The sequence below is a fragment of the Spirosoma sp. 209 genome, assembly GCF_002006735.1.
Classification (GTDB): Bacteria; Bacteroidota; Bacteroidia; order Cytophagales; family Spirosomataceae; genus Spirosoma; species Spirosoma sordidisoli.
Map to the genome: position 1 here is coordinate 1 of NZ_MVEC01000027.1, position 51,253 is coordinate 51,253.

The following is a 51,253-nucleotide window of genomic DNA, read 5'->3' on the forward strand; positions in this document are numbered from 1 at the left end:
CACCGTGGTCCGTGTCCCCACGGACCACCTGCGCGTCAGCAATAAACCATCCGTCACCAGGGGCGTATTACCAGGTTCGTTTGCTCATCATTTTGTCGAGTTCGGGTTTGGTCATGGTACCCAGTTCCGGATGGCCGCCGAGCCATTTGAGAAAATCAGTCTTGATCTCGTCGTTCCACTGGCTATCGATCTGACCGGTTGTGTACCGGCCCGACTTTACCATCTCGAAGCCGAACTGATCTTTACGAACCACAAACTCGGCCGTGCTGACAACCTGTTCGGCCATATGGGCCGGTACGAACAGTACCCCTTCACGCTGCGCAATCACCAGATCACCCGGCAGCACCATGGCGTTTCCCATACGGATGGGCGTGTTCAGTCCCATAAGCACCATTTCTTCCAGAAAAGACGGGTGAAAATCGCGCACGAAAGCGTTGAACCCTTTGATCTGCTGCAACTCCTGCAGGTCGCGGGCGGCTCCGTTGAACACCACGCCATTACCGGTTTTGCTGAAGATCGCATTACCCAGGGTGGCACCCATCAGCGTACCACCACCAATTTTCCCGAACGCATCGGCCACGTATACATCGCCTTTGGTCAGCACATCGATTGGCCAGGCGTTGGTATTTCCTTTGCGGCCCTGCTGGGTGGTGCCCCGCTGTTTGATGTTCTTTTCCACATCGGGCCGACTGGGCATGAACATGGCCGTAACGGCCCGCCCAATGACCGGCACATCGTCTTTGATCAGTTTCCAGCCGCCCTCGAACTGATTGGTGTAGCCTTCGTTTTTTAACACCGTCCAGGCGTCGTCGATGCCGATGTGTCTGGCCCGCTCCAGCAGCGCGTCCGGAATTTTAGGGCGACCGTCGGGGAAACGGTCGCCTTTCCATTCGGACGTCAGAAAGACCAGTTCATCTTTCGGGATGGTTTGTGCGGATAACGAGTGACTGGCGTAACCAATCAGGCCGACCAGCGTCAGGCAGGTAATCATACGTTTCATTCGTCCGAATCAATTAGTGGCCTTCTTTGGCCAGGTACGCGTCGATGTCTTTCTGGGTAATGGCTAACTTCTTGGGATACTTGGCCACCCACTGCCGGAACTCGCCTTTGATTTTGTCGGACCAGTCGCCGTGGATTTCGCCGGAGGGGTATTTGCTCTGCTGCAGCAGCACCCGCTCAAACTCATCGCGCAGGGCCGTCATTTCCGATGCCGACACAAGACCTTCTACCAGATGAGCCGGGATAAATACGGTGCCATACTCGTTGGCAAATACCACATCGCCGGGCAGTACCGTTACATCGCCGATCCGGATGGGGGCATTGATGGAGGTGGGCGTCATGTCTTTGATGTACGATGGGTCATGGCCTTTTACCCAGGCGTTGAACCCCTTGGTATCTTTCAGCTCCTGCATATCCCGTACCGATCCGTAGAAGATGACTCCCTTGCCGGTTTTGCCGTAGATAGCATTTCCCAGACTCGACCCGATCAGCGTGCCGTCTTTTATTTTTCCGTAGCCATCGGCCACGTAGATGTCGCCCTTAGTCAACACATCGATCGGCCAGATGTTAATCCCGCCTTTCTGCGACCGTCCTTCGGCTTTTCCCTGAGCCCGGACCAGGCTGTCGAGGTCGGGGCGGGTGGGCATGAACTGCGCCGTTACCACCCGGCCGGTCATCGTTTCGCCCGGCTTGAGAATAATCCAGTTTTTTTCGACCTGATTGCGGTAGCCTTTATTACCCAGATACCCCCAGATCTGTTCGAGCGTGCAGTTCTGAAGCCGTTCGAGCACCAGGTCGGGCACGTTGGGACGCCCGTCGGGCAGGCGGTCGCCTTTCCAGTTGGCGGTCAGTGCCTTGATGTACTCGGGCGATGAACCCACCCGCTGGGCCTGCGCTACCAGGCTCATCGAAACGACAATGGTCGAGGCAAGTACTAGTCTTTTTATCATCTTCTTGGGGGGTATAGGATCGTACTGGATTTCTCTGATTTTCTACCAAAAAGCTGGGTCTATAAGTAAAATACTGACATTGACCTATTTTAGGTATTAATAGCCATATATCAAGACAACCCTTTACCATGAAGAAGTTTTTATCTCGTCTCACCCCGGCGCCTTCCTCGGGCGATGCTGCCAACCGCCGTGAGTTCATTCGCAATGCGGGTCTGGGTGGTCTGTCACTCGGTATGCTCTTCGACGGCAAACCCGATCAGGAGCTGGAATTTATCACGCAGAAAGTGCCGCGCGACTCGAAACCATCTGAGCTGAAGATCACTGACCTGCGGGTAGCTATCCTGGCGGGGGTTCCGTTTACGAGCCCCATCATCCGGATCGACACCAACCAGGGCCTGGTTGGCTGGGGCGAAGTACGGGATGGGGCCAGTGCCAATTACGCGCTGGCACTCAAGAGCCGACTACTGGGTAAAAACCCCTGTAACGTGGAGCAGTTGTTCAAACTCATCAAACCATTCGGGAACCACGGCCGGGCGGCCGGGGGCGTTTGCGGGGTTGAGATGGCGCTCTGGGATTTGGCGGGTAAAGCCTATGGTGTACCGGCCTACCAGCTTCTGGGCGGCAAATACCGCGATTTTATCCGGCTCTATGCCGACACCCCCGAAGGAAAAAACTACGACGAGTTTGCCGTCAACATGGCCAAGCGCCGGGATGCGGGCTATTCCTTCCTGAAGATGGATTTTGGTATCGGGATGCTGGCCGACCAGCCGGGCATGCTGGTGGGCGCCAGCCAATGGAGCGTGAAACGAGCCTACGACCCGACAACCGGCGGCAAAATGGGGAACTACGCCATGACCAAACACCCCTTCACCCGCATTCAGGTTACCAAAAAAGGCATCGATAAACTGGCCGAGCACGTAGGCCGCGTCCGCGAAATCGTTGGCTATGACACCCCGCTGGCGGCCGATCACTTCGGTCACTTCGACGTCAATACGGCCATTCTGATCGGCAAGGCGATGGAACCCTTCCGGCTGGCGTGGCTCGAAGACATGGTGCCCTGGTTCTATACCGACCAGTGGAAACAAATCTCCGACGCCATCGAAACGCCCACCCTGACGGGCGAAGATATTTACCTGAAAGAAGAGTTCATCAAGCTCATCGACGCCCGCGCCGTCGACATGATACACCCCGACCTGGCTTCGTCGGGTGGTCTGCTCGAAACCAAGAAAATTGGCGACTATGCCGAAGATGCGGGCATTCCGATGGCCATGCACTTTGCCGGATCGCCGATCAGCATGATGGCCAATATCCACTGCGCTGCGGCCACGGAGAACTTCGTAGCGCTCGAGCACCACGGCGTTGACGTGGCAGGCTGGGAAGACCTCGTGACCGGCATCCGGCCCATCGTAGAAAAAGGCTACGTGAAAGTACCCGACCGCCCGGGCCTGGGTGTCGATCTGAACGAAGAGGTAGCCAAGAAGTATCTCCGCAAAGGAGCCACCTGGTTCGCCCCCACCGACGTCTGGAACGAACGCGACTCCTGGGACCGCGAGTGGAGCTAGGCCTCACCGATTGCCGACAAAAGACCATTATTATGCCAAAGCCCGGCACCGCCGGGCTTTGTTTTTACCTGAGCAGGTCGTTCAGCGCGTTGGTCAGATCGGCGTACTGGTAGCGGAAGTTTGTCTCGTCCGCAATGCGTTTGTTCAGGACGTAATTGCCGCCGATGACCGTGATGGCCATTTCGCCAAACATCAGCTTAATGACAAAATTGGGAATATTGGGCAGCAGCATGGGGCGCTTCAGCACCTCGGCAATGGCACGCGTCAGGGTTTCGTTGGTGACGGGCGTCGGCGCTACGGCGTTGTAAACACCCTGCCACGACTCGTCCGCGAGCGCCTGGATGTAGAGCCGGCACAGATCGTCGATATGAATCCAGGAGATATACTGCTGACCTGATCCGATCGGCGCCCCCGCTCCCAGCCGAATCGGCTGGGCCAGCTTCGGCAGCGCCCCCCCGTCCATCGTCAGCACCACCCCGGTCCGGAGCTTCACGGTCCGGATGCCAAGGGCAGCCACCTGGTCTTCGGCGCGTTCCCAGGCCCGCGTCACCTGCGCCAGAAAGTCGGCCCCGCCCGGACTGGTTTCGTTCAGCGGCCGATCGCCGGTGTCGCCCCCGTAGAAACCGATGGCCGACGACGCGACAAACGATTTGACCTGGTTCGGGTTCTCCGACAGCGCTTTGGCAATCAGCTCGGTAGACTGCGTACGGCTGGTCAGGATTTCGTTCTTTCGGGCGTCGGTCCAGCGCTCATCGGCCACCCCGGCCCCGGCCAGGTGGATAATATGATCGGCCGTCTGAATAGCCCTGGGGTCGATCTGCCCGCGCTGAACATCCCACTGGTATACGGTTACGTTCGGAACCGGTTTGTTGGTTCGGCTCAGGTACGCTACCTGATAGCCCTGTTGTTGAAGCAATTGCGTAAGCCGACGGCCAATGGTGCCCGTTCCGCCGGTAATGAGAACTGTAGAAGCCATACTCGTAAACCAGTGGGTTAGTACTGTATAACCTGATAGGCGTAGTTGAGGTTTGGCCACCCCGGTTCATACCGCCATTCTTTTCGGCAGGCCGGGCGGGTAAATTCGGGCAGACAGCGCGTTACACACTACCAGGTACAGACCAGGAAACGCCTGTTGTGAATTAATGGGGGCAAGAGGCTGTATCCTTGCAGGCCAGGTTTCCGTATTGCAGGCAAACCTGGATTTGTTACTATGTAAATGCCGGTGTATTGCCTGACGGGCAGTGCCTTGACAATCTGGTATATGCTATTTTAGTGCTGATTTTACCGCAATAGTATCCAGCCGCTCCATACCGTCTGTTTGTTAAATCCGCTGCCAGGCTATCTTGCCCAATAGAAAAAATAGTTTTTCAGCCAACGTACCACTCCTAGGGTCAAGTCAGAAATGTATGTTCACTTATGAAACAAGCACTTATTGTTTTAGGATTGGCAGGCTTGATGCAGGCCGCTTTGGCAAAGAACGAGTTGATCGATTCGGTGAGTTATCGCTCGGCCAATGCACTCGTTACGGATATGGCACGTCTGATCAGGCAACACGCCTACCTCAACGCAATAACCATGGTACACCGCTATGATGCGTGGGCTGACACAACGCAGGGCTGTAAACTCTACATAGGTGAACAAATAGATCTACTGGGCGATCCAGGGGAGGTAGAATGGTACTACATTGACTTTAAACAGCCAATCAAAGCAAATGAACTAAAGGTGGTTATGGGTAAGAATGACAATTTTATACTCGAAGCATCGAAGAGTATTACCAAAAAAATAAAGCGCCGGGTAAAAAATAATCAGCAATTAAATCAGGAGAGAAACGCCCGTTTGAGTATCTTGTTTCTTACCGACAGGAAGAAACGTACTGTCGATTTTGGACAATTACAAAAGCAATTATCCGACATAATTAGTCAGCTGATCGAAAACTGATTCCACGATAGAACAGCAACGAAAGCATCAACCGAACTCAGTATTCTAGTATATAATCAGTACACAGTTTAAGCGGGCAAGTGTAGATTATTATACATAGACTGGAGCTAAAAAATACAAATAACGCACCTGTAGTTATACAGCAAAACATAAATTAATTATTCGTACACAGCTCGGGCGCATGAAATTGTATTTCCTAAACATAGGGGCCTCTATAACGAACCTATACTTACTACTTTTTTTATGGGGTTTGTCGGCCGGCATGGCTGGCTACGTACCGGTTTTGGCGATAGCAGGCTGTGTTTCGTTATTTGTTGTCATACCTCCCCTGCTAGTCTACAAGATGAGAACAGGCTATTTAGGAGGACTTTTATGCACTGTGGCTATTCTGCCCTGGTCAGCTATATTTACAGTATCAGCCTTGAGAGATACCGAGTTTACTTTAATCAAATTGGTGTTTGTGGTACCCCTTTGTCTCACTGTAATATCAGGCTACCTTTCAGCTTATTTTCTTATAAAAAGGAAAGACCTAACCTTGTCTACTAATGCTACGAATCGTTTTCTTCTTTCAATAGTGCCGGGCCTACTGTTCGTTCTTTACATAATTATGCTATCAAAAAATTTTCAATACATAGCCAAATAGATTATCAACAAAATACACGGTACAGCTTGTAGTAAAAACCGTACAATCAATTGAACCATACTTTTCTTTTGCTCGCCAACACAATCAAGGTAAACAGTAAACCGATCCCTGAAGCACTGGAAAACCCAACTACCCTGAGGTATAAAATGGCGATCAGCACTGTAACTATAATTTTATTGATTTCCATCCGTCATTTCGGTTAGACACGTGCACCCATGAAAAATTAAGCAAACAGACTACCCGTTATATACCAGCGGTAAAGTCAATGGGCAGGATGAATTTATACCGGGCGGGCTCTCCATCTACAGTGCCTGGTGTCCAGGCAGGCATACTGGCCACGATCCGAACCGCTTCCAGATCGGCTTCTGTGTTTATCCCTTTACGCACAATACAGTTTCCGACGGAGCCATCAGCATTAACCACAAACTCGACAAATACCGTCCCACTGGTAGCAACGGACAGGGGGCGCCTGGTCTGATCGACAAACCGCTGTAGCGCTGGAGCACCGCCGGGAAATATAGGGTTGACTGGCCCTGCACTACGTTGAGAAGAGGCCATGACAGACGGGGTATAAAAGCCAGGATTTCAGGGACCAATAGTACAACCAAAACAGATCATACGCATGGCTGCCGGTAACGAATACCGCCGATATTTTTGCCCCAGCCAGTACGGCCGATGAGCCGGGCCGGGTAGCCATGGCCGGTTTGGCACCACCCTATAGCGTTCCGGCCCGGTGAGGCAGACAGAGTCAGTGGAGGTGGCTGCTATTCGCTTCTTAGACTTTTTACCGGGTCCATCAGAGCCGCTTTGATGGCCTGAAAGCTGACCGTCAGCAGGGTTATCGCCAGAGCACCCGCGCCCGACGCGGCAAAAATCCACCACGACAGCTCCGTGCGATATTCGTACTTCTGAAGCCAGCCGCTCAGAAAATACCAGGCAATGGGCGTGGCAATACCAAAGGCAATCAGGACCAGAAAAACGAAGTCTTTGGAGAGCAGGCTCCACAGATTCAGCACCGATGCGCCCAGCACTTTCCGAACGCCAATCTCTTTGGTTCGCTGCTCGGCCGTAAACGACGCTAACCCGAACAGACCCAGACAGGAGATGAAAATAGCCAGTACGGCAAAGATGGAAGCGAGCGTGCTGATGCGTTCTTCGGCCGCAAACTTCAGCGCGTACTGTTGATCCAGGAATTTATAATCGAACGGACTGCCGGGATTAAACGTCCGGAATACGGCTTCCACGCTGGCGAGCGATTCGCTGGCACTGAGCCGCGGATTCAGCTTGATGTTGATGACACCAGCCCAGTTGTAATTCAGCAGGAAAGCCGTCTGGTAAACCGGCGCAAACGGCGAGTCCATGACCATATCCCTGATCACCCCCACAACCTGAAAGGGCTTGCCATTCCATTTCACGACCTTGCCCACGGGGTCGTTCAGCCCCATGTACTTAACAGCCGTTTCGTTCAATATCAGGCCGGACGAATCGGTCGAAAAGGTCCGGGAAAAATCCCGCCCTGCCACAAATTGCCACCCCACCGTTTTGCCAAAGTCATGGGTTACGGCCATTACCCCTAACTGCTCTTTCATAGCCGGGTCTTTACCTACCCAGTCGAAGCCGATTTGTCGCGAACCCAGCTGGGTGGTGGGCGACGATGAGGTAGCCATGTCTACAACGGCACCCGTTCCGATCAGCTCGCTCCGCAGCGCGTTGTAGTGACCAAACAGTTCCGGCGTATTCATGGCCACGGTAATCAGTCCACTTCGGTCATACCCAACCGGCCGGTTTTTAGCGTGCTGAATTTGCTGGAAAACGATGACCGTACCGGTGATGAGCGTCACTGACACCGTAAACTGAATAACGACTAAAACCTGACGGGGTAGCGTAGCGAAACGCCCCACCCGAAATCCTGACGACGTGCCTTTCAGCACCGTTATGGGCTGAAACGAGGACAGGTAAAGCGCCGGGTAACTACCCGCTATCAGCCCCGTAACGAGACTAAACCCGAGGCCCGAAAGCCAGAAAACCGGCTCCTGCCAGGGCATGACTAACTTCTTGTCGGCGATATCGTTAAAGAGAGGCAGCGCTAGCCACACCAGCAGCAGAGATAGGGTAAAAGCCACCCCAACAACCAGCAATGATTCGCTGAAAAACTGACTGATCAATTGGGCGCGATTAGAACCAACCGCTTTGCGAATGCCTACTTCTTTCGCTCGCTTTTCGGAACGGGCGGTCGACAGGTTCATGAAGTTGATACAGGCCAGCAGCAGCACAAATACGCCAATGAGCCCGAATAGCCAGACGTACTGAATCCGACCGCCCGCCACCCCCGACTTATCCCACTGGTCATACAAATGCCAGCGGCTCATGGGGTGCAGGAAAACGGCCGGTTTTACGTGCGCTGTTTCCGGCACATTCTTCAGCCTGAGGTCTTTTATTTTGGCGGAAACGCTCGTAAAATCGGCTTGGGGAGCGATCTGAGCCAGTATTTGCCAGGAGTTGTTATCCCAGCCGGCATTTTCCCGAATCCAGGGTTCCGACGAAACGTATAAATCCCAGGGCGCCATAAACCTCATTTCCCGAAACTCGGTATTGTGCGGAAAGTCCTCGTAGACACCCGTTACCTTCACGTTTAGTTTGTTGTCGATCTTCACCACTTTGCCCAGCGGATCCGCATCGCCAAACAGGGCCGTCGCTACGGATGCGGCCAGTAGAACAGAGGCCGGATCGGTCAGGCCTGCCCGAGTTCCCTTTGTCATAGTCAGACTAAGCAGGTCGGGCGCTTCGGGGCTTACGTAATTTCCTGTTTTGGTGAACTTCTTATCGCCATACGCCAGGATATGTTCGCGGGTCCAGGACGACAGCACGACCCGTTCGAAATCGTCCGCGAAGTCGGTCTGCAATGTTTTCGCTAAGGGCAGGGGCATGTACTCACCGGCTCCAAAATCTCCATTAACGGTTGCGCTTTGCATCACCTTGGCGATACGGCCGTAGTGCTGGTAGTAGGTATTAAACGTCAATTCGTCGTACATCCATAGCCCAATGAGCATGGCCACGGTCATACCAACCGATAGGCCGCCGATGTTAATGACAGAGAAGGCTTTGTTTTTGGCCAGGTTCCGCCAGGCGATTTTGAAATAGTTGCGGATCATTGTCGTTGTGGTTGGTCGGGGATACTTGTCTCGTTTCAGCAGGGAAGGCCGCAGCAGGCTCAGCACATCGCGTACATACCGCCAGCGGGCCTGGCTCAGCCCCACCGCCTGCACCCGCTGCTGGAATAGTTCGCTCAGGTCACCCTCCAGCTCTTCGGCCCGGTGGGGCGGGCAGAGCCAGTGCAGCAGGCGCGTAGCCCAGCGGGGTGGTCGGGGTCGCTCCGGCAAACCGGCCGCATCACCAACGGGTCGGGGTGGGTGGTTCATGGTTATTCGCTGCGCAGGCTCTTTACCGGGTCCATCAGAGCCGCTTTGATGGCCTGGAAGCTGATGGTCAATAAGGTCACGCCCATCGCGCCCAAGCCAGCCAGGACAAAAATCCACCACGAGAGTTCGGTGCGGTATTGATAATTCTGAAGCCAGTCTGAAAGCACGTAATACGCCAGCGGAGCGGCCAGACAGAAGGCAATCGCTACCAGTATGACAAACTCTCTGGAGAGCAGGCCCCAGACGTTGAACACCGATGCGCCCAGTATTTTCCGAATGCCGATCTCTTTGGTCCGCTGCTCAGCCATGTACGACGCCAGACCAAACAAGCCCAGGCAACTGATCAGGATGGCCAGGATGGCGAACCCACCGGCTAACCGGCCGATGCGCTCCTCGGTACCGAATTTCCGGGCATACGTATCATCCACAAACTTATAGTCGAAGGGCGCGTCGGGGCTGTAGCGTTTGAATACCTGTTCTACGTTGGCCAGGGCTTCGTGAGAAGAGGCTTTTGGAGACAGACGAATATTGATGGTGTTGACATTGCGGTAGTTGACCGCGAAAAACGACGGGTTAACCGGCTTGAACGGATCTTCTTTCACCATGTCTTTGATAACACCGATCACTTTGTAGTCGCGGCCGCCCTGCCGAACGATCTCGCCAACCGGGTGCCGGATGCCCATTAATTTGACCAGCGCTTCGTTCAGAATCATTGCGGAGCTATCCGTTGTGAAATCGCGCGAAAAGTCGCGGCCTTCCTTGAGTTGCCAGCCTACCGTTTGGCCGAAATCGTGGGTCACGTAATTGCTCATCACCAGTGGCTTGGTGTCGGTTTTCTTCCCTTTCCAGCTAATATCCGTTGTGCCACCAGCCTGTTCGGTTATTGAATTCGATGATTCGGACATGCCCGCTACGGCCCCTGTGTTCAGCAGATCATGACGCAGAGCGGTATAATGCCTGTACAGTTCGGGCGCGTTCATGCCAATTTCGATCAGGCCACTGCGGCTGTAGCCCACCGGACGGTCTTTGGCGTGTTCGATCTGCCGAAAGACGATGATGGTGCCGATGATGAGTGTGACAGAAACCGTAAACTGAAAGCCAACCAGCACCCGCCGGGGAATCGTAGCCGATCGATTGGTGCGCATCATCCCCTTCAGCACTTTGATCGGCTGAAAAGAGGATAAGTACAGGGCCGGATAGCTGCCGGCAATCAGGCCCGTTAGCAGGCTGAACCCTAGCCCGGCGAGCCAGAACAGTGGATTTCCCCACGGAATGCTCATCTGCTTCTCCGATACCTGATTGAAAAACGGCAGTGTGAGCTGCACGAACAGAATGGATAGTACAAAGGCCAGCACCGCCATCAACAGCGATTCGCTGAAAAACTGCGCCACCAGTTGACTCCGCAGCGATCCGATCGACTTGCGGATTCCCACTTCCTTGGCGCGTTTTTCACTGCGCGCCGTACTCAGGTTCATGAAATTGATACAGGCCAGCAGCAGCACAATGACACCGATACTCCCGAACAGCCATACGAACGTAATGAGTCCGCCAATATTGACGCCGTCTTTAAAATCGGCGTACAGATGCCATTTGCTCATTGGATGCAGGAAGAACTCCGGTTTATAGCCCGGCGGATTATCCCGCTTCATCCGAATGTCCCTGATTTTGGCCGACACCTGCCCAACATCGGCGCCCGGTTTGAGCTGGGCAAAAATCTGGTACGAGTTGGAGTCCCATTCGTCCTTGTCGCGTTTGGCTCCGTCGTCATTAGCCGCAAAAAATGCCCAGGGAACCAGAAAGGTTACGTCGCTGAACGTATTGTTGGCCGGAAAATCCTGGTAGACGCCCGCTACTTTCACCGTCTGTTTGTTGTCGAGCCTGATCAGTTTATTCAGCGGGTCTCCCGTGCCGAACAGGGCGCCGGCCAGCGACTGAGAAAGCAGAATCGAGTTAATATCGGTGTTGCCAAAGCGCGTTCCGGATACGACGTTCAGCGACAGCATATCGATGACGTCCGGCTCGATGTAATTGCCCATTTTCAGCAGCTTCCGCTCGCCGGCGGCCAGAATGACATTACGGCTCACGGAAAGACCAACCGATTCAAAGTCCGGGTACTTGCTTCGCAGTTCCTGCGCCAGCGGAATCGGCAATACGTCGTAAGACGCTTTCTCTACGTCGAATTTGACAAACTGCCAGAGTTTAGCCAGTCGGTCGTAGTGTTTGAACTGTTTGTTAAACGACAGCTCGTCGTACATCCACAGCCCAATAAGCATCGCGACGGCCATACCCGAGGCCAGTCCGAACATATTGATGAACGAGTACACCCGGTTTTTAGCCAGATTGCGGAAAGCGATTTTGAGATAGTTGCGGATCATCGTCGTTGTTGCTGGTTTGGAATACTCGTCTCGTTTCATCAGGGAAGGCCGCAGCAGGCTCAGCACATCGCGTACATACCGCCAGCGGGCTTTTCGTAAGCCCACCTCCCCTACCCTTTGCCGGAACAGCTCTTCGAGGTCGCCCTCCAGCTCTTCGGCCCGGTGGGGTGGGCAGAGCCAGTGCAGCAGACGCGTAGCCCAGCGGGGTTCGGCTGTTGGGGGCGCTTTCATGACCAGGCGGTTCGGGGAATGGCGTCCCACATCTGATTGCGCAGCTGCCTAATCTCTTCCAGCGCCCGCCGGCCATAAGCCGTCACGGTATAGAGCCGCTTCCGGCGGCCACCCCGTTCGGCAGTCATACCGCCCATTTGTGAGTCGACCAGCCCTTTTTCCTGCAGCCGGTTCAGGGCCGAATGCACCGCACCGAGGCTCACCGACCGGTCCATCTGCTGCTCGATTTCATTGACGATGGCGGCTCCGTAGGCATCGCCCGACCGAATGGCCACGGCCAGCAATACCACTTCTTCAAACTCGCCCAGGTACGTTCCTTTCATGCCTGTCCATTAGTTGTGTATATGTATAACAAATGCTTTGCCACAAACTAAAATGGCCCATTCTGCGCAGAATGGGCCATTTCGGTTGTGTTGGGTTGGACTTGATTGTCCAGAATCGGACAGGTGTTCGTACGCTTCTGGACAGGTTTGCTCGATAAACGGACTTCCCTGGCGTACTACTCTTATACCAGCCATTCTTTGGGCAGGCCGAGCTGGCGGGCGTAGTGGGCGGGGGCCGCGTAGTGAACCCAGCTCAGGAGCTTATGAATGTCGTCGGCAAACTCGATATGGTAGTCGGGGTCCAGTTTGGCTACTTTTTTCAGCACCTGGTCCGTTCGTTTGGCAATGTAGTCGGCGGCTTTGTCGGTCCGCGAGTTATACTTGGCCAGGAGGTGGGCGTTGTGGTCGTAGAAGGTGTTGAGCATGTACAGCATCAGCTCGACTTCGCCATACTTGTCTTTGGTCACTTTCAGATGCCGGGCAATGTAACCGCTTACGGTACGCATATCCATCATCAGCCAGCCCGCCGAGTCGGCGTTGAGGTTAGCCGTACGGTCGATGAATTGCCGGATCAGGTCGCGCCGTTCGTCCAGCGTGGCGCTGTGCTCAACCAGTTCGAACTGAAGCTTTTCGGTCAGCACCGCATCTTTGGCAATCAGCCGCAGCAGCAGCTTATCTTTCTCCACACCGGGCATGTGAACAATAGCTTTCTTCAAGTCAGGATCAAGCGCAGGCATTAGGTAGTGATGAGTTAGGAGTGATGAGCGATGAGCTAAATTAAGGTGAATTACAGATTGTATTGCATGGGTTGTGGTTTGTCAGGGGTTTTGGCGTTGTTTAGGAACGGCGGTTTTCGCCGAACGAGCCGTAAAATACAGCGGCTGGCCATGCGGGTTATGTACCTGACGGCACATCGTTTTCGCCGAAATCCAACGGGGCTACCGACCCTACCGACGCTACGCTGTGAAGGCCCTGACGGGCCACGGCTCATTCCCAAACACGGTTATCGTATTAACTTGAATGATGAATGGTAGATCGCTTTTGCCGACACCCAACGGAGCTACCGACGCTACGCTGTGAAGGCCCTGACGGGCCACGGCTCATTCCCAAACACGGTTATCGTATTAACTTGAATGATGCCATTATCATTCATCGCTCATCGTTCATCGCTCATCACTCCTAACTCATCACTACTCTCACACGCCCACGATATCGCCTTCGTCGGCGCGAATTTTGTCTTCGATGTAGGCAATGATTTCGGTGGCTATATCGGCGCCGGTAGCGGTTTCGATCCCTTCGAGGCCGGGCGATGAGTTTACTTCCAGCACCAGGGGGCCCCGCTCGGAAGGCAGCATATCGACCCCCGCCACTTTCAGCCCCAGCGCCCGGGCGGCATTGATGGCTGTCTCCTCTTCGTCGGGGGTGAGCGTTACGGCGCTGGCGTTACCGCCCCGGTGAATGTTAGACCTGAATTCACCTTCTACTCCCTGTCGTTTCATGGCGCCGACCACGCGCCCGCCCACCACAAACGCCCGGATGTCGGACCCTTTGGCTTCGGCTACGAACTCCTGCACCAGCACGTGTTTTTTCAGGCCATAGAAGGCTTCGATGGTCGACTTGGCCGCTTTCGTCGTCTCGGCCAGCACCACGCCGATTCCCTGCGTGCCTTCGAGGAGTTTGATCACGACTGGCGGGCCACCGACCAGCTTGATGAGCTGCGTTACGTCGCCGTTGCGGGGATGGTTGGCAAAGACCGTCTTGGGCAGACCGACCCCGGCTTTGGAGAGTACCTGAAGGCTGCGGAGCTTGTTGCGCGACCGGGTGATGGCCTGCGACTTGGCCGTTGTGAAGACCTTCATCATCTCGAACTGCCGCACAATAGCACAGCCGTAGTCGGTAACGGACGCCCCGATACGCGGCACGATCGCATCGAGCTGTTCGAGTTCCTGCCCCTCGTACAGTACCGACGGGCGCCCGCCCTCAATGACGACCTGGCAGTTCAGATGATTGACCAGCAGAGCCTCGTGACCGCGCTCGGTAGCGGCCGCCAGCAGGCGCTGCGTCGAATATAGATTCGGATTGGCCGATAAAATGGCAATACGCATTAGTCTGTGTGAAATGAGTACCTATTCCGGGTCAGCCGTCCCGGTAGAGACGGCGTTGTGTGAATAGGTAGTGGAGTGAGACGTGTGTTGAACCAAAGGCGCTTTGGCCTGATACGATAGGTTTTTCTGGGAAACGTCTACCAGAAAGCGGTTACGGAGTAGTTTCCGGCCGAGCAGAACGGGATTTTTGAGCCGTTCGCGGTCGGCCAGGGTAAACTCGGCCCGAATCCGGCGGCCGAACAGAACCACGCAGGTTTTGATGACGTACCGCTTTTCGGCCACGCCAAACGAGTTCCGGATCATGCGCTGGCTGTACTGATCACTGTAGAACCGCCGGGCGGGCTCGCCGGTTTTGCCGATCAGCCAGAAACTCAGCCGGGTTCGCTCCCCGGCCCGTACCAGCCGCACATTCTTGCAATGCAGCGACGACGTAAACGCGCCGGTATCGACTTTCGCCTGCACCTCGAACAGGCCCAGATCGGGAAAGTCGATCAGGTCGGTCATACCGATAACTTGTTTCGGTTTCATGTGCGGAGGGACAGGTGCGGAGACAGGATGATGTAGCCTCAGGCCCGTATAACCCGGCTGAAGGTAAGTGAGAGATCGAGCATGATCATTTTAGCGCGGGCATTGCGTTCGAGGTGATAGGCCGCTTCGTTGAGATCAGCTACAATCCGTTCGATATGATCGATAGTTAGTACTTTGGCAAAGTTCTTTACAAACGCCATTTCATCGTCGGGCAGACGCAGCAATGCCCCGGCCCCCTGCTGCCACAGAAATAAATCCCGGTAGAGCCGGATGCTGTAGTCGAACAGCCCCTTCTGCTTCTCCCTGCTGAAACCGTCGAACTGGTCGGCCTGTTTCACCAGTTTCATTAAATCTTGTTTGTAACAGTCGCGCATCCACTCGGCAAACCAGGCGTGCTGCTCTGAAACAGCCACCCCACCGGCTTCCTGCTGGCTCAGCCGCAGCCCTTCGGCCAGGTTGCCATCGGCCAGGTAGGCCACGCGCCGGGCGGTTGTTTCGTCGAGGTTGAGTTGCTGGCGCAGGTAGGTGGCCACTTCCTCGTCCGTAAACGCCCGCACGGCTACCCGCTGCGTGCGCGACAAAATCGTGATGAGCAGCTTGTCGGGCTGGTTGGTAACGAGCAGAAACAGGGTCTGGGCGGGTGGCTCTTCCAGCACCTTCAGCAGGGCGTTGGCCGACGCAACGTTCATCAGCTCGGGCAGCCAGATCAGCATGATCTTATACGCCCCTTCGTAGGACTTGAGCGACAGTTTCTGGAGGATAGTACGCGCTTCTTCGGCCGAAATATTGCCCTGTTTATTATCCCCTCCCATGGTAGCGAGCCAGTCGGGCAGGGTTCGGTAGGGCCGGTCGAGCAGGAACTTACGCCAGTCGGCGAGGTACGTTTCGGAGGTTTTTCCTTTCCCCAGGTTGGCCACCGGAAATACCATGTGCAGATCGGGATGCACCAGCTTCTGGATCTTGACGCAGGATGCGCACCGGCCGCAGGCATCCTGAGGTTGTTTGTCTTCGCAGTTGACGTACTGAGCCAGCGCCAGCGCCAGCGCCAGGTTGGCGCCCCCCACGGGCCCATCGAACAGCAGCGCGTGGGCCAGGTGGTTGGTCTGTACCGCCCGCAGCAGCAGCTGTTTGGTGTCGTCGTGACCGATGATGTCGGAGAATTGCATGGCTCAGTAAGAACGGTCCGAACCGTCTGACAAGGCGTAGATGGTTCGCAGCATGGTTTCGTCGACGTCGTCAAAGGCCCGGTTCCGGCGCGAGAAGGCTTCGCGCGCGACCTGCAGGGCTTTCTCGATCCGGTAGGTTGCGAAACCGGTGTCGGCCCCGCCCCACGAAAACGACGGGATGTGTTTCGGCTGGAAGCCTCCGCCATAGACATTGGCACTGACGCCCACCACCGTACCGGTGTTGAACATGGTGCTGATACCGGCTTTGGTAAAATCGCCCATCATCAAACCACAGAAAATCCGGCCCGTATCTTCGAGCTGGCCCGTGGCGTAGGAATGAAGTTTAACGTTGCTATAGTCGTTCTTGAGGTTCGAGTTATTGACGTTAGCTCCCAGGTTGCACCACTCGCCCACGACCGAATTACCCAGAAATCCATCGTGTGCTTTGTTGCTGTAGCCGAAGAAAATGGAGTTACCGACCTCCCCGCCTACTTTACAGCCCGGCCCGATGGTGGTGTTGGAACGCATCTTGGCGCCCCAGTTAACGGTCGAGTCCTCCCCGAGCGCAAACGGCCCGATAACGACCGACCCTTCGCTGATGGTGGCGTCACGACCAATGTAGATCGGCCCGCCTTCGGCGTTCAGGATGGAAGCCCGTACCGTAGCGCCGGGCTCGATGAATATATTCTCGGGGGCGTAGCAGCGGGTAAACGGATCGGTCAGGGGGGCCGACGCCCGACCGGCGGTGATGCGGGCATAGTCGGCCCGGATCTGATCGCCGTTGTTGACGAAGATATCCCACAGGTGCCGCACAATGGTGAGCGGATCAGCACCCGGATTCGCCACGAAGGTATGGGTATGCTGCGGCAGCGCCGGCAGCTGCGACGCATCAGTGGCGGTATGTTCGGTACGCAGGGCCAGCAGTAACCCACTGGACGCGATCAGGCTCTCGCCGATCTGTAACGAATCCAGCCGTTCTACCAGGACGGTTGTGGGGCAAACCGCCCCGTTCACGTACAGATTGTCGGAACCGGCCTGTTGCGGAAACCGGGCCTGCAGATACGGCTCCGTCAGGTACGATGGCGTCTGGCCCAGTATATCGCCCCATTTTTCGGCCAGCGTCCGGATGCCGATCCGGATGCCCGCTACCGGCCGGGTGAACGTAAACGGCAGCAGCGAAGTGCGGATAGCCGCGTCGTCGAATAAGATTAGATTGGACATTACTTTGCGTAATCTGGCGGCAAATATGGCGGCTTAATTCAATTTTGTCATTCCGTAGAAAAAGTAATCTTCGCTAAGGGCAAGACATTCCTGCCTGCGTAACATCTTCTGACACGAGTGAACAACGAACAACCGAACCTGGACCGTATCATTCAGCATATTGCCCACCAGCAGGAGGCAACCGGTTTGTTTCCGTCCGTCCGGCATAGTCCGGCGCTGGGGTATCGGCGCCCCGACACCAACGTCTTTTTCACGGCCGTTACGTTATTCACCCTCCAGCCGCTCTACCCGGCCTGTTCGCCCGAATCGCAGCAACAGATTGACCGGATGCTGACGCGGGCCCGGGCAGCTTACCCCCGGTTCCGCAACAAAGATGGGCTCGACACCTTCAATTTCTGGCCTACGCGCCCTTCGCAGCACTTCCCCAACGGCTACCTGTTCCGGCATTTCGACCATTTCCGCATTCCCGACGACATTGACGATACGGCCATGGTTTACCTCACCGAGCCGCGAACAGCCCCCGAGGCCCGCTGGCTAAAGGAGAAGCTCAGCCAGCACGCTAATCTGGCCGACCCGGGCGGGCGGGGGCCTGGCCTGCCCCGACAACAGATTCGTACGACCTACCCCGACTACCGTGATTTGCGGGTATATTCGACCTGGTTCGGCAAGACCATGCCCATCGACTTCGATGCCTGCGCGCTGAGTAATCTGCTCTACTGCATTTACCACTACGACCTGCCCCGCAACCAGAACGACGCCGACTCGCTGACCTACCTGCGGCATATTGTGGAGTCGGGCCGGTACGTGGCCGATCCGTTTCGCTGCGCTCCGCATTACGCCCGTACTTCGCTCATCATCTACCACCTGGCCCGGTTCGTGGCCGCTTTCTCTCCGCCCGAACTGGAACCCGTCCGGCACCAGCTCGTTGCCGACGCCCGCCAGCTCCTGACCCGAACCCATAATCGGCTCGATCGGTTGCTGCTCTGTACCTCCCTGCTGCGGCTTGGCAGTCCGGCGCCCCCCGTCGATCTGACCAGCCTGGACAACGATATCAGCGGCTTCCATTTTTTCATTGCCGGTATGCTGACGGCTTACGAACAGCCCTGGTTACGCCGGTGGGCCGACCGGCCTATCACCCAGATGCGCTGGCAGTGCGACGCCCACAGCTGGGCACTGGTTGCCGAGTATATCTACTTGACAACCAGATAGTATACCCCTTTCAGTCAATCTGTTGCCGGAAAACAAGGCATTCTGATATATTTGTAAGTCAGGTGCCTGACACAGCGTCAGCCTACCTTGATATCCACTCCATGAACGTATTTTTCCTGCCGGCCAGGCCCCTTTGGGTGCCGCTACTCCCCTGTCTTATTTTCCTGCTGGCCGGATCGCTGGCCCAGGCCCAGACCGTTCAGCAGCTCCTCGACCGGGCCGACCGCGAGCCTGACCCGGCGCAGGCCGTCTCGTTGTATACAGCCCTGCTCCGCGCCCATCCCGATGTAGCTGATGCCTACTACGGCCGGGCGGTGGTTCTTACCAAAATCGGGCGGTTTCCCGAAGCCCTGCGCGATGCGAATCAGGCGCTGGAGCGAACTCCAACGGCGGTCAGGGCGCTGGCTCAGCGGGCGTACATCCACGTTCAGCTCAATGACTACGACCGGGCCGCTGCTGACTACCGCAGTGCCATCCGTCTGTCGCCCCAGGCCGAGTACTACAGCGGACTGAGCTATTGCCTGACCAAACACAACCGACTGGACGAAGCCGAGCAGGTGGCCCAGCAGGGTATCGACCTCAACCGAACCTCGCCCTACGCGTACCGAAACCGGGGCCGCGCCCGGCTGCATACGGGTCGGACCGATCTGGCCATCGCCGACTTTGAAACCAGCCTTCGCCTGCAGCACGCCCAGCCCTACCGGCTCTATACCGACCTGGGCGAAGCCTACGAACAGAAAAACATGCCCGAAAAAGCCCTGGGCTGCTACCAACAGGCCCTCGAGCTGAACGCCAGCTACGCAGACGCCCGGGTTCGGAAAACCATACTCGAACAGCAGCTCAACGTAGGCAGCAGCTTACCCGTAGCCACCTTCTCGGGCCGACGGGTGGCGCTGGTGCTGGGCAACTCGGCCTACCTGCCCGCGTCGGCCGGTGGACTGGGCGACCTGCGTGGCCAACCCGTCAACGACGCCCGCGCCATGCGTCAGCGCCTGACCGAGCTGGGTTTTACGGTACAGATCAGCACCGACGTCAGCTACGAGGCCATGCGGCAGACTATGGAACAGTTCTATAAGCAGGCCCAGGGAGCCGATGTGGCGCTGCTCTTCTACGCCGGCCATGGTATCGAATACGCGCAGACCAACTACCTCTTGCCGGTAGACATCCGCTTCGGCGGCAAACCCGTTGCAGTGGCTCAGGCGGGCGGGCGCGGAGTGGTGCCCGAACAGCCGACCGGACAGGCAGACAATGCGGGCATCAGGGCCATTTCGGTGGCCACCGTACTGGACCGGCTCCAGGATCAGCAGCCGCGTTTCTGCATCATCATCATGGATGCCTGCCGCACCGCACCGGCAGGCATCCAGGCCGAACTCAGGCCCGGATTCAGCCCCGTACGGGTCGAGAACCGCATTGATAACTGCTACGTGGCGTCGGCTACCGCCTGGGGCGCCACCGCCAGCAACGGCCCCAACCAGAACGGATATTATACAGAAGCCCTGCTCAAGTTCATGCGCCGTGGCCAGCGATTCGACGATATTCTGGCCCACACCCGCGGAGAGGTAGAAGCCCGAACCAGCCAGACCGGCTCGAAACAATCGCCCGAGTTTACCAACCGCGCTATTGAACGAATCATTTTATAAAGTTACCCCTCTTTGCTCCTCCCGTTCACCTACCTAGTCCTATGAAGATGCTGAAACTTGTTCTGGTTATCCTGCTCGGCCTACTGCCGTGGTTAAGTCCGGCGCAGACCGAAGTAGCGCAGTACAAAAAACTGGAGTCGGCCACTATCCTCGAATTTCCGGAGCCGTACCGGCAGATGATCATCTACCTCGAGGATGACGAAGACAACCGGCATACTACCATTACCATTGTCGACACCACCCTGTTTGTCAAAAAAGCGGCCTTCGGGAAACGGAAGAAAAACATTAAACCGGCCGATCTGATGCAGGCTTCCGACTTTCGGCCAGGCATGAAAATAAACCTGTGGGTCAACTACTACCAGATCAGCCAGCGCAACGAAGCCGAGCGGATCAGCCTCGACGAAAGCTACTACGGCCCCACCTCGCTGGTGGGCATCTACGAAAAACTCGACGGCAACCGGGCCAGCATCGACGGACAGGCGGTGATCTTACAGCTCGACAAAGGCAAACACATAGACGGGCTCGACGAGTGGAAAGGCAAAAAGTTTACCTCCTTTGCCGATATGCAGCTGGGCGCCGAAGTAAAGGTTTACGGAGAACGCAAACCCGACGGGGTGATCTATGCCAGCCGGGGCACCATGCGACCCGTTGAAATGAGCAAGGAAGATTACCTGCTTCGGCGAGCTACGGATAACGAGCTGCGGGTAACACGAGGGTTTTTGAGCATTGCCGACGCCTGGCAGTTTCGACTGATCGCCAACAACCAGCTGGAAGCCTACATCAGCACCGTTGGCCGCCGGCTGATTCCTGATTACCTCAAAGCCCTGCCCGTTGATCACCCCGACCACGTGGCCTTCAAATTTTTTCTGGTCAACGAAGGCAGCTTCAACGCATCCTCATACCCGAACGGGGCCGTAGTGGTCCATACGGGACTGCTGACGAAGATCGAAAACGAAGCTCAGCTGGCCGCTATTCTGGGCCACGAAATTGCCCACGTAACCCAGAAACACCACGCTCAGCAGTTTCGGAACCACCAGAACTGGGAAGCGGTGAAAGCGTTTGGCGCGGCCGTAGCCGCCGGCACCGACGACAAAACTCCACTGGAAGTAACCAGGGTAGCGGCCGAAATGTCGGTCAGTACGTTCAGCCAGAAGCAGGAAACCCAGGCCGACCGCATCGGGCTCCACTACATGATCAACGCGGGCTACGACCCCCGACAGGCAGTCGCCATCTGGAAAAAACTGGCCGAAGAAGACAAGGAAGAGCAGCAGAAAGGACAGCAGAAAAATGCGCTGAACTGGATTCAGAAATCGTACAAAGGCACCGCAAGCGGAACGGTCGAAACCCGGAAACTCTCCGCGCACAAAACAGCTCCGGCGCCCGCCCCCGCTCCTCAGCCCCTTTTTCCGTCACATCCCCGGCCCCGCGACCGCTACACCCATGTCAACTTCCTGATCTCGACTACCTACGTTCAGCTCAATATGACGCAGATGAATACGGGCGACAGCAAGTTCAGGTCCATGATTGCAATGCTGTCGAAGCCGGGCGGCAGCATCCGGCAGGCCGGCCCCGCTCCCAAACCCAAAAAAAAGTCGTAATCCCATGAAAGCCGCTGTTCTGTTCTGGTGCTTACTGATCCTTGGCACGACCCTACAACCGGGCCGGGCCCAAACCCTGCACTTCATTGTTTTTGCCGACACCGACGACCCTAAAATCGGCACCGCCAACCTCAAAACCCACACCTACCTGGCCAACGACCTGGCCCCGGCCGTGGCGAAGCAGAGCGGGCTTACGCTCAACTTCACCAGCTACACGGGCGACCAGTGCCGCCCGGCCGAGTTCGATGCCCGGCTGGCCAGCCTGACCCCCGGCCCCGCCGATGTGGTGTTTTTCTACTTTGCCGGCCATGGCTGGAACAACCGCCAGAACAACTTTCCATCGCTCATTCTGGGCAACGCCAACACCGACCGCGCCACGCTGGAAAGCAGCTCCCGCAATCTGCTCGATGTTTACGAACGCCTGCGGGCCAAAAACGCTCGGCTCACCATTGCCATCGGCGAAGCCTGCAACAAAGAGCGCTCCGACGAACCCCAGCAACCGCCCACCAGCAGCCGCCAGCCCGATTACATGAAAAACACGGCCTACAGCCCCGAGCGGTTCAGCCGCCTGTTTCGAAACTACCGGGGCGGGCTGGTACTGGCCAGCAGCCAGCGGGGCCAGCTTTCCAACTGCGACCCCAAAGGCGGGCTGATGAGCATTGCCGTACAGAACACCCTCCGACGGCTGCTGAGTGATGATCAAAAGGGGCCGCTCTCCTGGGAGCTGGTGCTGCGGGAGATAACCCGCCAAACCGAAGTAGCTGCGCAACAGGCCGGCCATCGGCAAACCCCGCAGTACCGGCTGGATCTTCGGCAGAGCGAAGTCGCAAGCGCCAAACCAGTTGCCCGGCCCGGTGTATCAACGTCTCCGTCGACTCCCTGCGCCCCCGTCGATGCCTACGTCAACGAGACCGCTCTGACCGGTATCAAAGAAGACCTGCCGCTGCTGAGAGCCATGAACGAGAAAGTAGACTCCGACAACGCCGACGAATACGCCCGGCAGTTTCTGACCTTCTACCGCAACCAGAAACATTTCTACGACAACCTCGGGCAGATGGTCTTCTACGAGTCGAGCACGATGCCCGAGCGCTGCCGACCGGCGTTTCAGCGGAGCATCAGCTGGATTCGGGAAAGCACGACCGAGATCAACGAGCGCTATCAGACCATCCAGAAATTTGCGCTCAAGCCCAGACTGCTGGCGGCCCAGGCCCGGAGCGAACTGCCCTCGCTGATTACCCGACTGGAAGAAATTCTGGAACAGCTCGACAAATAAGGGCAGGCGCCATACGGGTTGTCAGAGACTCATACCGCCATCGACGAAGATCGTTTGCCCGGTTATGTACCGACCCGCTTCGGAGCATAGCAGGAGCGCCATGCCCGCAATGTCGTTGGGTTGGCCCATGCCACCCAGCGGAATCTGCATACGCTGGGCAATGTGCTCAGGTACTTCGGGCGTCGGTTCGTCGGTACGGGGCGTTTCGATCACCCCCGGCGACAGGTTATTGACCGTAATCGACTGGCTGGCCAGCTGAAGCGCCAGATTTCGGACCATGTTGGCCACCGCGGCTTTGGTGCCCGCGTATACAATCATGGACGGGTGAGGCTTCTCTTCCTGCACGCTGCCAATGGTCAGGATCCGCCCCCAGCCGCGATCAGTCATATCGGCCACGAATCGCTGGGTGATCAGCAGCGTCGATTTCCAGTTGGCGTTGACCTGCCGGTCAAATTCGTCGGCGTCGGTATCTTCCCACTCGTCGGGTAGCTGGATCGAGGCATTCAGCACCAGAATATCGATGGGGCCAAGCGCCTGGCGGGCCTGGTCGTACAGCTGATCGGCTGCGTCGGGCCGGAGCAGATCGACCCCAATGGCTTCGCTCCTGACACCCAGCTGCCGGATTTGCCCGACAACCTGCTGCGCTTCATCGTCGCCTTTGCGGTTATGAACGAGTACGTTAGCCCCAAATTCGGCCAGCGCGAGCGCAATGGCCTGGCCAATTCCCTGACTGGAGCCCGTGACAAGGGCATTTTTCCCGGATAGATTTAACAGGTCCCTGATCATACGTTAAAAAAGGGCCGGAGCCGAAGCCCGGGCCGGTAGGAATGGTGTTGATTGATTCACGAAAACCGGGCTTGTCGTATGCCGGTACCGCATAAACCACAAACCAGAGCGCGCAGCCCTGTAAAAATTAGCCAACGTTCGGCTGCGGCTAGTAGGTCTTGGTCATATCGGCCGGAATGGCGATGACAAAATCGGCCAGGTTCCGGTTGTCCGACGCCGGCTTGTCGGGGTCCGGCATCTCGACCGACGAGATCGTCAGGATGCGCAGGCTAGGTTGCTGCTGCCGAAGGTACCACACAATACCCTCGAAGTTTTTGGAGTGATAATCGCCGTTAAAATGCAGCAGGGTCTGGCCCGGCTGGCGGTTCTGCCGGATAAAATGGGCCATCGTTGCATCTTTGATGGCCTGCGCCCGCGCAAAATTGGCAGCCCGGTCGCCGGTAGTGCCGTGGGCTGCGTTGGTTCCCATCATGTCGAGCATGGCGCGGTAGCCGGGTAGGGTCAGATCAACCGTCAGCGGCAGCGGGGCCATCTGTCGTTTAGCGTCGGCGGGCAGGGTGTCGAGGGCAGCCAGGCCCTGCCGCGATACCAGACTGGCGTACCGGCGGGGTACATTCGTGGCTACGAACGGAATCTTCTGCTCGCGGGCTATATCGACAATGGGTTTGTAATCCGTGTCGAAGTTGGGCCAGAGCCGCGCCTGTCCGGCCAGTTCCTTAGCGGTGGTTTTACCCTGTACATACTCGCTGAGGGCGGTCTGGTTATCGGCTTCGAACATCTCGGCCCCCAGCACCAGCGCCCCTTTTTTCTGCGCCACCAGGTCTTTGGTCAGCTGTAGCTCCAGCCAGTGGCAGATCGGGTTGTTATGCAGTTCGCCAAACAGGACCACATCGGCGTCGGCCGCCTGCCGCAGCAGTTTGGCGTACGTTGTCGATTTCAGCCGGGCGTCGTAGAGCTGATAAGCTGGTTTGTCGGGCCGGAAGGCAACCCCCAGCAGGCAGAGTAGAAAAAGCGAAAAGCGCAGGCGAAGTAGCATGGCAGCGTGTCGTGATGGGGCCAGATGACCTGTCCCTCTAACTAATCTGCCCGATAATAAGTTGACAACCCCTTGCGAACAAGGCCCGCCCGTAACTAATTTAGGAGACGATTGGTTACGTCTGTGCCCGTCAACGCCTTCGTCTTCCCATGCATTTATTCGATACGCTTCGTTCGTTTCCGGTTTTTGAACACGTGCCTTCCGAGCAGCTTCAGTGGGTTGTTGACCGGGCCGAAGAAGCCACCTTCGCGGCCAATGAGCCCATCAACAAAACCGGCGACCCGATCGACCACCTGATGCTGGTCCTGGACGGCCGGGTCCGGATCGAGTGGCCCAACAGCAACGGCGATGAAATTGCGATGTACGAACCCCAGTCGATTCTGGGGGTGCTGCCGTTCTCCAGACTCGTCAAAGCCATGGGGCAGGTGGTGGCCGACAGGCCGACTCACGCCCTTCTGCTGCACCGCAGTCACTTCCGCGAACTGGCCCACGCCTGCTACGAACTGACCGAAGCGCTGGTTCATCAGATGACTACCCGCGTCCGGGACTTTACCCGGCAGGCGCAGCAGAACGAAAAAATGGCTTCCCTCGGCCGGCTATCGGCGGGTCTGGCCCATGAGCTGAACAACCCCGTAGCCGCCGTTGTCCGATCGGCCGATACGCTGAAAGAACACATGCGGGCCACCCCCGAAGCTTTCAAAGCCATCATGCACCTGAGCCTGACCGACGATCAGGTCGACTCGGTCAACGAACTCATCTTCCGGAAAATTGACCAGAAACCACCCGTGCTGACCATGATGCAGCGCAGCCGCCTGGAAGATGAACTGACCGATTGGCTCGACGATCAGGGGATTGACGGCGTTACCGACAGCTCGACGCTCGACCTGGCGGGGCCGCTGGTCGACTTTGGCTTCACCGCCGACGATCTGGACTGGATCCTGGAACGCATCGGGGCTAACAATCTGGCGGGTGTCGTGGGCTGGCTGGTCGACAACCTCGTGACCGAAAAGCTGGTCCGGGACATCAGCGAAGCCTCCAAACGCATCTCTACGCTGGTCGGCTCGATCAAGAATTACACCCACATGGACCGGGGTTCGGGTAAAACCGAGGTCGACCTGCCCGAAGGCGTTCGCTCTACCCTCGTTCTGCTCGACCATAAACTTAAAAGCAAGAAGATCAGCGTAACGCTCGACTTCCCGCCCGACCTCCCGCTCGTCTGCGGCTGGCCGGGCGAGCTGAACCAGATCTGGACCAACCTCATCGACAATGCCGTCGATGCGCTGCCGGAGGGCGGTCAGCTGACCATCCGCAGCGCCGTAGATCGCAACGAGTTTGTTCTCACCAAAGTCATCGACAACGGTTCGGGGATTCCGGCCGATATTCAGGATAAAATATTCGACCCGTTTTTTACGACCAAAGATATTGGCAAAGGTACCGGCCTGGGCCTCGACATCGTGCAGGGCATTATCCGACACCACAATGGGTCGATCCACGTCCGCTCCCAACCCGGCGAAACCGTTTTTTCGATCTGCCTGCCCATTCAATGAGTAATTGAGTGATGAGCGGTGCTGTAGCATCCGCTTACTTACTCGCTCACTCATCTACTCAATTAACCTTATTCGTATGCGTCTGCCCATTATTCTCTCGATTGACGACGACCCACAGGTACTTCAGGCCATCCAGCGTGATCTGCGGCAAAAGTACCGCCGGCAATATCGCATTCTCTGCACCGAATCGGCGCAGGAAGCCCTCGACTCGCTGACTGAACTTAAGAAAAAAGGGGAAGAAGTTGCCCTGTTCCTGTCTGACCAGCGCATGCCCGACATGACCGGCGTAGCGTTTCTGACGCAGGCGAGGCAGGTATTCCCGACTGCCAAACGCGCGCTGCTGACGGCCTATTCGGACATCGATGCGGCTGTACGGGCCATCAACGAGGTGCAGCTGGACTATTACATTGCCAAACCGTGGGATCCGCCCGAAGAGCGGCTCTACCCCGTGCTGGACGACCTCCTGAGCGACTGGCAGTCGAACCACCGGTCCGGCTTCGAGGGGCTGGCGCTGATCGGCTATCAGTTCTCTCCCCACTCACACGACCTCAAGGATTTTCTGGCGGGCAACCTGTTCCCCTACCAGTGGCTCGACATCGAGAATAACCCCAAAGCGCAGGAACTGCTTACGCTGCACGGCCTGACGCCCTCCGACCTGCCCGCCGTTGTGTTCGAAGACGGAACGGTACTGACGCAGCCCAGCCTCAGCGACGTCGGCGAAAAGCTCGGCCTGGTTCCCAAAGCATCGCAGGAGCTGTACGACCTGGCCATCATCGGCGCCGGACCGGCCGGGCTGGCAGCGGCTGTCTACGGCGGTTCCGAAGGGCTGCGGACCATCCTGATCGACAAGCGCGGACCGGGCGGGCAGGCGGGTACCAGCTCGCGCATCGAAAACTACCTCGGCTTCCCCAACGGCCTGAGTGGCAGCGACCTGACCCGGCGGGCCATTACCCAGGCGCAGCGCTTCGGCGTGGAGTTTCTGGCCCCCCAGGAGGTCGTCTCCATTAATTCGCGGGGGCAGTATAAAGACATCAACATGGCCGATGGCAGCAAGGTCGTAGCGCGGGCAATCCTGCTCAGCACGGGGGTGTCGTACCATAAACTGGAGAACCCCAGCCTCGACCGGTTTACGGGGGCCGGCGTCTATTACGGAGCCGCCACCACCGAAGCCTATGCCTTCAAAGGCAAGTCGGTGTATGTGGTAGGGGGCGGTAATTCGGCCGGGCAGGGCGCTATGTATCTGTCCCGAACGGCCTCGGAGGTATTCATCTGCATCCGGCGCCCCGACCTGACCGAAACCATGTCGCAGTACCTGATTGAGCAGATCGACCGAACGCCGAACATTACCGTGCTGGGCTGTACGGAAGTAATCGAAGCGCTGGGCAAAGACCAGATGGAATGCGTTGTGCTCGAGAACATGGATACCCACGAGCGCCGGACCGTTCCGGCCGCGGGCCTCTTTATCTTCATCGGCACCAAGCCCTACACCGACTGGATCGAGATGGACATCATCAAAGACCCCAAAGGCTTCATCGCCACCGGCCGGGATCTGGCCAAATACGCCGACTTCAAAAAAGTATGGCGACAGGCCCGCGAACCGTTCTCGCTCGAAACCTGCAGCCCCGGCATCTTTGCCGCGGGCGACGTTCGGGCGGGGGCCATGAACCGCGTAGCCTCGGCCGTAGGGGAAGGCGCAATGGCCGTCAGCTTCGTCCATAAATACCTCGCTGAGAACTAAACGGACCAGGTCAGCCACGTTTTGGTTGGCAATACCTACGGGCTCGTTGTACCTTTGGGTCGTTTTGTATCGACAGCTACCTCCGGAGGTAGCTGTTCACTGATGACTGATTATGACTGATCGTTACGCCCAGCGGGGAGTTTCCGCCAGCAAAGAAGACGTACACGCGGCTATTGCCCAACTCGACAAAGGCTTATTTCCGAAAGCGTTCTGCAAGATCGTGCCCGACACCCTGGCCGGCGACCCGGATTTCTGCACCATCATGCATGCCGACGGCGCCGGTACCAAATCGTCGCTGGCCTACCTCTACTGGCGCGAAACCGGCGATCGGAGCGTATGGCGTGGCATTGCTCAGGATGCCGTGGTCATGAATACCGACGATCTGATCTGCGTAGGCGCTACTGGTCCGATGCTGCTGTCGAGTACCATCGGCCGCAACAAAAACCTGATTCCGGGCGAGGTCATTGCCGATATCATCAACGGAACCGAAGACGTGCTGGCCATGCTGCGCGAACACGGCATCGATGTGTACAGCACCGGGGGCGAAACAGCCGACGTCGGTGACCTGGTCAGGACCATTATCGTCGATAGCACCGTTATTGCCCGGATGCGACGCGATCAGGTTATCAGCAACGACCGCATTCAACCCGGCGACGTGGTGGTTGGGCTGGCCTCGTTCGGGCAGGCCACCTACGAAGACCAGTACAACGGCGGTATGGGCAGCAACGGCCTTACCTCGGCCCGCCACGATGTGCTGGCCCACCCATTGGCCGACGCTTATCCGGAGAGCTTCGACCCGGCCGTTGACCGAAGTCTGGTTTACAGCGGTTCCAAACGCCTTACCGACCCTGTTGAAGGAACCGGGCTAACCGTTGGGCAGCTGATTCTGTCGCCCACGCGCACCTACGCGCCCGTTGCCCGCGTCCTGCTGGACGAACTGCGGCCCCAGATCCACGGCATGGTTCATTGCTCGGGTGGCGCGCAGACCAAAGTGCTTCACTTTGTCGATAACCTGCATATTATCAAGGATAACCTCTTCCCTATTCCACCCCTGTTCCGGCTTATTCAGCAGGAGAGCGGAACGGCCTGGCAGGAAATGTACAAAGTATTCAACATGGGCCACCGGCTCGAAGTCTACCTGGCCGAAGAACATGCCCAGCGGGTGATCGAGGTATCGGAGTCGTTCGGTATTCCGGCGCAGATTGTCGGCCGGGTCGAGTCGTTTGCGGGTAAACAGGTGACGATCCGCAGCGAGGTCGGCACATTTACCTACTAACATTTGGGTTAGCTTATTTTTATCTACATTCGTGGCGATTTCGTTACTCGCCATGCGTTACTTCTACACCATTTGTCTGTTGACCCTGTCGGCTATAGTGCAGGCGCAGGTTAACTTTTCGGCCACCTGGCCCTTCAACGGCGCTACGACGGGCAGCGCCACCCATCCCAACGTAAGTACGGGCGGAGCCAGTTTTGTCGGCGTAGCTCCCAACAACGTAGCCGGTTACGTTCCCGGTCAGAACGGACAGGCCGTCAACGTAGCCAACTGGTCGCAGTCGGCAGCCTGCAACTTTTCTGAGTACGTTCAGATCAGCGTCAGCGCACAGAACGGCCAGAGCATGACCCTTACCCAGCTGACTGTATTTGCCAACCGGTCAGGTAGTGGGCCTCAGGAGTTGCGGCTTCGCTCCAGTGTCGATAATTACGCGTCGGATCTGATGGTGTTTGCCGTAGGTACCTCTTTCCAGCAGGCATCGGCCAGCCTGTCAGGAGCGGGGTTTACCAGTCAGACTGGTACAATTACCTTCCGGCTCTACGGCTGTAATGGCACCGGAGGCACCCTCCGGCTCGATGACCTGACCATCAACGGCACCGTTACGGCCGCGCCCCTGCCCGTTTCGCTGCTTTCGTTCACCGCCAAACCCGAAGGTGACCGTGTGCAGATTGCCTGGTCAACCGCCTGGGAACGCGACGCCAGCCGCTTCGATATTGAACGCAGTGCCGATCTGAAGGAGTTTGAAACGGTAGGCAGTGTACCCGCCAGAGGCACCACCGACCAGCAGCAGCAGTACGGCCTTACCGACCTCAACCCCCGCCCCGGCACGAGCTACTACCGCCTGCGCCAGGTCGATTATAACGGCACGACCAACCTGTATACCCCCGTAGCGGTTCAGCTCAAAACCGGAGAATCGGTAGTGGCTGTTTATCCTAACCCAGCCGAGTCGACCCGGATTCATGTACGGCTCTGGAACGCCGATGGAGCTACCGTTCGGCTACTGACCATGTCTGGCCAGCCCGTTGCCGGCAGTCTGCACCGCAGCGCTGGCGAGGCTGACCTGATTCCGGCTCAGCCACTGACCGCCGGTCTCTATTGGCTCGAAACCACCCTGGGTGAGCAACGACGAATCCAGCGGGTACTGGTTCGGTAATGTCCTCACCAGCTGCTGGTTAGCTCTGCCGATCGAGTAAATCCACAGCAAGTAAAGTCGGGATTGTCACCCCGTCAAAACCAGTTGTACCGCAGCAGAAAAATGGCTACCTGTGTATGGCTATTCGCCCATTCCCGACGGCTTGAGTCTACGTTCACGTCGAGTGATTTAGTATTGGGGCGACACCTACCCATCCTGATTGGCAAAAAAAACTCCGAAGCTATACATCTTCGGAGAGCTATTGTACCCGCGCCGATGCAGGCACAGTATGTAGAGTTAATGGGTACTTCGGTGATTCTTCACTAGCTCAATACGGCTGCCATAGCCAGCAAGTACGTTTTGATACGGGATGAAAACAGGCCTAAGCCACTTCGAGTTCAACCATTGTCGGGCGGTCCATTCGTTTAGACGCGTTTAGAATCTCAATCCCTACCATCATACCACTAGCATCATAATCAATGATCATACCCGGCCGGTCTGCATCGCTCTCTTCTATCTGTGCATCCGTTAGCTGAATGTAAAGTATATCCACCTCCCGGTCATATTTCACCTTCATAGTACTTCGGTAGTTTCGACGTCTTATAAACAGTTTTTACAACGCAAGGTTGCTTTTCCGTATTGACGAATACTCGTACTAAGTACGTACCTTTTTCCTTAAAATCAATTTTTGACTGATAAACCTTCTGTCCATACCCACCCGATTCGTCATCGATAATCTGGTCTGGACGAATTAGTATAGATTGAACAGTTTGATCATCGATACCACGTTTTTCCATTTGTTCTCTGGCGTGGTTCGACACTTCGTATAGGATGTCAGTCATCGATAGTCAGTTCATTATCAGCATCTGGCAAACAGACAATTAGCAGACAAGAGGCTCAACCTATGCCGTTTCACACGGATACGTTGAGCCTCTTGTCTGGACAATTACTGACTAGAAATCAGCGTCGAGCACAAATCCTTTGGGTTCTTCGGTTACCTTGGCGGTTTCGGCCTCGCTGCCGTCCGGGTTCTGGGAAGCCGCCTTCATGGCTTTGAACTTGGCCATTACTTCGCCCCGCTGGTATTCGCCCACGCGCTTTTCGAAGAAGTTGGTTTTACCCTGCAGCGAGATCATATCCATGAAATCGAAGGGGTTCGTTACGTTGTAGATCTTACGCAGGCCGAGCGTCACCAGCAGGTGATCCGCTACGAAAGCGATGTACTGCTTCATCAGATCGGCGTTCATCCCGATCAGCGACACGGGCAGCGCATCCGTCACAAACTCCTGTTCGATCTCAACCGCATTCCGGATAATATCGTACAGCTGCGACTCGGGCAGTTTGTTTTTGATGTGGTCCGTATAGAGCATGCAGGCAAAATCGCGGTGCAGGCCTTCGTCGCGCGAGATGAGCTCGTTCGAGAAGGTAAGGCCCGGCATCAGACCGCGTTTTTTCAGCCAGTAGATGGAGCAGAACGAACCCGAGAAGAAAATACCTTCTACGGCGGCAAACGCAATAAGCCGCTCGGCAAAGCTTCCGTTCTCGATCCAGCGCAGCGCCCACTCGGCTTTTTTCTGCACGCAGGGAATGGTATCGATCGCGTTGAGCAGCCGGTCTTTCTCGGCCGAATCTTTGATGTAGGTATCGATCAGCAGCGAATAGGTCTCGGAGTGAATGTTCTCCATCATGACCTGAAACCCGTAGAAGCATTTGGCTTCGGCATACTGCACTTCAGACAGGAAGTTGACAGCCAGGTTTTCGTTCACGATACCGTCCGAAGCGGCAAAGAACGCCAGCACGTGCGAGATGAAGTGCCGCTCACCATCGTTCAGACTATTCCAGTCTTTCATATCCTGACCGAGGTCAATCTCTTCGGCAGTCCAGAACGACGCTTCGTGGGTTTTGTAATACTCCCAAATGTCCCAGTGCTTGATGGGGAACAGCACAAAGCGGTTTTTGTCTTCTTCTAAGATCGGCTCGATCACATCGTGTTGTACCATGTTGGGGTTGTTAATTTATGTGGTGAAAGCCAGGTTACAAGGCTGGCTATATCGACTAAAAACGGGCAAGCTTCTTCTGACAAAATTAAGCGGTACGGCCACTTCTGCAAGCCATTTTCAATTGGGTTGTCGCTCCAGTCAAATAAGACATATCGGTAACACAAACACTATCAGCCTGTTGAGACAAAGGCAGTTAGATAGATTCTTGGAATAGTTCAGTATATAAGAGTTGAAACAGCTCTTGCTGGATGCGGACAGTTTTCCGGCGGTACTTGGTGCAGGAATACCAGTTGACATTGAAGCCTTATTTGTCAGTAAACCTCTCCAACCGATACTCCAGAAACTCGCGCTTAGGCCTGTATGTTTTTGGCAATCGAATGGGCTTATACTCGAACTGACCAAAGAACCGCTCGTAAAAATCTTTGGATGAATCGGCTTTCAATCGTTTCGAGATAAGTAGCTTATAATCGGTGTCGATACAAATCAGCCCTTTCTCATAGGCTCGATCATAAAGAGCCGACAGACAGATTCCATTTTCAGGATTTAATCGATTATGTTCATCGTCGGCCCACGGCACTATATGGCCGGCTACTAGCAGGTCGGGCAGATCAATACCCGAAACAGCACAGTGATTTTCGTAAGTTTTCAGGATCATCTGCCGAAAGACCCCCTGGTTTACCCTCGTCTTTACAATCCGTTCTTTTACCTCGCCCGTCAACCCAGTAAAGTCAAAAGCTACTTCCGGATGCAGTTCCTCAATGGTTTTGTGCTGGTATTCGGCCAGAATACGTTCACTTTCATAGATCAGCTCCTCCTGGTTATTGACAAACTCGTCCCAGATCGGTTTTACCTGAGCGTACCCTCCGCTCATTCCTTTGATACCACGTTGTTGGTGGTATGGATCAACATGAGCGAAGTTATTTAGTCGTATGGCTACAGAATTATGACTTCTGCCGATCAAATCAGCTAAGTCTCGAATTGCTTGTGTTCCGGTATGTAATTTACCGAAAGGCAATTTCAGATATAGGTTGAAAGCAACGATGAGTTCATTGCGAGTCCAGTTGAGGGATGTAGCCATTACTTAACGTGAGTTATAAGCAACTCTTTACCATCTAAAGAGAGCCTTTGATCATCTTTCCTGCATTGGGGTGACAAAAAGTATGGATCGTTTACCAGATGATCTTTACCACATCCTGGTAGCGGCTGAACTTTTCATCAGCAGATACAATGGGCATTGCTTCGACCAAAGCAGTAGTCGCTCGGACGGATCGCAGTGATCAGCGTGGAGAGGAATCGGGTCGTAAGCTGAGATATGTCAAATTAGGCCACCCGGTAAGCGCCGGATGCGGTACCAAAGGGCCGGGCTGATCCGTAATTTGTCTGTAGTAAATCGGAACCCCGGCCGGTCTGTTTTACGTTGCTAGTAAGAATAAGCCATCGCTTCGGCAAACCGACTGCAATCAACGCAACGTGACGACAGAAGACACCCCTACTGGCCAGCAAGCCGGCCTTACCGATATTGACCTGACAGGCTATGAGCAGATTGATGTGCTCGGCGCCCGTGAACATAATCTCAAGAATATTGACGTCTCCATTCCGCGTAACAAGCTGGTGGTCGTGACGGGCATCAGCGGCAGTGGCAAGTCGTCGCTGGCGTTCGATACCATCTACGCCGAAGGCCAGCGCCGGTATATGGAAAGCTTTTCGGCCTACGCCCGCTCCTTTATCGGCGATATGGAACGGCCCGATGTCGACAAGATCAACGGCCTCAGCCCGGTCATCTCGATCGAGCAGAAAACTACCTCCAAGAACCCCCGTTCTACGGTGGGTACCACCACCGAGATCTACGACTTTTTGCGGCTGCTCTACGCCCGTTCCGGCGAAGCATATTCATACCTGACGGGCCGAAAAATGGAACGCCAGTCGCAGGATCAGATCATCGATACCATCCTGAACCAGTACGGCGGGCAGAAGATAACCCTGCTGGCCCCCGTTATCCGCAGCCGGAAAGGACACTACCGTGAGCTGTTCGTGCAGATCGCCAAAACGGGCTATACCAAAGTACGCGTCGATGGCGTGGTACAGGATATCGTACCGAAAATGCAGCTGGACCGGTACAAGATCCACGACGTCGAAATCGTAATCGACAGGCTGATTCCCAAACCCGACGACCGGTATCGGCTCAGCCAGTCGGTGCAGACGGCGCTGAAACAGGGCAAAGGTGCCATGCAGATGCTCGACGGCGACGGTACCTTGGTTTACTTCTCGCAGAACCTGATGGACCCCGAGTCGGGCATCAGTTACGACGAACCATCGCCCAACTCGTTTTCGTTCAACTCACCCTACGGAGCCTGTCCGGTTTGTAACGGTCTGGGCGTAGTCGAAGAAATTACCGAAGAGTCGGTGATACCTGACAAATCGCTTAGTATCAGCCGCGGAGCCATTGCCCCCCTGGGCGAGTTCCGGGAATTGTGGATCTTCAAGGAAATTGAAGCGATTCTGAAAAAATACAAGCTTAACCTGAGTACTCCTGTCAGCAAGTTTCCCGACGAGCTGCTGCATGCGCTCATGTACGGCACCGACGAAGAAGCCGGCACGGCCACCCCGGCAGGGAAGCCATCGCCGGCGGAAGGTACGTATTCGTTTAAGTTTGAAGGGATCGTCAACTTCCTGAAACGGCAGCAGGAAAACGGCTCCGACAAGATCCTGGACTGGATCAAGGACTTTATGGTCGTGAAAACCTGTCCCGAATGCGACGGGGCACGCCTGAAAAAAGAGTCGCTGTATTTCCGGATTGCGCAGAAAAACATTTCCGAACTGGCCCGCATGGACATTTCGGAGCTGGCGGGCTGGTTCAACGACGTCGAAAGCCGCCTGACCGATCGGCAGAATATCATTGCCAAAGAGATCCTCAAAGAAATCCGGAAGCGAATCGGTTTTCTGGTCGACATCGGGCTGGATTACCTCACCCTCGACCGGTCGCTCAAGACCCTCTCGGGTGGCGAAGCGCAACGGATTCGGCTGGCCACGCAGATCGGTACCCAGCTGGTTGGGGTGCTCTACATCATGGACGAGCCCAGCATCGGCCTGCACCAGCGCGACAACGTAAAACTGATCGACTCGCTCAAGAACCTGCGCGACCTCGGCAACACGGTTCTGGTCGTTGAACACGACAAAGACATGATGCTGGAGTCGGACTTCATCCTCGACATCGGCCCCGGCGCCGGTCGGCACGGTGGTCAGGTCGTGGGGCAGGGAACGCCCGACGAGTTTTTGAAAAATGGCAGCACCACCGCCGATTACCTCAGCGGCCGCCGGGCCATTGCCGTACCTGCCGAGCGCCGGAAAGGCAACGGCAAGTTCCTGATCATTAAAAATGCCACGGGCCACAACCTGAAAAACGTAAACCTGAAATTGCCACTGGGCAAGATGGTCACGATTACGGGGGTGTCGGGCAGCGGCAAGTCGTCGTTGATTCACGAAACGCTGTTCCCGATTCTGAACCGGCATTTTTATAAGTCGAAGCGCGAGCCGCTGGCGTTCAAATCCGTGGAGGGGCTGGAGCATCTCGACAAAGTTATCGAAGTTGACCAGTCGCCCATTGGCCGCACGCCCCGGTCTAATCCAGCTACGTATACCGGCATGTTCTCGGACATCCGGCTGCTGTTTGCCGAGCTGCCCGAGGCCAAGATTCGCGGCTACAAACCGGGGCGGTTCTCGTTCAACGTGAAAGGCGGGCGCTGCGAAGACTGCGAAGGAGCGGGCATGAAAAAGGTAGAGATGGAGTTTCTGCCCGACGTACACGTGCTCTGCGAGACCTGTAAGGGCAAACGTTTCAACCGCGAAACCCTGGAAGTCCGCTTCAAAGGCAAATCCATTGCCGACGTGCTGGACATGACCGTAGAACAGGCCCTCGACTTCTTTGCCAGCCAGCCTAAAATCCTGCGCAAGGTAACGACCCTGAACGACGTAGGGCTGGGTTATATCACCCTGGGTCAGCACGCCACTACGCTCAGCGGGGGCGAGGCCCAGCGGGTTAAACTCGCCGAAGAGCTATCGAAGAAAGACACCGGTAAAACGCTGTATATACTCGACGAACCGACAACGGGCCTACACTTCCAGGATATTGCGCACCTGCTCGACGTGCTCAACAAACTGGCCGACAAAGGCAACTCGGTCCTGATTATCGAGCACAACCTCGACGTCATCAAAGTCTCCGACCACCTGATCGACCTCGGCCCGGAAGGCGGCAACAAAGGTGGCTTTATCATTGCGGAGGGTACCCCCGAAAAGGTAGCACAGGTTGCCGGCAGTCATACCGGTAAGTTCCTCAAACTGGAGTTAGCCGGCTAAGCTACTCATGTTTTGCCGGCCAGAAACGACTCGGTCCGGATGCACTCAAGTCGTTGAGCGCATCCGGACCGAGTCGTTTTACCTGATACGAGCCGATTACTGCGTCCGGGCTATACGGATCGGTACGCAGACTTTGGGCGGACAGGTTTGGCAGTTGGCCGGCGCCACGACCGGCAGCAGAATCGAACAGTTCGTTTGCGCATCACGGATCACGACCGACAGATTACCCGTATTGTTGTCGAACGTTCGGGCAACGCCGTATTCGTACGGACCGGCTTCGGGCGCATCGCCGACTTTTACGAAGTAGGTCGTGGTAGATCCCGTCGTTGTCGGGTTGATGGAGAAGCTATAGCCCGTATTGCCGGTCGGTCCGCACAGGGCCACGATCGGAGCCTGAACCGGCGGCTGGTTCACCACGATGGTAAAGGTGCTCACCCCCGAACAGCCACCCGCCGTGGTTGTTGCCGAAACGCTGTACACCGTAGTGGTGCGGGGCGTCACCTCGAGCGTTGGGCCGGTTGTTCCGTTGCTCCAGACGTAAGTAATGCCCGGGGCCGCGTTGGATACGGTCAGGGTAGCGCTGGTACCGGCGCAGATGGTCGACGAGCTGGCTATGATAACCGGCACTGGTGCGGGATCAACGATAATGATGACCGGACAGCAGTTGCCCGATACGCAGCCCGACATACCCGTTGCGGTAAAGCTGTAACTACCCGATAGCGAAGCCGAGAACGTAGGCGTTGTCGCTACCGACGTCGTCACGTTATCGATCGTGCGGAACCATTCGACACCCGTCGTGTAGCTGGCCGGCGCCGACAGCTGAAGACTGGCCCCTTCGCAAATCCGGACCGGCACACTAACGCATGAACTGGCGATGTCGTCTTCGGCAAAATTTCCGTTACCCGGCGATGAGTCCGGGTCCGACTCGAAACTGCGGATCACTTCGGCCACGTTTGACGTAACCCCCACCGAATCGACCGTGACGGCAATGGTCAGGTTTACCGATGTTGCCGGGCCAGCCAGCGCACTACCAATAGTCCAGCGTCCGGTTACGGGGTTGTAAACGGTACCGGGCGATGCCGTATGCGATACGTAGGTGAAGCCGCGCGCGAGGGTATCCCGTATCACGAGGCCCGTGGCGTTGAACTGGGCCGTACGCGTAGCCGAAACGGTAAACGTAACGCTGCTGCCTACGGTAGCCGTTGCGCTGCTCACGGTTTTCGATACGGAAATATCCGCCACGTTCTGATCGCAGCCATCAGGAGTACCGTCGCCATCGGCGTCGAGGAGGTCGCTACCGGTTGCGCACTTGTCCATACAGTCGGCAATGCCATCGCTGTCTGTGTCGGCTTTGACGTAGGCATGGAAAACGCGCAGATTGACGGCAACGCTGATCCCTGTCAGCGAAATACGGATGCTGTTGAAGGGTTGCGCAGCCTTGAAACCCAGCTGAACCCGCGACGTAGCGCCCAGCACCGAGGCACCAACCAGCCCGGTACCGCTGAATGATTCACTAACCGTACCGTTGCGATAGGTTGTAATCGTAACCCCACCCAGTAAGTTGAGACCGATGATGCCATCGCCATTGTCGACCAGGAAGCCTGCTTCGTACCCCGCCGGATAGGTCGTATTTGACCGTACCTCGATGTAGCGCGTACAGGCCAGCCCAACGGTTGAGGTGATGGTAGCAAAGTTGGTGGTCGAGTCGGCATCGATCAGGTTGGCTTCGCCCGACAGGCTGCCCAGCACGCAGCTGGCTCCCAGCGGCAGCGGACTGATCGAACCGGTGGTTACCGTGGCCGACTCTCCGGCGCTCAGAATAGCGTTTGCACAATCTTTGGGGCAGTTGGCGGGCCCTTCGAAAGCGTAGAATACATCGACCAGCCGGCCCGCCGTAACGGCTCCGGTATAGGCCAGTTCAACCTCGTCGAAGTCCTGCGAGGTAACAAAGCTCAGCACCTGCCGACCGTCTCCGCTGCCGCCCAGCACGGCAGCTTTCAGCACACCGGTACCGCTGCTGAAGCTGGCTGTCTCAACCGGATTGGGGTTACCCGTACGGTAGGTGCGAATGACGAACTGATTCAGCAGACTGGCGTCGAGCAGACCCAGGAGCCCGTTGGTACGGTTGCGCACCACAAACCCTACCTCATTTCCACCGGGATAATACTGCAGCGAGTCTTTGACCGAAATACGAAATCCGCCCGCGGCCGACACGCCCAGATCGATGGTGGCTACGTTGTTCAGATTTCCGTCTACAATGGCCGAAGCGCTGCTGCCTCCACAGCCTACGCAAAGCCCCGACGTACGGGCGGTATTGATAAAAGGCCCTCGGGCAGCCCCAACAATGGGGTCCATACAAACCTGATTGTTTTCCCGGGTCTGGGGGGTGGTTTGCGCCATACTGGTAAACACAGTACAGACTAGGGTAGCCAGCGCACCGGCTACGTGTAGTAAAATGCGATTCATGAAGAGTACTTGTGGATTGAATTGGAAAGCCTGCTTTGATCAGGTAGAGGTACAGCAGAAGCCCAAAGCTTCTGAACCAACAAGACATAGTGATCCTGATCAGGCCCTGACAGCCTGCATAAACCACTCACTATCTTGAGGTTAACGGTTGCCTAGCGGAGCGCAGGCAGCAAAGGAGCAGAAGGAATAGCTAACATTTTTTGTTCATAGAGATTATAGATAGGTGTAACGTTGACGATTACTTCGGTCGGCCTCGACTTCTGGTACCGGCATCAGGATTCGCCAATCTGGCAAATGTTTAATATCCTTTTTTGCAGAAGTGATTGCTAAAATTTTACTTACAATAGCTATACCACACAAACCTAAACTTGACAAGACTTTTTATACCAATTTTTATTTTTCTGCAAACAAAAAGTACACTAAATATAAATTTGAAAACATAACCAATTCATAACCAATCAGTAAGCACAAAATTTATCATTAATGAATAAACAAACATTTATAAATTCATTGCCTGGTAAACGCCTGTCCAGACTAAGTAAATTAATTTAAAATATAATTATTCTTCTAATTAGTTACATTTTAGGCGCTCTCAAAAACCATGCTACGCCAGATAGTTTTCCGATCTATTTTATGTACTATTCGCACGCCAGCCTTTTCGCAACGCTGAAGTACCCTGTTCCTTTTTGCTGTTTGGGATCATCTCGGTTGGCCGAACCCGCCCCCGCTTGCAGCCGCCAGGATAAGATCGCTGGCAGGTCAATGTAAATACGGCTATCTTCGCCCAGCCTGTACTACTAATAAATCCCTGTATGCGTAACCCCTTTTTTTATGTTCTTCTGCTGGTGCTGGTCGTATTGGACGGCTGGCTCCTGGCCCACCCTAACCTGATTGGCCGGGCTGGCGTGTTTTTCTTCGATTACACGTACCTCGAAACCTTCCCCGAAGCGCTGGGTACCGTTGCCGCCGTGGTGGCCGTAGCGCTCCTGCTGAGCTGGGCCGTGCAAAAGTTCGGTCGGTCGCTGGCGGTCATCGTGCTGACAGGTTTGCTCGCAGCCTCGGCTTTTTATCTGTTTCAGAGCTTCACCCAGTACAATCAGGGCATCTATAAACTGACCGGAGCCGGGTTTAGGGCCGGGGCTATCCTGCTGCCGGGTTTGCTCGTGCTGGTGTTCGGGAAAGCACTCTGGGACGCTGTTTCCAGTCGAAAGCGCTGATCGATAAGCAAATACAGTATTATATGACCGTAATGCCCTGATAAAGGGCATTTTTTATGCGCTAATGGTCCCGTAATGATCCGGTAATAGCCACGTCAGTTGCGCCACAAGCGGCCTTCCGGGGGTTAAGCATCACATCATACCCGAACGGCTGGCGTCGGATCATTTGCCGGTGCTGGCCGTTCGGGCCTACTGACCCACCCGGTACCCTACAAAAAGGACCCACACGGCTCCTTTTTTGCGTATGTTTGGGCGTATGCTCCCCCCCCTATGAAACTCGTCTCCCTGCTACTACTGCTGCTCCCCTTTTCCCTTACGGCTCAGACGGCTTATCTGCTCCGCCCCGACCGCGTTTTCGACGGCGAAACCGTTCATGAAGGCTGGGTCGTTCGCGTAAAAGGAGCCCGGATCGATGCCGTTGGCCCGGCCGCCAGCGTCTCTGCCGAGGGCACCACCCCCGTTGACCTCAAAGGGCAGACGCTCCTGCCCGGCCTGATTGAAGGGCATTCGCATCTGCTGCTGCACCCCTACAACGAAACCAGCTGGGACGATCAGGTGCTGAAAGAAGCCCGGTCGCTGCGGGTGGCCCGCGCTACGGTTCACGCCAAAAAAACTCTGCTGGCCGGCTTTACCACCGTTCGGGACCTCGGCACCGAAGGTGCTGACTATGACGATGTGGGCCTGAAACAGGCCATCGATCAGGGTATCATTCTGGGGCCCCGCATGATGGTCGTGACGCGGGCGCTCATTGCCAGTGGCAGCTACGGACCCAAAGGATTCAGCCCCGATATCAGCGTGCCGCAGGGGGCCGAAGAAGCCGACGGCCACGATGCGCTGATCCGCGCCGTTCGGACGCAGATCGGTAAAGGAGCCGACGCCATCAAGATTTACGCCGATTACCGCTGGGGCCTCATGGCCGAAGCCCGCCCGACCTTCACGCTCGAGGAACTGAAGCTGATCGTCGAAACGGCTCGTAGCAGCGGCCGGGGCGTTGTAGCCCACGCCAGCACCGCCGAAGGCATGCGCCGGGCCATTCTGGCCGGCTGCGAAACCGTAGAACATGGCGACGCCGGCACCCCCGAGATCTTTGCCCTTATGAAAAAGAACGGCACGGCGCTCTGTCCGACGCTGGCCGCGGGCGATGCCGTCAGCCAGTACCGGGGCTGGAAAAAAGGCCAGGAGCCCGAGCCCGCCCGCATCCGCGAAAAACGTAATACCTTCAAACAAGCCCTCGACGCGGGCGTAACCATCTGTGCCGGGGGCGACGTAGGTGTCTTTAGTCATGGCGACAACGCCCGCGAGCTGGAGATGATGGTCGACTACGGCATGAAACCGCTGGACGTACTTCGCTCCGCTACCGCCATCAATGCCGATGTGTTTCATCTGGCCGACCGGGGCCGCGTTCGGGCGGGTCTGCTGGCCGACCTCGTCGCGGTAGAAGGCGACCCTACGCGCGCCATACTGGCACTCAGGCAGGTACGAGCTGTCATGAAAGGCGGCCAATGGTATCGCCAATAAACCAAAACTTATTGGGCAATTGTCGGGTTACTCAACCAGAACCGGCGGTTATCGGGATTTTTAGGCCCCTTTCTCCCGTCATTTGTGTTTTTGGCCTAACTTCGCCGGTCAATGCCAATTGGGATTTATAATCCTTTCTATTTGAGTACACTACCCTAAAACTTTATATGGCGAACTCTGCTGAACTAACCGTCGATGGCAAATCGTTCTCGTTCCCGACTCTGGAAGGGAGCGAACACGAAAAAGCCTTCGATATCTCGTCCCTCCGTGATCAAACCGGCTATGTTACGTTAGACCGGGGTTATAAAAACACTGGTGCTACCCAAAGCGGCATTACGTTTCTCGACGGCGAAGAAGGCATTCTGCGTTACCGGGGTTATTCCATTGAAGACCTGGCGTCAAAATCAACGTTCCTCGAAGTATCGTACCTGCTGATCTACGGCGAGCTGCCTACTGCCGAGCAGTATGAAACGTTCGTCAACTCGATTCGCCGACATACGCTCGTCAACGAAGACATGCGCAAAATCTTCGACGGCTTCCCGGTCAATGCCCACCCCATGTGCGTGCTGGCATCGCTGGTGAGTGCCATGAGCGCGTTCTATCCCGACTCGCACGAAGGCAATGGCAATACCGATCAGCACATTATCCGGCTGCTGGCCAAACTGCCAACCATTGCCACCTGGTCGTACAAACGGTCGCTGGGTCACCCAACCAACTACCCGAAAAACAACCTCGACTACATTCCGAACTTCCTGAATATGATGTTCGCCCTGCCGGTCGAAGAGTACAAGGTCGATCCGGTAGTTGCCGAAGCGCTGAACGTGCTGCTGATCCTGCACGCCGATCACGAGCAAAACTGCTCGACCAGCACCGTACGGCTCGTAGGCTCTTCGCAGGCCAATATTTATTCGTCTATCTCGGCCGGTATCCAGGCGCTCTGGGGACCGCTCCACGGCGGTGCCAACCAGGAGGTGATCGAGATGCTCGAAGACATCAAAGCCGACGGGGGCGATGTAGGTAAGTATATCGACATGGCTAAGAACGCGAAAACGACGGGCTTCCGGCTGTTCGGCTTCGGCCACCGCGTTTACAAAAACTTCGATCCCCGCGCTAAAATCATCAAGAAAGCCGCCGACGATGTGCTGAACAAACTGGGCGTCAACGATCCGGTGCTCGAGATTGCCAAAGGTCTCGAAGAAGCAGCCCTGAACGATCCGTATTTCGTACAGCGGAAACTGTATCCGAACGTTGATTTCTACTCGGGTATCATCTACCGCGCGCTGGGTATCCCGACCAATATGTTTACGGTGATGTTTGCGATTGGCCGTCTGCCGGGCTGGATTGCCCAGTGGAAAGAAATGCGTGAGCAGAAAGAGCCGATCGGCCGACCACGCCAGATCTACACCGGCGCTACCCTCCGCGAATTCGTGCCGCTGGAAAACCGGTAACGCAGGTATATCCTTACAACGACAGAAGCCCCGACTAACCAATAGTCGGGGCTTCTGTCGTTGTAAGAGCAGTTTATTTACATAGTCACGCTCCTATCGGCGTTCTTCTCAAAGTAGTTCGAGTCACGTTTGGCGTCGTCAACACTCTTCACGACCAGTTTAGGGCGGGCTCCGAACAGACCAAAGCGGGTTTTGTACTGCACAACGTACGTCTGACCGTCTTGTACGTCCAGCTGTACCATGCGTTTCGAGCCCTCTCTGGCCGAAATGGTATGCATGCCGGGTGCCAGACTCGTTGTGTACATCGATTTATTTTTCAGCCGGGTCAGCTCCTGGCCGTCGGCAATTACTTTGTATTTGGCCATGGAGCCATACAGGCAGCCATCCCGGAAGATTATGACCTTGGCCGCCTGGGGGGCGCCAGCGGGGCGGGGTGTTTCGGCAGTAGCCATAAGAGCAGCCATAGACAGGCTGAGTGCGATCACGATCGTTTTCATAACGTTTGGTAGTTAATGGCTCACCCGACTGCCGGATAAGCTGATTTAACCTACGACCGCCGGATATACTTAGATTGCGGGGGCATAAAAAAACGGCTGGATTACGTCCAGCCGTCATGCAGTTCAGGTCAGTGCCTGTATGCGTTGTTTGCGCTTAATCGTCGATTTCGCCTTCGTCGTCCCCTTCGGTAGCCGCCAGAACAGGATCGGTCAGCGCGTCATCGTCTTCGGCGATCTTAGCCCGGATCTTGCCTTCGAGCTCAGCCATCAGTTCCGGATTATCGAGCAGCAATTCTTTCACGGCATCGCGACCCTGTGCCAGGCGGCTGGTACCGTACGAGAACCACGAGCCCGACTTCTTCACGATCTCCATTTCGACAGCCAGGTCAAGAACTTCGCCGACTTTCGAGATACCCTGTCCGTACATGATGTCAAACTCAACCACTTTAAACGGAGCGGCCAGTTTGTTTTTCACGACTTTCACCTTGGTCCGGTTACCCACTACATTGTCGGCACCTTCTTTGATCTGACCAATACGGCGGATATCGATCCGAACCGACGCGTAGAATTTGAGAGCGTTACCACCGGTGGTTGTTTCGGGGTTACCGAACATCACGCCGATTTTCTCGCGCAGCTGGTTGATGAATATGCAGCAGCAGCCGGTTTTGTTGATCGTACCCGTCAGTTTCCGCAGCGCCTGGCTCATCAGACGAGCCTGCAGACCCATTTTACTTTCGCCCATTTCGCCTTCGATCTCGGCTTTTGGCACGAGGGCGGCTACGGAGTCAATAACGATGATGTCGATAGCACCGGAGCTAATCAGGTGCTCGGCAATTTCGAGAGCCTGTTCGCCATTATCGGGCTGCGAGATCAGCAGGTTTTTGGTGTCGATACCGAGTTTTTCGGCGTATACGCGGTCAAAAGCGTGTTCGGCGTCGATGAAGGCCGCCAGACCGCCCGCTTTCTGCGCTTCGGCGATGCAGTGCATCGTGAGCGTGGTTTTACCCGACGATTCAGGGCCGTAGATTTCAACGACGCGACCGCGCGGCATACCGCCAATACCCAACGCCAGATCCAGTCCCAGCGAGCCCGTCGAGATCACCGGAACGTCAACGACTTTGCTTTCGCTCAGCCGCATTACGGTGCCTTTACCGAACGCTTTGTCTAGCTTTTCAATGGTGGTCTGAAGCGCTTTTAGTTTACTGTCATTAGCAGATGCTGTGGCTTGCGCCGTATCTGATTTTGCCATGTTGGATGGTTGTTTAAACAGATAAAATTACCCAAAAACGCCCAGATTTCCAAGGCCTGTTTCGGAAATAATTAGGGCTTCTGACCCAACTTAAATACGCTTTCGGAAGACCCGAAACGGAGCCCGCAAAGGCTGTTTTCCAGACGGGTCTGTGTCAGCTACATAGCCCTTCAAAACGCACCAAACGCCTGGTCTCTTACCGGATCAGGCGTTTGGGTTTGCTTACAGCGTTGAGTCGGCCGGTACGGTTTGCTGATCAGGAGCCGCGGGCTGCTGGGTTTGGGGCTGGGTTTGCGGTTGCGGGTACCCCTGGGGCTGGCCACCCGGGTAGTTCGGGTTGGCGCCGTAGGGCTGCTGCGGTGGCCCAATCACTTCCACATTGGTGATGTAGTACTTGGTGTCGCCGTTCCAGGGCAGTTTCAGGATTTTTTCTTCGTAATGCAGCGTAACGCGCTGGCCGGTTTTTACCGCCTGCGTAATCTGGGCGGCAACGGCTTCATCTTTGACCGAAAAATCAAAATACTGGGGTGTCAGCGAGCCGGTTTCGCCCGAGAAGCCGCCCACGTTCAGCACGCCTTCGTAGGTTTTAAAGACAAAGCCACGGCGGCTGAATTTGGAAACCGTTCCGGCCCGCTCGCCGTCGCTGTAACTCCAGCCGGTAAGCACGTACAGAATGCCGAAAACGACTAATAGAAACAATAGGAAGTACAGAATGCCTCGCATCGACTTGTTGGTTTAGTAGCAATGTATGACCGCACAAATAGACAAAATTTTCCGGTAACTTTCAGTCCGTCCTGATCGTGAGCGCCAATAATTCGCCGGTGTTCCAAACCCTAGCCTGTCTTTTACGGGCCTGCCGCCTGAAGTTTTGCGCCACTTTGCGTTACTTTGCGCCCGGTATACCTACCAACCTAATGGCTTGGTAATCATACCTGAAAAAATAGACTTTTTCGTTGTTAACCCTTTTTTCTTACACAATGAGTACCATCCAAAGCATTCATGCCCGGCAAATACTGGATTCGCGCGGCAATCCAACTGTAGAAGTTGACGTCCGCACCGAAAATGGCTACCTGGGTCGGGCGGCCGTACCATCGGGCGCGTCTACAGGCACCCACGAAGCTGTTGAACTGCGCGATGACGATGCGAAAGTGTACGTTGGCAAAGGCGTGCTGAAAGCGGTATCGAACGTTAACGAACTGATCTTCCCGGAACTGGTTGGCATTTCGGTATACGAACAAAGCATGATCGACAAAATCATGCTCGAGCTCGATGGCACGACCAACAAAGGCCGCCTGGGCGCCAATGCTATTCTGGGGGTATCGCTGGCCGTGGCTAAAGCCGCTGCGCAGGAAGCGGGTCTGCCGCTGTACCGGTACATTGGGGGCGTCAATGCCAACACCCTGCCGGTACCGATGATGAACATCCTCAACGGCGGTTCGCATGCCGACAATTCAATCGACTTCCAGGAGTTCATGGTTATGCCGGCCAACGCGCCCAGCTTCTCGGAAGCGCTGCGCATGGGTACCGAAATTTTCCATACGCTCAAGAAAGTACTGAAGAGCCAGGGCCTGGCGACCAACGTTGGTGACGAGGGCGGTTTTGCGCCTAACATCAAATCGAACGAAGAGGCTATCCAGACCATTCTGCAGGCCATCGAAAAAGCAGGCTACCGCCCGGGCGAAGACGTCTGGATCGCGATGGATGCCGCTTCGTCGGAGTTCTACGATGCCGATGCCAAACAGTATTACTTTAAAAAATCGACCGGCGACAAACTGACGTCGTCCGAGATGGCCGGCTACTGGAAAGAGTGGGTTAGCAAATACCCCATCCTGAGCATCGAAGACGGCATGGCCGAAGACGATTGGGACGGCTGGAAACAGCATACCGAACTGCTGAAAGGTACGAAAACCCAACTCGTGGGCGACGACCTGTTCGTGACCAACGTAACGCGGCTTCAGCAGGGTATCGACGGTGGTATCGCCAACGCCATTCTGGTTAAAGTAAACCAGATCGGTTCGCTGACCGAAACCATCGACGCCGTAAACCTGGCTCACCGCAACTCGTACAAGAGTGTGATGTCGCACCGGTCGGGCGAAACCGAAGATGCAACCATTGCCGACCTGGCCGTAGCGCTCAACACGGGCCAGATCAAAACCGGTTCGGCTTCGCGCTCAGACCGTATGGCCAAGTACAATCAACTGCTGCGTATCGAGGAAGAACTGGGCGAAACCGCCTACTTCCCCGGCCTGAAGTTCTAATAACGGTATTCAGACTATGGTTCATACCGTGGTCCGTGTCCTCACCGGGACGCGCAGTCGGACCACACAGGCGTCAGCAAAACCATCCGGATAAGTGGTTCGTGAGGACATGGACCACGGTGTGAATCAAACCCTGAATACCGAATTCTAATACATTGTTTCGTTATGCAGACCCTCCTTCGTCGTCTCCGCAATTTTTACGTCGCTACGGCGCTGGTGCTGCTGACCTGGATGACGTTTTTCGACGCCAACGATTTGCCGTCGCAAATACGGAACTGGTGGAAGCTTCGCGAGCTGGAGGGCGACGCTGCATTTTACGAAGGGCGCATCAAAGACATCCGTCGGGAACGGCGCGAGGTGCTGGGTAACGACCGGCTTCGGGAAAAGTACGCCCGCGAGAAGTACCTGATGAAGAAGCCCACCGAAGACATCTTCGTCATCGTAGACGAGAACAATGAACCGCTTGAAAAATAGGTATGAGCGATGACTTGTGAGCGATGCCAACCCTCATAACTCATCGCTCATAACTCATCACCTCATTCTATGATTGCTGTTCTCTTCGTCTGTTATGGCAACATCTGCCGGTCGCCGGTAGCAGAGGGAGTATTTCGGGACCTGGTGGCCGCGGCCGGCCTGAGCGAACAGATCCGCTGCGATTCGGCCGGTACCTCGTCGTATCACCTCGGGCAGCTACCCGACCGCCGAACCCGCGAGAATGCCCTCGAACACGGCCTGACGCTCACCCACCGCGCCCGGCGCCTGACGGGCGAAGACCTGGCCCAGTTCGACTACTTCGTGGCCATGGATGAGCAGAACCTCGAAGCCATCGAGAAACTGAATTACCGCGCCACCGGGCTCTACACGCAGGATACCATTTTTCTGCTGCGCGAATTTGACCCTGAGGTCAGCGATCAGCCCAACGTACCCGACCCGTATTACGAAGGCCCCGATGTATTTGAAGAGGTCTATCAGATAACCCTCCGCTGCTGCCGGCAGCTACTAACCTATCTGGTCAACGAGCGAATGAGTGAATGGCAGGCTGGTCCGACCGAACAGAACGAATAAAAGACCAGCCAGACACTCAGTCACTCAGGCCCAAAATCACTCATTAAACCTGTCATGAACAAGAAAGTCATTCTCATCATTCTCGACGGCTGGGGTATTCCACTCAAGCCGGAGGTGTCAGCGATCGAAGCAGCCAGCGTTCCGTTTGTGCGGTCGCTTTACCCCCGATACCCGAACAGTACCCTCGAGGCATCGGGGCTGGCCGTTGGTCTGCCAGCCGGCCAGATGGGTAACTCCGAAGTAGGTCACATGAACCTCGGCGCCGGTCGGGTCGTTTATCAGGACCTGGTGAAAATCAACAAAGCAGTCGACGAACATACCCTCGACACCGAACCCGTTCTGGTCGACGCGCTGGCCTATGCCAAACGTACCGGCAAAAAAGTACACTTCATCGGGCTGGTGTCTGACGGGGGCGTTCATGCCCATATCGACCATCTGAAAGGGTTGCTGTCCATCGCCCACACGCATGCCCTGACCGATGTGTTCGTTCATGCGTTCACCGACGGCCGCGACACCGACCCCAAAAGTGGCATTGGTTTCCTGACGGACCTGCAGCAGCACATGGCCGCTACGACCGGTCAGATCGCCAGCGTAACCGGCCGGTATTACGCCATGGACCGCGACAACCGCTGGGAACGCGTTCGGGTAGCCTACGACGCGATGGTCCATGGACTGGGCGCCGTTACCTGCGCGCCTGAGGCCGTAACCCGCGTTCTTCAGGATTCGTACGACGCCGACGTAACCGATGAATTCGTGAAGCCGATCATTGTTACGAAAGCCGATGGGTCGCCAGCGGCTGTCATCGAAGAAGGGGATGTGGTGCTGTGTTTCAATTTCCGTACCGACCGGGGCCGCGAGATCACCCAGGCGCTGACGCAGAAAGACTACCCCGAGCAGGGCATGACGAAGCTGGCGCTCAACTACATCACCCTGACCAAATACGACGACGATTTCACCGGCGTAAAAATCATCTTCGAGAAAGACAACCTGCAGAATACGCTGGGCGAAGTCATTGCCGGCGCGGGCCGAAAGCAGATTCGGATTGCCGAAACCGAAAAGTATCCGCACGTTACGTTCTTTTTCTCGGGCGGGCGCGAGGAGCCTTTTGCCGGCGAGAAGCGCATTCTGTGCCCTTCGCCCAAAGAAATGGTCGTTTACGATGCGCAGGGTGTGGCTACCACCATTCCGGTCAAGACCTACGATCAGAAGCCCGAAATGGCGGCCTACGACATCCGCGACGCTATTATTCCGGAGTTGCAGAACGAAGAAACGGATTTCATCTGCCTCAACTTCGCCAATACCGATATGGTGGGTCATACGGGCGTATTCGAAGCCGTTAAGAAAGCGGCCGAAACCGCCGATACCTGCACCAAAGCGGTAGTTGAAGCTGCCCTGGAGCATGGTTATACGGCCATCATCATTGCCGACCACGGTAACGCCGAATATATGGTCAACGACGACGGGTCGCCCAACACGGCGCATACGACCAACCTCGTACCGTGTATCCTGGTCGACAAAGATTATCACCCAACGCTGAACAGCGGCAAACTGGCCGACATTGCGCCTACCATTCTGCACCTGATGGGCATCCAGCAACCCCGCGAAATGACCGGCGTCAGTCTGATTGGGCAGTAGAAGGTCAACTTGTTCCTAGAGCCAACAAGCCCCGCCAGCGATCTGGCGGGGCTTGTTGGCTCTAGGAACCGAAGGGCTTACATATCCAGCAGGAGCCGGGAGGGGTCTTCCAGAATCTGTTTCACACGAACCAGGAAGCTTACCGACTCTTTGCCGTCAATGATGCGGTGGTCGTAGCTCAGCGCTACGTACATGATCGGGCGGATTACAATCTCACCATTCACTACAACCGCACGCTCTACAATATTATGCATTCCCAGAATAGCCGACTGCGGTGCGTTGATGATGGGCGTCGAGAGCATCGACCCAAACGTACCGCCGTTGGTGATCGTGAAGGTACCCCCTGTCATCTGCTCGATGGTCAGCTTGTTATCGCGGGCCAGGCCAGCCAGTCGGCCAATCTCTTTCTCGATCTGGGCAAAGCTCAGCTGCTCGGCGTTCCGGATAACCGGCACGACCAGCCCCCGATCGGTCGATACCGCAATCGATACATCGCAGAAGTCGTTGTAGACAATCTGGTCGCCATCGATCTGGGCGTTTACCGCCGGGAAGTCTTTCAGGGCCGCACAAACCGCTTTGGTGAAGAACGACATGAAGCCGAGGCCCACGCCGTGTTTCTCCTTGAATTTGTCTTTGTACTTGTTCCGCAGGTCCATGATCGGCTTCATGTCTACCTCGTTGAAGGTAGTCAGCATGGCCGTTTCGTTCTTGACGGCCACTAACCGACGCGCAATAGTCCGGCGCAGCGAGGTCATTTTTTCGCGACGCTGGTTGCGGCTGCCTGGGGCGGCTGCGGGTTGCGGGCTGGGCGCAGTTGCCTTGGCGGCTGGTGCGGGCGCCGACGGAGCGGGTTGC

At 56.0% G+C, this 51,253-nt stretch carries 41 protein-coding genes; 18 read left to right on the forward strand and 23 right to left on the reverse strand.

What is annotated here, in order from left to right; all coding sequences use genetic code 11:
- Window positions 1-67 precede the first annotated feature (67 nt).
- Both B1C80_RS27155 and B1C80_RS27160 read right to left on the reverse strand, forming a co-directional pair.
- Entirely contained in the window at window positions 68-1,000 is a 933-nt protein-coding gene (locus B1C80_RS27155) for an RraA family protein (protein WP_077924355.1), read from the reverse strand.
- Window positions 1,001-1,013: 13 nt separating this feature from the next.
- Window positions 1,014-1,949 (reverse strand): RraA family protein, encoded by a 936-nt coding sequence (locus tag B1C80_RS27160; protein WP_077924356.1) that lies wholly within the window; start codon window positions 1,947-1,949, stop codon window positions 1,014-1,016.
- Between the two features lie 128 nt (window positions 1,950-2,077).
- On the opposite strand from B1C80_RS27160, the gene B1C80_RS27165 reads away from it, so the two are divergent.
- Window positions 2,078-3,511 carry a mandelate racemase/muconate lactonizing enzyme family protein gene (locus B1C80_RS27165; RefSeq protein WP_077924357.1) on the forward strand — a complete coding sequence of 478 codons (1,434 nt, stop codon included), beginning with the start codon at window positions 2,078-2,080 and terminating at the stop codon, window positions 3,509-3,511.
- A 64-nt stretch (window positions 3,512-3,575) separates the two neighbouring features.
- Here the strand turns inward: B1C80_RS27165 and B1C80_RS27170 are convergent, their stop codons facing one another.
- Complete coding sequence (locus B1C80_RS27170; RefSeq protein ID WP_077924358.1) at window positions 3,576-4,487, reverse strand: TIGR01777 family oxidoreductase; 912 nt, start codon at window positions 4,485-4,487, stop codon at window positions 3,576-3,578.
- Between the two features lie 440 nt (window positions 4,488-4,927).
- Here B1C80_RS27170 and B1C80_RS27175 point away from each other — a divergent pair, with 440 nt between their 5' ends.
- Complete coding sequence (locus B1C80_RS27175; protein ID WP_139361757.1) at window positions 4,928-5,449, forward strand: hypothetical protein; 522 nt, start codon at window positions 4,928-4,930, stop codon at window positions 5,447-5,449.
- 886 nt (window positions 5,450-6,335) lie between these two features.
- Here B1C80_RS27175 and B1C80_RS27185 read toward each other — a convergent pair.
- The 9 genes from B1C80_RS27185 to B1C80_RS27225 all read right to left on the reverse strand — a co-directional run bounded on the left by B1C80_RS27185 (window position 6,336) and on the right by B1C80_RS27225 (window position 17,460).
- Window positions 6,336-6,650 carry an energy transducer TonB gene (locus B1C80_RS27185; RefSeq protein ID WP_077924361.1) on the reverse strand — a complete coding sequence of 105 codons (315 nt, stop codon included), beginning with the start codon at window positions 6,648-6,650 and terminating at the stop codon, window positions 6,336-6,338.
- A 206-nt stretch (window positions 6,651-6,856) separates the two neighbouring features.
- On the reverse strand, window positions 6,857-9,511 hold the full coding sequence (locus B1C80_RS27190) for an ABC transporter permease (RefSeq protein ID WP_077924362.1): 2,655 nt from the start codon (window positions 9,509-9,511) through the stop codon (window positions 6,857-6,859).
- Between the two features lie 2 nt (window positions 9,512-9,513).
- Window positions 9,514-12,117 carry an ABC transporter permease gene (locus B1C80_RS27195; protein ID WP_077924363.1) on the reverse strand — a complete coding sequence of 868 codons (2,604 nt, stop codon included), beginning with the start codon at window positions 12,115-12,117 and terminating at the stop codon, window positions 9,514-9,516.
- Window positions 12,114-12,440, reverse strand: coding sequence for a PadR family transcriptional regulator (locus tag B1C80_RS27200; protein ID WP_077924364.1), 327 nt, complete (start codon window positions 12,438-12,440; stop codon window positions 12,114-12,116). Before B1C80_RS27200 ends, B1C80_RS27195 begins: the two co-directional genes overlap by 4 nt.
- Window positions 12,441-12,622: 182 nt before the next feature.
- Window positions 12,623-13,177 carry a hypothetical protein gene (locus B1C80_RS27205; RefSeq protein WP_077924365.1) on the reverse strand — a complete coding sequence of 185 codons (555 nt, stop codon included), beginning with the start codon at window positions 13,175-13,177 and terminating at the stop codon, window positions 12,623-12,625.
- Window positions 13,178-13,636: 459 nt separating this feature from the next.
- On the reverse strand, window positions 13,637-14,545 hold the full coding sequence (gene rimK / locus B1C80_RS27210; RefSeq protein ID WP_077924366.1) for a 30S ribosomal protein S6--L-glutamate ligase: 909 nt from the start codon (window positions 14,543-14,545) through the stop codon (window positions 13,637-13,639).
- A gap of 21 nt (window positions 14,546-14,566) precedes the next feature.
- On the reverse strand, window positions 14,567-15,073 hold the full coding sequence (locus B1C80_RS27215) for an ATP-dependent zinc protease (RefSeq protein WP_369822756.1): 507 nt from the start codon (window positions 15,071-15,073) through the stop codon (window positions 14,567-14,569).
- 38 nt (window positions 15,074-15,111) lie between these two features.
- Entirely contained in the window at window positions 15,112-16,239 is a 1,128-nt protein-coding gene (gene holB / locus B1C80_RS27220; RefSeq protein WP_077924368.1) for a DNA polymerase III subunit delta', read from the reverse strand.
- A 3-nt stretch (window positions 16,240-16,242) separates the two neighbouring features.
- Window positions 16,243-17,460, reverse strand: a complete 1,218-nt coding sequence (locus B1C80_RS27225) for a GlmU family protein (RefSeq protein ID WP_077924369.1) — start codon at window positions 17,458-17,460, stop codon at window positions 16,243-16,245.
- Between the two features lie 117 nt (window positions 17,461-17,577).
- On the opposite strand from B1C80_RS27225, the gene B1C80_RS27230 reads away from it, so the two are divergent.
- The 4 genes from B1C80_RS27230 (at window position 17,578) to B1C80_RS27245 (ending at window position 23,180) form a co-directional block, all read left to right on the forward strand.
- On the forward strand, window positions 17,578-18,669 hold the full coding sequence (locus tag B1C80_RS27230) for a hypothetical protein (protein ID WP_077924370.1): 1,092 nt from the start codon (window positions 17,578-17,580) through the stop codon (window positions 18,667-18,669).
- Between the two features lie 101 nt (window positions 18,670-18,770).
- Window positions 18,771-20,309, forward strand: a complete 1,539-nt coding sequence (locus B1C80_RS27235; protein ID WP_077924371.1) for a caspase family protein — start codon at window positions 18,771-18,773, stop codon at window positions 20,307-20,309.
- A gap of 47 nt (window positions 20,310-20,356) precedes the next feature.
- Window positions 20,357-21,907 carry a M48 family metallopeptidase gene (locus B1C80_RS27240; protein WP_161492824.1) on the forward strand — a complete coding sequence of 517 codons (1,551 nt, stop codon included), beginning with the start codon at window positions 20,357-20,359 and terminating at the stop codon, window positions 21,905-21,907.
- A gap of 4 nt (window positions 21,908-21,911) precedes the next feature.
- Window positions 21,912-23,180, forward strand: a complete 1,269-nt coding sequence (locus tag B1C80_RS27245) for a caspase family protein (RefSeq protein ID WP_077924373.1) — start codon at window positions 21,912-21,914, stop codon at window positions 23,178-23,180.
- A gap of 21 nt (window positions 23,181-23,201) precedes the next feature.
- Here B1C80_RS27245 and B1C80_RS27250 read toward each other — a convergent pair whose 3' ends face one another.
- On the reverse strand, window positions 23,202-23,966 hold the full coding sequence (locus tag B1C80_RS27250; protein ID WP_077924374.1) for an SDR family NAD(P)-dependent oxidoreductase: 765 nt from the start codon (window positions 23,964-23,966) through the stop codon (window positions 23,202-23,204).
- A gap of 148 nt (window positions 23,967-24,114) precedes the next feature.
- On the reverse strand, window positions 24,115-24,990 hold the full coding sequence (locus tag B1C80_RS27255; protein WP_077924395.1) for a ChaN family lipoprotein: 876 nt from the start codon (window positions 24,988-24,990) through the stop codon (window positions 24,115-24,117).
- 161 nt (window positions 24,991-25,151) lie between these two features.
- On the opposite strand from B1C80_RS27255, the gene B1C80_RS27260 reads away from it, so the two are divergent.
- The 4 genes from B1C80_RS27260 to B1C80_RS27275 all read left to right on the forward strand — a co-directional run bounded on the left by B1C80_RS27260 (window position 25,152) and on the right by B1C80_RS27275 (window position 30,713).
- Entirely contained in the window at window positions 25,152-26,549 is a 1,398-nt protein-coding gene (locus B1C80_RS27260; RefSeq protein ID WP_077924375.1) for a sensor histidine kinase, read from the forward strand.
- A 76-nt stretch (window positions 26,550-26,625) separates the two neighbouring features.
- The gene (locus B1C80_RS27265; RefSeq protein WP_077924376.1) at window positions 26,626-28,287 is read left to right on the forward strand and encodes an FAD-dependent oxidoreductase; all 1,662 of its coding nucleotides are present in this window, start codon (window positions 26,626-26,628) and stop codon (window positions 28,285-28,287) included.
- A gap of 112 nt (window positions 28,288-28,399) precedes the next feature.
- The gene (locus tag B1C80_RS27270) at window positions 28,400-29,563 is read left to right on the forward strand and encodes an AIR synthase related protein (protein ID WP_077924377.1); all 1,164 of its coding nucleotides are present in this window, start codon (window positions 28,400-28,402) and stop codon (window positions 29,561-29,563) included.
- A gap of 52 nt (window positions 29,564-29,615) precedes the next feature.
- Window positions 29,616-30,713 (forward strand): T9SS type A sorting domain-containing protein, encoded by a 1,098-nt coding sequence (locus tag B1C80_RS27275; protein ID WP_077924378.1) that lies wholly within the window; start codon window positions 29,616-29,618, stop codon window positions 30,711-30,713.
- Window positions 30,714-31,074: 361 nt separating this feature from the next.
- Here the strand turns inward: B1C80_RS27275 and B1C80_RS27280 are convergent, their stop codons facing one another.
- The 4 genes from B1C80_RS27280 to B1C80_RS27295 all read right to left on the reverse strand — a co-directional run bounded on the left by B1C80_RS27280 (window position 31,075) and on the right by B1C80_RS27295 (window position 33,770).
- A complete protein-coding gene (locus B1C80_RS27280; protein ID WP_077924379.1) occupies window positions 31,075-31,269 on the reverse strand; it encodes a DUF2283 domain-containing protein in 195 nt (64 codons plus the stop codon).
- Entirely contained in the window at window positions 31,253-31,534 is a 282-nt protein-coding gene (locus B1C80_RS27285; RefSeq protein ID WP_077924380.1) for a DUF4258 domain-containing protein, read from the reverse strand. Before B1C80_RS27285 ends, B1C80_RS27280 begins: the two co-directional genes overlap by 17 nt.
- A 111-nt stretch (window positions 31,535-31,645) precedes the next feature.
- Window positions 31,646-32,692, reverse strand: a complete 1,047-nt coding sequence (locus tag B1C80_RS27290) for a ribonucleotide-diphosphate reductase subunit beta (protein WP_077924381.1) — start codon at window positions 32,690-32,692, stop codon at window positions 31,646-31,648.
- 304 nt (window positions 32,693-32,996) lie between these two features.
- Entirely contained in the window at window positions 32,997-33,770 is a 774-nt protein-coding gene (locus B1C80_RS27295) for an HNH endonuclease (RefSeq protein ID WP_077924382.1), read from the reverse strand.
- 392 nt (window positions 33,771-34,162) lie between these two features.
- On the opposite strand from B1C80_RS27295, the gene uvrA reads away from it, so the two are divergent.
- A complete protein-coding gene (gene uvrA / locus B1C80_RS27300; RefSeq protein ID WP_077924383.1) occupies window positions 34,163-37,045 on the forward strand; it encodes an excinuclease ABC subunit UvrA in 2,883 nt (960 codons plus the stop codon).
- 96 nt (window positions 37,046-37,141) lie between these two features.
- Here the strand turns inward: uvrA and B1C80_RS27305 are convergent, their stop codons facing one another.
- On the reverse strand, window positions 37,142-39,511 hold the full coding sequence (locus B1C80_RS27305) for a DUF11 domain-containing protein (protein WP_077924384.1): 2,370 nt from the start codon (window positions 39,509-39,511) through the stop codon (window positions 37,142-37,144).
- A gap of 812 nt (window positions 39,512-40,323) precedes the next feature.
- On the opposite strand from B1C80_RS27305, the gene B1C80_RS27310 reads away from it, so the two are divergent.
- From B1C80_RS27310 to B1C80_RS27320, 3 genes are all read left to right on the forward strand, one after another.
- Window positions 40,324-40,728 (forward strand): hypothetical protein, encoded by a 405-nt coding sequence (locus B1C80_RS27310; RefSeq protein WP_077924385.1) that lies wholly within the window; start codon window positions 40,324-40,326, stop codon window positions 40,726-40,728.
- 270 nt (window positions 40,729-40,998) lie between these two features.
- Window positions 40,999-42,246 carry an amidohydrolase family protein gene (locus B1C80_RS27315; protein WP_077924386.1) on the forward strand — a complete coding sequence of 416 codons (1,248 nt, stop codon included), beginning with the start codon at window positions 40,999-41,001 and terminating at the stop codon, window positions 42,244-42,246.
- Window positions 42,247-42,413: 167 nt separating this feature from the next.
- Window positions 42,414-43,694, forward strand: coding sequence for a citrate synthase (locus B1C80_RS27320; protein ID WP_077924387.1), 1,281 nt, complete (start codon window positions 42,414-42,416; stop codon window positions 43,692-43,694).
- A gap of 77 nt (window positions 43,695-43,771) precedes the next feature.
- On the opposite strand, the gene B1C80_RS27325 is transcribed toward B1C80_RS27320, so the two are convergent.
- The 3 genes from B1C80_RS27325 to B1C80_RS27335 all read right to left on the reverse strand — a co-directional run bounded on the left by B1C80_RS27325 (window position 43,772) and on the right by B1C80_RS27335 (window position 46,163).
- Window positions 43,772-44,191 carry a DUF2846 domain-containing protein gene (locus tag B1C80_RS27325; RefSeq protein ID WP_077924388.1) on the reverse strand — a complete coding sequence of 140 codons (420 nt, stop codon included), beginning with the start codon at window positions 44,189-44,191 and terminating at the stop codon, window positions 43,772-43,774.
- 154 nt (window positions 44,192-44,345) lie between these two features.
- Window positions 44,346-45,440 carry a recombinase RecA gene (recA, locus tag B1C80_RS27330; RefSeq protein WP_077924389.1) on the reverse strand — a complete coding sequence of 365 codons (1,095 nt, stop codon included), beginning with the start codon at window positions 45,438-45,440 and terminating at the stop codon, window positions 44,346-44,348.
- Between the two features lie 222 nt (window positions 45,441-45,662).
- On the reverse strand, window positions 45,663-46,163 hold the full coding sequence (locus B1C80_RS27335; protein WP_077924390.1) for a hypothetical protein: 501 nt from the start codon (window positions 46,161-46,163) through the stop codon (window positions 45,663-45,665).
- A 254-nt stretch (window positions 46,164-46,417) separates the two neighbouring features.
- Here B1C80_RS27335 and eno point away from each other — a divergent pair, with 254 nt between their 5' ends.
- The 4 genes from eno to gpmI all read left to right on the forward strand — a co-directional run bounded on the left by eno (window position 46,418) and on the right by gpmI (window position 50,398).
- On the forward strand, window positions 46,418-47,698 hold the full coding sequence (eno, locus tag B1C80_RS27340; protein WP_077924391.1) for a phosphopyruvate hydratase: 1,281 nt from the start codon (window positions 46,418-46,420) through the stop codon (window positions 47,696-47,698).
- Window positions 47,699-47,863: 165 nt separating this feature from the next.
- A complete protein-coding gene (locus tag B1C80_RS27345) occupies window positions 47,864-48,172 on the forward strand; it encodes a septum formation initiator family protein (protein ID WP_077924392.1) in 309 nt (102 codons plus the stop codon).
- A 69-nt stretch (window positions 48,173-48,241) separates the two neighbouring features.
- The gene (locus tag B1C80_RS27350; RefSeq protein WP_077924393.1) at window positions 48,242-48,763 is read left to right on the forward strand and encodes a low molecular weight protein-tyrosine-phosphatase; all 522 of its coding nucleotides are present in this window, start codon (window positions 48,242-48,244) and stop codon (window positions 48,761-48,763) included.
- A gap of 54 nt (window positions 48,764-48,817) precedes the next feature.
- Window positions 48,818-50,398 (forward strand): 2,3-bisphosphoglycerate-independent phosphoglycerate mutase, encoded by a 1,581-nt coding sequence (gene gpmI, locus B1C80_RS27355; protein ID WP_077924394.1) that lies wholly within the window; start codon window positions 48,818-48,820, stop codon window positions 50,396-50,398.
- Between the two features lie 77 nt (window positions 50,399-50,475).
- On the opposite strand, the gene odhB is transcribed toward gpmI, so the two are convergent.
- On the reverse strand, window positions 50,476-51,253 hold a 778-nt coding region (gene odhB, locus B1C80_RS27360; RefSeq protein WP_077924396.1), incomplete at its 5' end, for a 2-oxoglutarate dehydrogenase complex dihydrolipoyllysine-residue succinyltransferase.

Bases quoted from the DNA above. Each gene is read 5' to 3' on its own strand.
- B1C80_RS27190 (WP_077924362.1), bottom strand. From the start codon at position 9,511: ATGAACCACCCACCCCGACCCGTTGGTGATGCGGCCGGTTTGCCGGAG.
- B1C80_RS27170 (WP_077924358.1), bottom strand. From the start codon at position 4,487: ATGGCTTCTACAGTTCTCATTACCGGCGGAACGGGCACCATTGGCCGT.
- B1C80_RS27240 (WP_161492824.1), top strand. From the start codon at position 20,357: ATGCTGAAACTTGTTCTGGTTATCCTGCTCGGCCTACTGCCGTGGTTA.
- eno (WP_077924391.1), top strand. From the start codon at position 46,418: ATGAGTACCATCCAAAGCATTCATGCCCGGCAAATACTGGATTCGCGC.
- B1C80_RS27260 (WP_077924375.1), top strand. From the start codon at position 25,152: ATGCATTTATTCGATACGCTTCGTTCGTTTCCGGTTTTTGAACACGTG.
- B1C80_RS27295 (WP_077924382.1), bottom strand. From the start codon at position 33,770: ATGGCTACATCCCTCAACTGGACTCGCAATGAACTCATCGTTGCTTTC.
- recA (WP_077924389.1), bottom strand. From the start codon at position 45,440: ATGGCAAAATCAGATACGGCGCAAGCCACAGCATCTGCTAATGACAGT.
- B1C80_RS27245 (WP_077924373.1), top strand. From the start codon at position 21,912: ATGAAAGCCGCTGTTCTGTTCTGGTGCTTACTGATCCTTGGCACGACC.
- B1C80_RS27345 (WP_077924392.1), top strand. From the start codon at position 47,864: ATGCAGACCCTCCTTCGTCGTCTCCGCAATTTTTACGTCGCTACGGCG.
- B1C80_RS27195 (WP_077924363.1), bottom strand. From the start codon at position 12,117: ATGAAAGCGCCCCCAACAGCCGAACCCCGCTGGGCTACGCGTCTGCTG.
- B1C80_RS27205 (WP_077924365.1), bottom strand. From the start codon at position 13,177: ATGCCTGCGCTTGATCCTGACTTGAAGAAAGCTATTGTTCACATGCCC.
- B1C80_RS27175 (WP_139361757.1), top strand. From the start codon at position 4,928: ATGAAACAAGCACTTATTGTTTTAGGATTGGCAGGCTTGATGCAGGCC.
- B1C80_RS27275 (WP_077924378.1), top strand. From the start codon at position 29,616: ATGCGTTACTTCTACACCATTTGTCTGTTGACCCTGTCGGCTATAGTG.
- B1C80_RS27350 (WP_077924393.1), top strand. From the start codon at position 48,242: ATGATTGCTGTTCTCTTCGTCTGTTATGGCAACATCTGCCGGTCGCCG.
- B1C80_RS27315 (WP_077924386.1), top strand. From the start codon at position 40,999: ATGAAACTCGTCTCCCTGCTACTACTGCTGCTCCCCTTTTCCCTTACG.
- B1C80_RS27320 (WP_077924387.1), top strand. From the start codon at position 42,414: ATGGCGAACTCTGCTGAACTAACCGTCGATGGCAAATCGTTCTCGTTC.
- B1C80_RS27290 (WP_077924381.1), bottom strand. From the start codon at position 32,692: ATGGTACAACACGATGTGATCGAGCCGATCTTAGAAGAAGACAAAAAC.
- gpmI (WP_077924394.1), top strand. From the start codon at position 48,818: ATGAACAAGAAAGTCATTCTCATCATTCTCGACGGCTGGGGTATTCCA.
- B1C80_RS27235 (WP_077924371.1), top strand. From the start codon at position 18,771: ATGAACGTATTTTTCCTGCCGGCCAGGCCCCTTTGGGTGCCGCTACTC.
- B1C80_RS27280 (WP_077924379.1), bottom strand. From the start codon at position 31,269: ATGAAGGTGAAATATGACCGGGAGGTGGATATACTTTACATTCAGCTA.
- holB (WP_077924368.1), bottom strand. From the start codon at position 16,239: ATGCAATTCTCCGACATCATCGGTCACGACGACACCAAACAGCTGCTG.
- B1C80_RS27200 (WP_077924364.1), bottom strand. From the start codon at position 12,440: ATGAAAGGAACGTACCTGGGCGAGTTTGAAGAAGTGGTATTGCTGGCC.
- B1C80_RS27225 (WP_077924369.1), bottom strand. From the start codon at position 17,460: ATGTCCAATCTAATCTTATTCGACGACGCGGCTATCCGCACTTCGCTG.
- B1C80_RS27215 (WP_369822756.1), bottom strand. From the start codon at position 15,073: ATGAAACCGAAACAAGTTATCGGTATGACCGACCTGATCGACTTTCCC.
- B1C80_RS27335 (WP_077924390.1), bottom strand. From the start codon at position 46,163: ATGCGAGGCATTCTGTACTTCCTATTGTTTCTATTAGTCGTTTTCGGC.
- B1C80_RS27270 (WP_077924377.1), top strand. From the start codon at position 28,400: ATGACTGATCGTTACGCCCAGCGGGGAGTTTCCGCCAGCAAAGAAGAC.
- B1C80_RS27325 (WP_077924388.1), bottom strand. From the start codon at position 44,191: ATGAAAACGATCGTGATCGCACTCAGCCTGTCTATGGCTGCTCTTATG.
- B1C80_RS27155 (WP_077924355.1), bottom strand. From the start codon at position 1,000: ATGAAACGTATGATTACCTGCCTGACGCTGGTCGGCCTGATTGGTTAC.
- B1C80_RS27165 (WP_077924357.1), top strand. From the start codon at position 2,078: ATGAAGAAGTTTTTATCTCGTCTCACCCCGGCGCCTTCCTCGGGCGAT.
- B1C80_RS27305 (WP_077924384.1), bottom strand. From the start codon at position 39,511: ATGAATCGCATTTTACTACACGTAGCCGGTGCGCTGGCTACCCTAGTC.
- B1C80_RS27250 (WP_077924374.1), bottom strand. From the start codon at position 23,966: ATGATCAGGGACCTGTTAAATCTATCCGGGAAAAATGCCCTTGTCACG.
- B1C80_RS27265 (WP_077924376.1), top strand. From the start codon at position 26,626: ATGCGTCTGCCCATTATTCTCTCGATTGACGACGACCCACAGGTACTT.
- B1C80_RS27285 (WP_077924380.1), bottom strand. From the start codon at position 31,534: ATGACTGACATCCTATACGAAGTGTCGAACCACGCCAGAGAACAAATG.
- B1C80_RS27160 (WP_077924356.1), bottom strand. From the start codon at position 1,949: ATGATAAAAAGACTAGTACTTGCCTCGACCATTGTCGTTTCGATGAGC.
- B1C80_RS27310 (WP_077924385.1), top strand. From the start codon at position 40,324: ATGCGTAACCCCTTTTTTTATGTTCTTCTGCTGGTGCTGGTCGTATTG.
- rimK (WP_077924366.1), bottom strand. From the start codon at position 14,545: ATGCGTATTGCCATTTTATCGGCCAATCCGAATCTATATTCGACGCAG.
- B1C80_RS27185 (WP_077924361.1), bottom strand. From the start codon at position 6,650: ATGGCCTCTTCTCAACGTAGTGCAGGGCCAGTCAACCCTATATTTCCC.